At 72.5% G+C, this 45,826-nt stretch carries 51 protein-coding genes, 1 other RNA gene and 4 pseudogenes; 25 read left to right on the top strand and 31 right to left on the bottom strand.

Annotated features, from left to right (window positions below):
* Positions 1–103: 103 nt before the first annotated feature.
* Entirely contained in the window at positions 104–889 is a 786-nt protein-coding gene (locus BJP40_RS06520) for a MerR family transcriptional regulator (RefSeq protein WP_071279378.1), read from the bottom strand.
* An 81-nt stretch (positions 890–970) separates the two neighbouring features.
* On the opposite strand from BJP40_RS06520, the gene rnpB reads away from it, so the two are divergent.
* Both rnpB and BJP40_RS06530 read left to right on the top strand, forming a co-directional pair.
* An RNA gene (gene rnpB, locus BJP40_RS06525) (RNase P RNA component class A) lies at positions 971–1,374 on the top strand.
* Positions 1,375–1,651: 277 nt separating this feature from the next.
* Positions 1,652–2,209, top strand: coding sequence for a hypothetical protein (locus tag BJP40_RS06530; protein ID WP_071279380.1), 558 nt, complete (start codon positions 1,652–1,654; stop codon positions 2,207–2,209).
* 226 nt (positions 2,210–2,435) lie between these two features.
* On the opposite strand, the gene BJP40_RS06535 is transcribed toward BJP40_RS06530, so the two are convergent.
* From BJP40_RS06535 to BJP40_RS06550, 5 genes are all read right to left on the bottom strand, one after another.
* A complete protein-coding gene (locus BJP40_RS06535) occupies positions 2,436–3,338 on the bottom strand; it encodes a JmjC domain-containing protein (RefSeq protein ID WP_079170969.1) in 903 nt (300 codons plus the stop codon).
* 12 nt (positions 3,339–3,350) lie between these two features.
* Positions 3,351–3,722, bottom strand: coding sequence for a hypothetical protein (locus BJP40_RS06540; RefSeq protein WP_256220650.1), 372 nt, complete (start codon positions 3,720–3,722; stop codon positions 3,351–3,353).
* A gap of 224 nt (positions 3,723–3,946) precedes the next feature.
* On the bottom strand, positions 3,947–4,180 hold the full coding sequence (locus BJP40_RS06545; protein ID WP_071279383.1) for a DUF397 domain-containing protein: 234 nt from the start codon (positions 4,178–4,180) through the stop codon (positions 3,947–3,949).
* Positions 4,181–4,410: 230 nt separating this feature from the next.
* Positions 4,411–4,554: a hypothetical protein gene (locus tag BJP40_RS34035; RefSeq protein WP_177204320.1), complete on the bottom strand. Its 144-nt coding sequence runs from the start codon at positions 4,552–4,554 to the stop codon at positions 4,411–4,413.
* On the bottom strand, positions 4,551–4,910 hold the full coding sequence (locus BJP40_RS06550; protein ID WP_256220651.1) for a hypothetical protein: 360 nt from the start codon (positions 4,908–4,910) through the stop codon (positions 4,551–4,553). The genes BJP40_RS34035 and BJP40_RS06550 overlap by 4 nt, the downstream gene beginning before the upstream one ends.
* Positions 4,911–5,104: 194 nt before the next feature.
* Between BJP40_RS06550 and BJP40_RS06555 the strand changes: the two genes are divergently transcribed.
* From BJP40_RS06555 to BJP40_RS31435, 4 genes are read left to right on the top strand one after another with little or no spacing between them, the layout of a single operon-like run.
* On the top strand, positions 5,105–5,506 hold the full coding sequence (locus BJP40_RS06555; RefSeq protein ID WP_071279384.1) for a hypothetical protein: 402 nt from the start codon (positions 5,105–5,107) through the stop codon (positions 5,504–5,506).
* Positions 5,484–6,008: a DUF6879 family protein gene (locus tag BJP40_RS06560; protein WP_071279386.1), complete on the top strand. Its 525-nt coding sequence runs from the start codon at positions 5,484–5,486 to the stop codon at positions 6,006–6,008. Before BJP40_RS06555 ends, BJP40_RS06560 begins: the two co-directional genes overlap by 23 nt.
* Before the next feature lie 7 nt (positions 6,009–6,015).
* Positions 6,016–6,870: a helix-turn-helix transcriptional regulator gene (locus BJP40_RS06565; RefSeq protein WP_079170970.1), complete on the top strand. Its 855-nt coding sequence runs from the start codon at positions 6,016–6,018 to the stop codon at positions 6,868–6,870.
* Between the two features lie 14 nt (positions 6,871–6,884).
* Positions 6,885–7,058, top strand: a complete 174-nt coding sequence (locus BJP40_RS31435) for a DUF397 domain-containing protein (protein WP_079170971.1) — start codon at positions 6,885–6,887, stop codon at positions 7,056–7,058.
* 7 nt (positions 7,059–7,065) lie between these two features.
* On the opposite strand, the gene BJP40_RS06570 is transcribed toward BJP40_RS31435, so the two are convergent.
* From BJP40_RS06570 to BJP40_RS33540, 8 genes and pseudogenes are all read right to left on the bottom strand, one after another.
* Positions 7,066–7,341, bottom strand: coding sequence for a hypothetical protein (locus BJP40_RS06570; RefSeq protein ID WP_071279389.1), 276 nt, complete (start codon positions 7,339–7,341; stop codon positions 7,066–7,068).
* 86 nt (positions 7,342–7,427) lie between these two features.
* Positions 7,428–7,817: a hypothetical protein gene (locus BJP40_RS33535; protein ID WP_143065893.1), complete on the bottom strand. Its 390-nt coding sequence runs from the start codon at positions 7,815–7,817 to the stop codon at positions 7,428–7,430.
* Positions 7,818–7,882: 65 nt separating this feature from the next.
* A complete protein-coding gene (locus BJP40_RS35305; protein WP_256220652.1) occupies positions 7,883–8,014 on the bottom strand; it encodes a hypothetical protein in 132 nt (43 codons plus the stop codon).
* A gap of 325 nt (positions 8,015–8,339) precedes the next feature.
* Positions 8,340–8,633: a DUF6087 family protein gene (locus tag BJP40_RS06585; protein ID WP_071279392.1), complete on the bottom strand. Its 294-nt coding sequence runs from the start codon at positions 8,631–8,633 to the stop codon at positions 8,340–8,342.
* Positions 8,634–8,675: 42 nt separating this feature from the next.
* Positions 8,676–9,839, bottom strand: a complete 1,164-nt coding sequence (gene tgmC / locus BJP40_RS06590) for an ATP-grasp peptide maturase system methyltransferase (RefSeq protein ID WP_071279393.1) — start codon at positions 9,837–9,839, stop codon at positions 8,676–8,678.
* Positions 9,836–10,012: pseudogene (locus BJP40_RS32715) on the bottom strand (ATP-grasp ribosomal peptide maturase); the annotation flags it as partial. The pseudogene BJP40_RS32715 and the gene tgmC, both read right to left, overlap by 4 nt.
* Before the next feature lie 54 nt (positions 10,013–10,066).
* Positions 10,067–10,690, bottom strand: a pseudogene (locus BJP40_RS06595) (transposase); the annotation flags it as partial.
* A 31-nt stretch (positions 10,691–10,721) separates the two neighbouring features.
* Entirely contained in the window at positions 10,722–11,432 is a 711-nt protein-coding gene (locus tag BJP40_RS33540) for a hypothetical protein (RefSeq protein WP_143065894.1), read from the bottom strand.
* A 157-nt stretch (positions 11,433–11,589) separates the two neighbouring features.
* On the opposite strand from BJP40_RS33540, the gene BJP40_RS33545 reads away from it, so the two are divergent.
* The 3 genes from BJP40_RS33545 (at position 11,590) to BJP40_RS06610 (ending at position 13,113) form a co-directional block, all read left to right on the top strand.
* A complete protein-coding gene (locus tag BJP40_RS33545; protein ID WP_143065895.1) occupies positions 11,590–11,796 on the top strand; it encodes a hypothetical protein in 207 nt (68 codons plus the stop codon).
* Between the two features lie 67 nt (positions 11,797–11,863).
* Complete coding sequence (locus tag BJP40_RS06605) at positions 11,864–12,718, top strand: IS5 family transposase (RefSeq protein ID WP_071279397.1); 855 nt, start codon at positions 11,864–11,866, stop codon at positions 12,716–12,718.
* Entirely contained in the window at positions 12,715–13,113 is a 399-nt protein-coding gene (locus BJP40_RS06610; RefSeq protein WP_071279398.1) for a hypothetical protein, read from the top strand. Before BJP40_RS06605 ends, BJP40_RS06610 begins: the two co-directional genes overlap by 4 nt.
* Positions 13,114–13,275: 162 nt before the next feature.
* Here the strand turns inward: BJP40_RS06610 and BJP40_RS06615 are convergent, their stop codons facing one another.
* Both BJP40_RS06615 and BJP40_RS06620 read right to left on the bottom strand, forming a co-directional pair.
* Positions 13,276–13,746, bottom strand: coding sequence for a Fic family protein (locus tag BJP40_RS06615; protein ID WP_256220653.1), 471 nt, complete (start codon positions 13,744–13,746; stop codon positions 13,276–13,278).
* 93 nt (positions 13,747–13,839) lie between these two features.
* Positions 13,840–14,556, bottom strand: coding sequence for an excisionase family DNA-binding protein (locus BJP40_RS06620; RefSeq protein ID WP_071279399.1), 717 nt, complete (start codon positions 14,554–14,556; stop codon positions 13,840–13,842).
* Between the two features lie 1,243 nt (positions 14,557–15,799).
* On the opposite strand from BJP40_RS06620, the gene BJP40_RS06625 reads away from it, so the two are divergent.
* On the top strand, positions 15,800–16,540 hold the full coding sequence (locus BJP40_RS06625; protein WP_107416725.1) for a class I SAM-dependent methyltransferase: 741 nt from the start codon (positions 15,800–15,802) through the stop codon (positions 16,538–16,540).
* Positions 16,541–16,789: 249 nt separating this feature from the next.
* On the opposite strand, the gene BJP40_RS06630 is transcribed toward BJP40_RS06625, so the two are convergent.
* Positions 16,790–17,104: a MazG-like family protein gene (locus BJP40_RS06630; protein WP_071279401.1), complete on the bottom strand. Its 315-nt coding sequence runs from the start codon at positions 17,102–17,104 to the stop codon at positions 16,790–16,792.
* 98 nt (positions 17,105–17,202) lie between these two features.
* Between BJP40_RS06630 and BJP40_RS06635 the strand changes: the two genes are divergently transcribed.
* Positions 17,203–17,526, top strand: coding sequence for a nuclear transport factor 2 family protein (locus BJP40_RS06635; RefSeq protein WP_071273440.1), 324 nt, complete (start codon positions 17,203–17,205; stop codon positions 17,524–17,526).
* Between the two features lie 215 nt (positions 17,527–17,741).
* Here BJP40_RS06635 and BJP40_RS06640 read toward each other — a convergent pair whose 3' ends face one another.
* A complete protein-coding gene (locus BJP40_RS06640) occupies positions 17,742–18,494 on the bottom strand; it encodes an SDR family oxidoreductase (protein ID WP_071279402.1) in 753 nt (250 codons plus the stop codon).
* 97 nt (positions 18,495–18,591) lie between these two features.
* Here BJP40_RS06640 and BJP40_RS06645 point away from each other — a divergent pair, with 97 nt between their 5' ends.
* Positions 18,592–20,217 (top strand): alkaline phosphatase, encoded by a 1,626-nt coding sequence (locus tag BJP40_RS06645; RefSeq protein WP_071279404.1) that lies wholly within the window; start codon positions 18,592–18,594, stop codon positions 20,215–20,217.
* 785 nt (positions 20,218–21,002) lie between these two features.
* Here BJP40_RS06645 and BJP40_RS31440 read toward each other — a convergent pair.
* Positions 21,003–21,212 (bottom strand): annotated as a pseudogene (locus BJP40_RS31440) (gfo/Idh/MocA family oxidoreductase); the annotation flags it as partial.
* A 40-nt stretch (positions 21,213–21,252) separates the two neighbouring features.
* Between BJP40_RS31440 and BJP40_RS06660 the strand changes: the two are divergent.
* The 3 genes from BJP40_RS06660 to BJP40_RS06670 all read left to right on the top strand — a co-directional run bounded on the left by BJP40_RS06660 (position 21,253) and on the right by BJP40_RS06670 (position 24,111).
* Positions 21,253–22,632 (top strand): multidrug effflux MFS transporter, encoded by a 1,380-nt coding sequence (locus tag BJP40_RS06660; RefSeq protein ID WP_071279410.1) that lies wholly within the window; start codon positions 21,253–21,255, stop codon positions 22,630–22,632.
* On the top strand, positions 22,629–23,606 hold the full coding sequence (locus BJP40_RS06665) for a small ribosomal subunit Rsm22 family protein (protein WP_071267110.1): 978 nt from the start codon (positions 22,629–22,631) through the stop codon (positions 23,604–23,606). Before BJP40_RS06660 ends, BJP40_RS06665 begins: the two co-directional genes overlap by 4 nt.
* A 220-nt stretch (positions 23,607–23,826) precedes the next feature.
* The gene (locus BJP40_RS06670) at positions 23,827–24,111 is read left to right on the top strand and encodes a hypothetical protein (RefSeq protein ID WP_071279412.1); all 285 of its coding nucleotides are present in this window, start codon (positions 23,827–23,829) and stop codon (positions 24,109–24,111) included.
* 101 nt (positions 24,112–24,212) lie between these two features.
* On the opposite strand, the gene ddaH is transcribed toward BJP40_RS06670, so the two are convergent.
* Positions 24,213–25,028 carry a dimethylargininase gene (gene ddaH / locus BJP40_RS06675; RefSeq protein WP_079170972.1) on the bottom strand — a complete coding sequence of 272 codons (816 nt, stop codon included), beginning with the start codon at positions 25,026–25,028 and terminating at the stop codon, positions 24,213–24,215.
* 344 nt (positions 25,029–25,372) lie between these two features.
* On the opposite strand from ddaH, the gene BJP40_RS06680 reads away from it, so the two are divergent.
* The gene (locus BJP40_RS06680) at positions 25,373–26,131 is read left to right on the top strand and encodes a bifunctional DNA primase/polymerase (protein WP_071267116.1); all 759 of its coding nucleotides are present in this window, start codon (positions 25,373–25,375) and stop codon (positions 26,129–26,131) included.
* A 375-nt stretch (positions 26,132–26,506) separates the two neighbouring features.
* Here the strand turns inward: BJP40_RS06680 and BJP40_RS06685 are convergent, their stop codons facing one another.
* Complete coding sequence (locus BJP40_RS06685) at positions 26,507–27,487, bottom strand: hypothetical protein (RefSeq protein ID WP_071279414.1); 981 nt, start codon at positions 27,485–27,487, stop codon at positions 26,507–26,509.
* A 121-nt stretch (positions 27,488–27,608) separates the two neighbouring features.
* Here BJP40_RS06685 and BJP40_RS06690 point away from each other — a divergent pair, with 121 nt between their 5' ends.
* On the top strand, positions 27,609–28,277 hold the full coding sequence (locus tag BJP40_RS06690; protein ID WP_071279416.1) for a PhzF family phenazine biosynthesis protein: 669 nt from the start codon (positions 27,609–27,611) through the stop codon (positions 28,275–28,277).
* A gap of 15 nt (positions 28,278–28,292) precedes the next feature.
* Here BJP40_RS06690 and BJP40_RS06695 read toward each other — a convergent pair whose 3' ends face one another.
* Together BJP40_RS06695 and map are read right to left on the bottom strand one after the other, a co-directional pair.
* Positions 28,293–28,973: a heme oxygenase (biliverdin-producing) gene (locus tag BJP40_RS06695; protein ID WP_226962682.1), complete on the bottom strand. Its 681-nt coding sequence runs from the start codon at positions 28,971–28,973 to the stop codon at positions 28,293–28,295.
* Between the two features lie 144 nt (positions 28,974–29,117).
* Positions 29,118–29,975: a type I methionyl aminopeptidase gene (gene map / locus BJP40_RS06700; RefSeq protein WP_071279418.1), complete on the bottom strand. Its 858-nt coding sequence runs from the start codon at positions 29,973–29,975 to the stop codon at positions 29,118–29,120.
* A gap of 58 nt (positions 29,976–30,033) precedes the next feature.
* Between map and BJP40_RS06705 the strand changes: the two genes are divergently transcribed.
* Entirely contained in the window at positions 30,034–30,279 is a 246-nt protein-coding gene (locus BJP40_RS06705) for a hypothetical protein (protein ID WP_071279419.1), read from the top strand.
* A gap of 282 nt (positions 30,280–30,561) precedes the next feature.
* Here the strand turns inward: BJP40_RS06705 and BJP40_RS06710 are convergent, their stop codons facing one another.
* Positions 30,562–31,827 carry an MFS transporter gene (locus tag BJP40_RS06710; protein WP_071279421.1) on the bottom strand — a complete coding sequence of 422 codons (1,266 nt, stop codon included), beginning with the start codon at positions 31,825–31,827 and terminating at the stop codon, positions 30,562–30,564.
* A gap of 151 nt (positions 31,828–31,978) precedes the next feature.
* Positions 31,979–32,587 (bottom strand): hypothetical protein, encoded by a 609-nt coding sequence (locus tag BJP40_RS06715; protein ID WP_071279422.1) that lies wholly within the window; start codon positions 32,585–32,587, stop codon positions 31,979–31,981.
* A 91-nt stretch (positions 32,588–32,678) separates the two neighbouring features.
* On the opposite strand from BJP40_RS06715, the gene npdG reads away from it, so the two are divergent.
* Together npdG and BJP40_RS31445 are read left to right on the top strand one after the other, a co-directional pair.
* Positions 32,679–33,389, top strand: coding sequence for an NADPH-dependent F420 reductase (gene npdG, locus BJP40_RS06720; protein ID WP_071279424.1), 711 nt, complete (start codon positions 32,679–32,681; stop codon positions 33,387–33,389).
* A gap of 110 nt (positions 33,390–33,499) precedes the next feature.
* Entirely contained in the window at positions 33,500–33,727 is a 228-nt protein-coding gene (locus BJP40_RS31445; protein ID WP_079170973.1) for a hypothetical protein, read from the top strand.
* Between the two features lie 4 nt (positions 33,728–33,731).
* Here BJP40_RS31445 and BJP40_RS06725 read toward each other — a convergent pair whose 3' ends face one another.
* Complete coding sequence (locus BJP40_RS06725) at positions 33,732–34,556, bottom strand: site-2 protease family protein (RefSeq protein ID WP_071279426.1); 825 nt, start codon at positions 34,554–34,556, stop codon at positions 33,732–33,734.
* A 158-nt stretch (positions 34,557–34,714) separates the two neighbouring features.
* Positions 34,715–35,593 carry a 3-methyl-2-oxobutanoate hydroxymethyltransferase gene (gene panB / locus BJP40_RS06730; RefSeq protein ID WP_071279439.1) on the bottom strand — a complete coding sequence of 293 codons (879 nt, stop codon included), beginning with the start codon at positions 35,591–35,593 and terminating at the stop codon, positions 34,715–34,717.
* A gap of 256 nt (positions 35,594–35,849) precedes the next feature.
* On the opposite strand from panB, the gene BJP40_RS06735 reads away from it, so the two are divergent.
* Positions 35,850–37,490, top strand: a complete 1,641-nt coding sequence (locus tag BJP40_RS06735) for an MFS transporter (RefSeq protein ID WP_071279427.1) — start codon at positions 35,850–35,852, stop codon at positions 37,488–37,490.
* 218 nt (positions 37,491–37,708) lie between these two features.
* Positions 37,709–38,734, top strand: coding sequence for an endonuclease/exonuclease/phosphatase family protein (locus BJP40_RS06740; protein WP_079170974.1), 1,026 nt, complete (start codon positions 37,709–37,711; stop codon positions 38,732–38,734).
* 179 nt (positions 38,735–38,913) lie between these two features.
* Here the strand turns inward: BJP40_RS06740 and BJP40_RS06745 are convergent, their stop codons facing one another.
* The 4 genes from BJP40_RS06745 to BJP40_RS06760 all read right to left on the bottom strand — a co-directional run bounded on the left by BJP40_RS06745 (position 38,914) and on the right by BJP40_RS06760 (position 44,259).
* Positions 38,914–40,668, bottom strand: a complete 1,755-nt coding sequence (locus BJP40_RS06745; RefSeq protein ID WP_071279428.1) for an NAD+ synthase — start codon at positions 40,666–40,668, stop codon at positions 38,914–38,916.
* 159 nt (positions 40,669–40,827) lie between these two features.
* On the bottom strand, positions 40,828–42,030 hold the full coding sequence (locus BJP40_RS06750) for a DUF4190 domain-containing protein (protein WP_071279430.1): 1,203 nt from the start codon (positions 42,028–42,030) through the stop codon (positions 40,828–40,830).
* Positions 42,031–42,084: 54 nt separating this feature from the next.
* A complete protein-coding gene (locus BJP40_RS06755) occupies positions 42,085–43,743 on the bottom strand; it encodes a multicopper oxidase family protein (protein WP_071279431.1) in 1,659 nt (552 codons plus the stop codon).
* A gap of 90 nt (positions 43,744–43,833) precedes the next feature.
* A complete protein-coding gene (locus tag BJP40_RS06760; RefSeq protein WP_071279432.1) occupies positions 43,834–44,259 on the bottom strand; it encodes a DUF6153 family protein in 426 nt (141 codons plus the stop codon).
* A 67-nt stretch (positions 44,260–44,326) separates the two neighbouring features.
* Between BJP40_RS06760 and BJP40_RS36210 the strand changes: the two are divergent.
* The 3 genes and pseudogenes from BJP40_RS36210 to BJP40_RS06770 all read left to right on the top strand — a co-directional run.
* Positions 44,327–44,617: pseudogene (locus BJP40_RS36210) on the top strand (DUF998 domain-containing protein); the annotation flags it as partial.
* A 137-nt stretch (positions 44,618–44,754) separates the two neighbouring features.
* A complete protein-coding gene (locus BJP40_RS36215; RefSeq protein ID WP_319020160.1) occupies positions 44,755–45,507 on the top strand; it encodes a hypothetical protein in 753 nt (250 codons plus the stop codon).
* The coding region (locus BJP40_RS06770) for an alpha/beta fold hydrolase (RefSeq protein ID WP_143065896.1) at positions 45,504–45,826 on the top strand (323 nt) is incomplete at its 3' end. The genes BJP40_RS36215 and BJP40_RS06770, both read left to right, overlap by 4 nt.

Raw genomic sequence — 45,826 nt, forward strand, 5'->3', positions numbered from 1 at the left:
GCCCGCACCACCGCGACCGGCACGGCCACCCCGCCGACCAGGCACACGACGGCCGCCGCCTCCGCCCCCAGGGCGCCCCAGACGAGCCCCCGCAGCGCCCGCCTCACCGCTCCTCACCCGCCGCCAGCCGCAGCGCGCGCAGTACCACCGCGGCCTGCGCGGGCGACAGCTCCCCCAGGAACACCCGCGCGAAGTCCCGCTCGGCCGCCGCGTCCGGCACGGTCACCCCCTGCGCCACCTCCTCCGGCAGCAGCGCCACCAGCTCCCGCGCCGCCTCCTCCACCCGGACGTCCCCGGGGTCGGCGTCCGCCAGCGCGTCGAGCCGCTCGTAGAACGCGTACGCCCGCTCCAGCGCCCCGGGCTCCGCGACGGCCTCGCGCATGGCCCCCACCAGCCGGGCCCCCTCCCCGCCCCCCGGGGCGTCCTCCAGCAGGGCCAGCAACTCCCGGTCGAGCGCCGCGGCGCGCGGCTCCGGCCGCCCGCGCTCCGCACTGAGGCGCGCCATGTCGGCGAACAGCGCGGCGAGCCCCGGCGACACCGGCCCCTCCGCGGGCAGCCGCCCCTCCCGCGCCTGCTCCAGCAGCACCGCCAGCTGCCCCCGCCGCGCCTCCAGCCCGGCCTGCTCCCGCGCCAGGTCCGCGTCCAGCTCCTCCAGCACCTCCACGAGCTCCCGCCCCGCGTCGTCGGCGAGGACGTCCCGCACCTCGTCCAGGGACAGCCCCAGCCCGGTGAGGCGCCGCACCCGCGCCAGCAGCACGGCGTCCCGCAGCGTGTACTCCCGGTACCCGTTGGCCCGCCGCTGCGGCTCCGGCAGCAGCCCGATCCGGTGGTAGTGCCGCACGGCCCGCGTGCTCACCCCGACCAGCCCGGCGATCTCTCCGATTCTCATGCGGCCAGTAGAAACGTTGACGCCGCGACAAGGTCAAGCGCACCGGTCGGCACCAGCGGGTACGATGACCAGCACGGCAGACGAGCCGGGCGGGCGGCCGCGTGGGGACCCTTCGGGATCCCCCCGAGGAACGTCCGGGCTCCACAGGGCAGGGTGGTGGGTAACGCCCACCCGGGGTGACCCGCGGGACAGTGCCACAGAAAGCAGACCGCCGGGGGCCTCGGCCGCCGGTAAGGGTGAAACGGTGGTGTAAGAGACCACCAGCGCCTGAGGTGACTCAGGCGGCTCGGTAAACCCCACCCGGAGCAAGGTCAAGAGGGACCGCCTCGCGGTGGTCCTGCGCGGACGATCGAGGGCTGCCCGCCCGAGTCCGCGGGTAGACCGCACGAGACCGGCGGCAACGCCGGTCCTAGATGGATGGCCGTCGCCGTGAGGCCCGCGAGGACCCCACGGAACAGAACCCGGCGTACAGCCCGACTCGTCTGCCGCCCCTTCGGGGGCAGGCCTCTGATCAGGGGTTTTGCCTGGGCAGGGGCCACTTCTATGCCTCCGCAGCCGAGTGATCGTTGCTCACTCTTTGTAGCTGTTTCCGGGTGTTTCTCGGTGCTGTGTGGCGATCCTGTGGCGGTGACGACGCCCTGCTGAGCCGATCGTGAGCGGGCCGTATGAAGGGTCCCACCTCGTCTGGCGCACTCAGGTCGCCGCCCGATTGCACTCACGGTTCCGTAGGAGAAGGACGCACGACAGCAGGAGCGCACGCACGTGAGCGACCTACACGAAGATGAAACGGCGCGAAGCTGGGTTGTCCAGGCAATTGACGTATTGGCCATGGACACCCTGTGGACACGTCAGCTTGGTTCCGACCATATGACCCCCGACGAGATGAGGAGTATGGCTGATCTCGGTGACGGGCTTCGCGAGGCGTGGTTGCGCCTGACAAGTGATGCGGCGCTTAATCAGATCGACAGGTACATGCATCGCCATGCCGACCGAGCTGCTCGTCTCGCTGCTCGTCATGGGCCCGAAGGTGTGCCGATGGAACGGTCTGCGCTCGCGAAGCGGGCCCACAGTTCCGTTGGTGTCCTCCGTGAACTTCACGGCCTCGAAGCGTTCACCCTGGAAGGGAAGATCGACAGTTTGCGTGCCGAGGTCTGGACTCCTGGTGACCTTTCAGAGCAGGCCATTTGCGCACTGCTCTTTCTTAGCTCCGTCGTGGCGCTTGTGGTCGGGCTCGCCGAGGTTGCCGGCGGGCTGTGGACCTGGTTCCTCGCTTCGAAGTGCCGGAACGTCGCCTTGGGGTTCGGCGAGGGTGGAGGGTGAACTCCGAAAGCGGCTGCCTGGCCCACGTGCTCCCATGCGGAGCCGCGCTCTTTCGGGCGGGGCTTTCGTGCTGCATCCATGATTCATGCCGTGTCGTCGCGCCGAGGTGCCAGAAGGCGTACGGCCTTGTCGCCGCGACGGCGAGCCGTGACGGCGACTGGAGTACACGAAGGCCCCGGCCCGTCCGCAACGGGGGATGCGAACACGCCGGGGCCAGGGGCTGGCGTCAGGTGGTGTACTCCAGCTCAGTCACGGCGGCCTGGCGCATGGCCGAGGCGAGGTCGTTCATGTCGAGACCGTCCAGGTGTGCCCGAAGCGCCTGGCGAGCCTCGCGCATTCGGTCGGGCAGTGCTGGTCCAGTGATGTCGCCAGGCAGGATGACGCGACGGAACTCCGGGTCCCCGATTGCCTCCGCTACGAGCTTCTCGACCAGCCACAGGGGCGTGCGCTCCCGGATGGCGAACGTCAGGTGGACGCTGTGCTCGTCCTCGTCGATCACACGAGGGTTGTGGACCCAGCCTCTTGGCAGAAGAAGCGACTGACCGGCCCGCAGGTCGAATTCCAGGTCCGGGCCCGCAGCTTCCCAGTCAGGGATGTAGTGGTCGCGCCAGACGCGCCACGACTCGTTGTACTCCCGCATCGGGGCCTCGACTGGTGGGCGCCAGAGCTGCCACCGCTTGATGCCGGCGATCTGCACGATCACGGCCATCTGCTGATCCCAGTGATGGCGGAGGCCCTGGTTGCCAGGCGGGGTCAGGAAGGCGTGGATGTAGTTGGAGAAGCCCGTCTCTTCCTGAATGCCGCGCGAGACCTTCGCCATGAACGGGATGACTCGTTGCAGGTTGCCGAGCCGGATCGTGTACCCGTTGTCGTACAGCTTGCGGAGCCGAGCCGCGTCGGTGCGGGCATGGGTCATGTAGGCATTCTGGTTCAGTGACGGGGCCGGGGCTCGCACGACCGCGATCTCGCTTGCCGGCACGCACCCCGTGAAGGCGTAGCCCGAGAGGGAGTCCTCGGTGACCGCCTCGTCGAGCGCTGTCTTGCCGCGCTCGAATACACGCGGCTCGTCAGGCCACGTGTTCAGCAGTTCGATCACGCCTTCGTCGGGCAGTAAGAGGCTCAGCGACATGGCATCGACTCCTTATGACGGCGGGAGCGGGCAGGGGATCTCCGGATGGAACCGGTTCGGGCAGCAGACCACCGAGTACGAGATCAAGTTCTCGGAGGGCATGTAGTACACCCAGCTCACATCGACCCCACGAGGGAGTACGTCCTCGGCGTACTCCAGCTTCCAGTCGAGACCGCAGTACGCCTGGAGTCCGTCAGTGCGCTGGAACGGAGGATTCGCCTCGTAGTGCTTGGTCAGCCAGGCGAGGGCGACACCGACATCAGTCCAGGTGCGGTCAGCGGAGACCAGGCGTTTCTTCATGAGCCAGTAGCCGGTCATCGTCGGTGGCACGTTGCCCGACTGGAACTCGGAGGCAGCCTCGCGGTACCGGTTGAGGGTATCCACCTGCGTCTTGCTTTCGGGGTCCAGCACCATGGGGGCGCCATTGGGATGCGGTGGCCGCCGTCCCCCCTCCCGCCCGTACACCTTCGATGTGCCGACCCATGGGCCGTACCCGTGCCAGTGTCCTGACCAGCTCATTTGCGCCTTTCCGGGGGGTGGGGCGGGCCGCCCTCGGCGATACCAAGGGCGACCCGCTGAAGTGTCCGCCTGACCGAGGGGCAGCCAGGCTAGAGGGCGAGGGAGCGCTTCTGGGCCCAGCCGCGCGTGAAGTCGTCCAGCTCCTCCGCGGTGAACCGCAGCTCCAGGCCGGCGCCCTCCGGCTTGGTGTCCCGGATGACGAAGGCCGACTCCGCGCCGGGGATGGCGGCCACCTCGACGCAGGACTCGTGCTCGCCCTGGAGGTTGCCGCCGCAGTAGTTCTCGAACTGAGCGTCCGAGACGGGCAGGTTGTAGAGGTCCATGAGGGGTAGTCCTCCTCAGTGCATCTGCTGTGCGGAGATTCGGTCCCCGCGCCGTCGTGCACTTGCGACCCACCCCGGCCCGACCTGTCCTTGTCTCGGAGCCGGGGTGGGCGTTGAGTTCCGCCTCACGAGGGAAGGCCGCATGGGGGAGCGGGCTGAAGTGACCTCGGAGGCGGAAGATCACGTGGTCAGCCGCCAGTAAGCGGCCATGACCGAGACGGAGGCGAGAATCACGAGGCCCTGGAAGACCCACTGACGCCAGCCGAGCGGACGCGCGTGTCGGCCTCCGGGGCGGCGAAGACGCCAAGCACCAGGGCGGCCACCAACGCGAGCAGCACCACGACGTACGCGATCTGTTGCGCCTTGGGGCTCATGGCGCACTGAGCCCGTTCCTCTGGCTGTAGACCCACAGGAAGCGGCGCGTCAGGGTGGCCACCTCGCGCATGTAGAAGTAGGCGACGAAGGTCGGAGCGTCCTGCGAGGGGCGGCGGCTCAGGTCGAGGAGCGCGTAAGCCTGGCGGAACAGCTTTCTGACGGCTTCGTCCTCGTCCGCGCCCAAATCCTCGCTCACGAGCAGTTGCAGGTGGCCTGTCAGGATCGGCGTCTTCAGGTCGATCTGGTCGCGGGTCGTCGTGCCCAGCTCCATGAGGAGGGCGGCGTCGGTGCTGTCGCCGATCAGTTCCACATCGACGGGCCGGGCATCCTGCATCCGTGTCACGGTGATCACCACGCGTCTCCCCTCGGTGCCGCACGCTGCCGTGGGCTTCTTGGCTGCTTGGCTCGTTGACGAACGTAGAGCGGTCTCTTCCCAAGTCCCAAGCAGATTGCGCGAGTTTGCAGCAGGTCGATTGACGGCGTCGAATTGTCTGGCGACCATCGTCTTGTCGCGCAAACCGGCGCAAGGCAGCGGATGGGAGAGAAGCCATGAAGCTACGGTTCCTTGGTAAGAACTCCACCCCTGGAGACAGCCCCACCCTGTACGCGAGTGACCGGGACACCTACGTGATCCAAGGCTGGAAGGTGTACGCGAACGACTTGCTCATGCAGCTCGACGTGCCGGCGGGACAGACCGTCATCGAGGTGCCGACCGAGTTGTTCGAGCACCTGACCAAGGACGGCCACGAGAACGGCGAGATCAAGCAGTTCACGGACCCGATCATGATCCTCACCGAACAGGGAACGTGTGTCCTTCAGGGCCCGGAGATGCACGATGCTGAAGCCCTGAGCCAGATGCGTATGCCCGACTACGAGACCTGCATCGAGGTCCCCAAGTCCTCGATCGCAGCCCTGCTGGAGGAGACGAGTGGACCTGATCACCAGCGCTGAGCGCGACAAGCTGTTCAACAGGTTCGAGCGGGACGCCTTTCACCTGGAGCTGAGGGACGACTACGGCTCTCCCATCGAGGACACGCCGTACGCCCGATGGAAAAGGGGTGAGCCCGACGACTACGCCTGGCTCGACGACTGGAAGGCGCTGATGAAGCGCGTCACGGGCGAAGGCAAGACGGTACGTCGCGTCCGCGTGGTCACCGAGCCGCACAGCCAGTACGTCACCTGGGAGCACTCGCTCACCCGCCTCAACCTGGAGGTCGGTGAGGACATTCGCTGGCTGCCGCGACAGCGGCTGCCTGAAGGCGTCACCTTCCCCGTGAACGGGAACGACTGGTGGCTGTACGACGATCGACTTCTCGCCGTGGGCCACTTCGACGCTGAGGGGCGGGTGCTCGGGTCCGAGATCATCGAAGACCCCGACATCGTGACCGAGTGCATCCGCTTGCGTGACCTGCTCTGGGCTGTCGCCATCCCGCACGTCGAGTACAAGCCCTGACTCATCAGTGAGCACGCAGGCACAAGAAGCACGTGAGGCGCTGGGTGCCCGGCTCCGCGGATTCCGCAAGGATGCGGGATTCATGAGCGGCCGGGCACTCGCCCGTGCACTCGGCTGGCAGGAGTCGAAGGTCTCACGGCTTGAAAACGGAAAGCAGAACGCCAGCGAGGAGGACATTAGGACCTGGTGCGCGGCGACGGGCCAGGAGCAACACGTCGATGACCTCGTAGCGACGGTGCGCCACATCGACGAGCTATGGCTTGAATGGCGTCGACAGCTCCAGACGGGCGCGGAAAAAAGGCAGAGCAAGGCTTTGCCGGTCTACGCGAAAACCAAGGTGTTCCGCATCTGGCATCCCACGCTAGTGTGGGGGACGCTGCAAACGCCAGAATATGCCGCAAAGACCTTCGAGCAGGTTGTCGCCTTCTATGAGGTCCCAAATGACACGGAAGCCGCAGTGGCGAAGCGGCTTGAGCGACAGCAGTACCTGTATCGAGGGGGCCGGATTTTCAATGTGCTACTTGGCGAACAGGCCCTCTACACCAACTTCGGAGGCCCGGAGGTCATGATCGGACAGCTTGATCGACTGCTGTCCGCAATGCGCCTCCCGCGCCTGAGTTTGGGGCTGATCCCTCGATCTGCCGCCCTCAGCGTATGGCCGGGGAACTCATTCTCTATGTTCGACGACAGGCTTGTCCTGGTTGAGACCTACTCGGCGGAGTTCTCTGTTACGCAGCCTCGGGAGATCGAGCTGTATGCCAAGGCTTTCGCCTCGCTGAAGCAGTCGGCTGTATACGGAAACTCCGCACGAGATCTCATCTTCACTGCGATGCAGCATTTCGAGCGCATGCCGCGCGACTAGAAGGGAAAAATCCTGTGAATCCGAACTGGCGCACCAGTTCCTACACGGGCACGGAAAACTGTGTGGAAGTGGCCGACAATGATCCGATGAAGGTCATGGTCCGAGACACCAAGGACCGTGACGGCGGAATTCTAGTATTTCCGCCGTCGACTTGGGTTGAGTTCGTGGAATTCGCCCAGCAGTCGTAGACCTCTGTCACGCAGTCGGGGTGAGTGTAACCAGGAGTGGCCCGGTGGCCTTGCTCCATTCGAGCCCTGATTCGACCGCGGACTTGCCGGCAGTAGTGAGGCCGTCCTGAATGGGGTCGAGGAACGTCTCGCGGAAGTGCTCCTGAGCGTCCGTAGTCATGCCGCTCGCGGTTACGGCCGCGCCGACCCTCTCGTTTAGGACGGCAGCAACTCGAAGGAAGTCGTCACCGATCCACTCGTCTGCATGCTCGGCAATCAGAGCCCATGTCATCTTGAACGTCATGCAGGAATTCTACCTGCGGAAACGCCAATGGGCCCCCGAAAAGGGGGCCCAACTTGGTTGTGCCGGGCGGCGGTTACTGCATCGAGTCAGCATGGAGCTTCTGCCTGGCATGCGGAGAGTCCATGCTTTTCGAGGGTCAGATCGGCTTGTTCAACATGATGGCCAACACCTTGATCAGCCGCTTGAGGGTGCCCGCGCTGTACGCCACGAGGTCCGACAACACCTGTACTTGCTCCGCCGTCTCCTCGCCGGTTGGGATGGGGGAGGGCGAGATAGGCGAGGCACAGGTCGATCCGCTCGTCGAGGTAATGAATCGCGGTCGCGGCCTCCGCGTGCAGACTGTCGAGGGCCAGCTCGTCTTCGTACTGGGCGGCCTCCGCTTCCGTGTAAGGGCGGGCGGCGACCGTGCCGTCCGGCTGGCGCTCGTAGTAGGTCTGGGTCGAGTCGTCCCAGAACTCGTAGTCCTCCGGGGCCATGCCGGCGGGGGCTCCCACGCTCGGGGCGGGCTCCTCGGCGGGCGACTCCTCGGGCAGGGGCTCGCTTAAGCTGCGGTCTCCAACTCGTCGTAGCTATCGATGTATTCCGTGCCGTTGAGATGGGCGGCGAGCTTGCCGACCCCGCGCTCAAGGCGGTAGCGGATGGCCCGGTCGGTGACCGCCTCTCGCGCTGCCATCCGCTGGTCGTCCCAGTCGAGGGCGAAGCGCATGAAGATCGCCCGCCGCTCGCCCAGTGATAGGGGTGCCGTCTTCCAGCCGCGCCGGATGTCGGCGAGGTGGGCGTACAGCCCGACTCGTCTGCCGCCCCTTCGGGGGCAGGCCCTTGATCAGGCGTTTTGCCTGGGCAGGGGCCACTTCTATGCCTCCGCAGCCGAGTGATCGTTGCTCACTCTTTGTAGCTGTTTCCGGGTGTTTCTCGGTGCTGCGTGGCGATCCTGTGGCGGTGAGAGGCGCCGGTGCGGGGTGGGTGAGGCAGCCGCGGGGCGCTCTGAATCGACTGCTTCAGGGCTTGCGATGGCGGCCGGTTCCAGGCGCGAGAGGTAGTCGCGCTGGACCCGGAGCCGGGGTCGGCGGGGTACTGGCTTCGGGGTACAGGATGCGCTTGGCCTCCGCGAGGTCGGCCGCGAAGGCGTACGGCTCCCAGGCGTGACCGTTCCACCGCTCGATGGCGCGCGGTGCGTCGGGGTGCAGGTGCGATGCCCTCGGGCCGTCGCCGGAGACGATCGGCACGGCTCGAAGGCGGCCGATCTTGGCGTCCCGGCGCTCGGCCCACTCTGACAGCGGCTCGTCGTCCATCGTGCTTCCTATGGCAGGGGGACCTCCGGGCAGAGTAGCGGCTTACGCGAGCCGGTGTTCCCAGCGCAGCGCCGGGATTGCGTCGATCCAGTACAGGTGGGATTCGGCGGTGACCCGGAGCCGCACAGCGTCGATATCCGGAGCCCCGGCGTCCTGCCAGGCGACGAGGGCGCGTTCCATGTCGTCCCACAACGCCACGGGGCCACCCTGGCGGACAGTCCAGCCGTCGCCCTCGGCGAGGAACTCGGCGAAGGATTCCCGCTCTGGGTCGAAGACGTACAGGAGTGGGGTGCCGTCGCCGGTCGCGGCCCGGACGAACTGTGCGCCGGGGGCCGCGAGCTGGGCGAGGAAAGCGGGCATCCACTCCTCCAGCATGAGAGGGGACACCTTCGCCGTACGCTCGCTGTCGGCGTAGGCGGTGCGGGCGGAGAGATCGCCGGCCACCGGAGCGACTGCCTGTGCGCGGGCCTGCATGAACGACGAGCGGCCGATGATGCGGCCCTCAGCGGTGCCATCCTCGTTCACGGTGACCTTCGCCAGGCCGGTGCCGTAGGGCCATGAGCCGATCGTTGCCAGGATGACGCCGCCCTGTTTCGTCTGCCTGATCCACGAGTACGGGATGCGGCGCACGGCACAGGTGGCGATCACACGGTCATACGGTGCTCGGCGCGGGTGCCCGAGAAGTCCGTCACCGGTCACGGTCCACGTCGAGAATCCGGCTGCTTCCAGCGCGGCGTCCGCGCGGGCTGCGACCTCCGGGTCCACCTCGACCGTGGTGACGTTGTCCTCGCCGAGGTAGTGGCACATCAGGGCGGTGGAGTAGCCGGTGCCCGTGCCGATCTCCAGGACGCGGTGCCCTGCGTCCAGGTCCAGGCTCTCGATCATGCCGACGACGGTGGTCGGGTCGGTGGACGACGACGTGGGGACTCCCGTCACCGGCTTGCCGCACTGGTCGGCGGTCAGGTGGCCGTCGAGCTGAGTGGTGAGGGTTTCCGCGCCGTAGGCGAGCCTCAGCCACTCTGCTCGGGTCGTGCCACGGGGGGTGATCGGCCGCCAGGCCCTTCTCTCGTCGAGCAACACGCCAGGGTTGAGGAACTGCTCGCGTGGCACGGCCTCCACGGCAGCCCGCAGCCACGGGAGGGTGAGAACCTGCTTGTCTGCCAGCAGGCCGGCCAGGCGGCGCCGCTCCGGTGCTGAGTCGTTCACAAGCTGTCTCCTTGCGTGAGTAGTTCGGCGAAGGCTGCGGACATCTCAAGTCCGGTCTTCGGTTCCAGCCATCCCCATTGGCCGTTCGGGTTCAGCTCCAGCCACCAGTGGTTGTCTGCCCCGTCGATAGCCAGGTCGAAGCTGCCGGACACAAGTCCGAAGTGGTCCAGGTAAGGGCTGTCCCGTAAATGATCTATGGCACGCCGATCGCGTATCGGACCCTGTGCTCATCCGGCGAGGGTGAGGTTGTGGAGTCGGGCGATGCCGAGCATGGCGTGATGAACCCCGTCGCCCTTGAGGCGGCAGTCGCGGAGGACCTTCCACGTCTTCATTCGTGCGAAGGCGTGCTCGACGCGGGCGCGGACCTTGCGGTGGGAGGCGTTGCGCTCCTCTTTCCAGGCCGGTAGTTCGGCCTGGCCGCGTTCACGGCGGTGCGGGATGACCAGGCCGGTGCCGCGGTAGCTGCCGTCAGCGATCACGGTTGTCCTGCCGACGGCAGCCTTCGCGCCGGACAGCTCCCATGCCTTGCAGTCGTTGCGGTTGCCCGGCAGGGGCCAGCCGACGGCGACGACGAGCCGGGTGTCGGCGTCGATGACGACCTGGTGGTTGGTGGAGTATCGGTAGCTCTTCGAGCGCTCGGCGATGCTGTGGTCGCGGGTGGGAACCAAGGTGCCGTCCACGATCAGCACGGCATCCTTGCGGAACCGCCGGCGCTGGCGCCGAGCGAGGGTGGGCCCGAGGTGGTCGATGATGCGGTCGGCAGCCGACTTCGAGATCCCGAACAGTGGAGCGAGCTGCCGCAGTGTCAGGTTGGTTCGTCAGTAAGCGACGACGAGCAGCACGCGATCCTCCGATACCGTGATCACACCAGTCATGGCGAGATCATCTCCCGGGCCTGGAGAGTCGTGTGGAGCTACGGGATCTCGGGGTACTGGGGGCGCTTCCGCTTGAGCTTGGCCAGGTCACTGAGATCGACGCCGGTGGCCTTGGCGTACTGCCTGGCCCAGTCGGCGACGGATTGCCGGAAGAAGTGGTCGGGGTGACGGGGCACCGGTTCCTCACCGCGGTTTCGCAGCTTGGCGACAGCCGCCCGCTCCAGATCCTGATCACCGCACTGACGAGCCAGAAGGATGGCCTTCGCCAGCGTCCCGGCTCGTTGTTGGCTGGGGTGAACGACCAGACCCCGTCCCGGTGGATGTGGGTGTCCGCTAGGAGCAGCAGCCCCAGGTCGTGGGAGTCACGGACGAAGCGCAGGGAGGACGGCCCGTAGCGAGTAACGCCGCCGGCGATCTCGGCGGAAAGCGGGACGCTGCCCGCCGGCCAGAGATAGCAGGCGGCGGGAGGAATGTCCGAGGGATCTCCGCTGCCGGACGGCGGGGGGTGGTCGATCCGGATGCCCACCCCACCGAAACCGTCCATCCGGTCACGAAGATCGATGTAGTCCGTGTAGACCATCCAGCCGAAGCCCGACCGGTTGTAGCGGTCCTTCCAGATCGAAAGCGTGGTGCACAGGCTTCCCCGGACGAACGTCAGCTTGCCGCCATCGACGCTGACAGGAGCCGTGCCGAGCAGCTCGACGAACTGATCTGCCATCCTTCTTACCGTCCAGGGGCGCGTCACGACGGCATGGTAGGCGCTGACCGCAGGGGCCAGACCACCAGGGCTCCTGTCAGACCGCCCTCATTCGTAGATCATTTACGGGGCAGCGCTTACTGTAGGTGTCGAGGTTCGACGGATCCTGCCTGAGCACATGGGAACGCTGATCGGGCGGCACTTTTCGCAGTTTGCCGAGCGGCGGAACACCCTGTCGCATGTAGCCGACATGCCTGACCGGCCGCGCTTTGTCGATGTGAAAGAACCAGCCCATGACTGGAATCAGGTCCGGCCAACGACTATGGGCATCACGCAGTTCCTCTGCTCTCAGTGGACGTTAAGTCCGATCTTCCTCGGTTCGTGATCGCTCGATCGTGGTACTGATTGCCGCGCCGGGCACCTGCTGGGCATGCTCATGCTGAGATGCGGCCATGGAGAGAAAGCCGTACCCCAGCGACTTGTCGGACGAGCAGTGGGCGTTGATCGAGCCGATGATCACGGCCTGGAAGCAAGACCGGGTGGCACGGTCGGCGACCGGCGATCCCGGGGCCTGCGACCTGCGGGAAGTCGTGAACGCGATCTTCTACCAGAACCGGACGGGCTGCCAGTGGCGCTACCTGCCCCACGACCTGCCGGCCTGGTCGGCGGTGTTCTACTACTTCACCCTGTGGCGACAGGACGGTCTCGACCAGCGGATCCAGGAGATCCTGCGCTGCCAGGTGAGGGAGAGAGCCCGGCGATTAGAGGACCCGTCCCTCGTGATCATCGACACCCAGTCCGTCCGCGCCGCGGCGGGTGTCCCGAAGACCACGACGGGGCTGGATGCGCACAAGAAGGTGTCGGGCCGCAAGCGGGGCCTGGCTGTGGATGTGATGGGGCTGGTCATCGGCGTTGTCGTGCTGGCCGCCTCCGCCCATGACAACGCCGCCGGGACCGCCCTGCTCGACCAGGCCGCCGAGCGGTGCGGCAGCCGCCTGGAGAAGGCCCTGGTGGACCAGGGTTTCAAGGACGAGGTCCTCATTCACGGCGCCCTGGCCGGCATCGACGTCGAGATCGTCCGCCGCAACCGGGCCGATCAGGGCAAAGGCTTTGTTCCGCAACCGAAGAGGTGGATCGTGGAGCAGGTCAACGGCACGCCGATGCTGCACCGCCGACTCGCCCGTGAGTACGACCACCGGCCCGACACCTCCGCCTCGCGCGTCTACTGGGCCTCGATCGCGAACATGACCCGCCGCCTCACCACACCGTCTCCGGCCTGGCGCGACACCCTCGGGCTGGCCGCATGAACGTCAGCGAGCTCCTGGCCGACCTCCAGGCCCAGATCGACGAGACCACCGCCCGGGCCGGTGGACTACGCGACCAGATCGAGCACTTGACCGCCGCCCTGGCTGAGACCGAAGCACGGCTCGCAGACCTGGCCACCACCGCCAAGGTCATCGCTGAACTCGCACCGGCTGGAGGCGAGCCCGATCCGCCCGAGACGAACACTGCCTACCAGGCCATCGTGAACGTCTTCAACCAGCACCCCGACCAGGTCTTCCGAGCCCGTGAGCTGCACGAACTCCTCGCCATGCCCACCGACGAGGCAGCCGTCAACATCACCCGCAGCCGCCTCGGACGCCTCACTCGCCAAGGCTTCCTCACCCAACCCGGACGAGGCCGCTACCAGAAACGGACTTGACGCCCTCTCAGGTCGTTCTGGAACTCAAGGAGTCGGCCTCCCGGGCGGTCAGGGAAGGAACCTGGGACGAGCCTGTATGGGAGCTCGTTGCTTTCGATGACTGAGCTGAGAGGTCGTGACTGGCTGACCGATCTCAGTGACGGAGCCGCCGGCGGACGCCAGTCAGGCGGGGCGTACCAGGGCGTCGAGCATCTTCTCCAGTAGGTCGTTGTCGGCGTTGAAGCTGGCCACCGGTGCGGCGATGTTCTCCTCTTGGTCCATGTCCTGCCAGGAGATGGTGTAGCCCGCTTCGCGGGCGAGTTGGGCGAGGAAGGCGCGCTGGGTGCGGCCGTTGCCTTCCCGGAAGGGGTGGATGGCGTTCACGTCGCCGTACAGGTCAGCCAGGGCTCGGACGAACTCCGGGCGGGCCAAGCCTTGCAGGTGGTCGTTGTTAGCGAGCTTGCGGAACACGTCCTCCGCGTAGGAGACGATGTGGATCGACGGGCAGAACGATGTGCCCTTGGAGATCTCAATGGTGCGCAGCTCCCCGGCCCACGGGTACACGCTGCCGAAGATCTGCCGGTGGAACGCTTGCAGGTGTGCGAGGTCGTAGCTGCCAGGCAGCGGCTCGGCGTCCAGAATGGCGAGTTCCACCGCGGCGATGTCCGATTCAGCCTCGGAAAGCTCGGTTGCGTCGGTGATGCCGAGACTGTCGGAGGACGCCGTTGGGCTCGCTGTAGGGGTCGGTCACTCAGCGGCCTTACGGGTGTAGCGGGCGAGGGTGCGGGCGCGCAAGGCTGCGGCGTCGAGTTCTCCGCGTGCATAGGCGTCGAGGTCGGCGGTGGTGTCTGCGGTGACGCGCAGCCCCTCGGCCTCGGTGGAGCCGATGGCGGAGGCGACCGCCGCTTGGCGACGTCGGGCTTGCTCGTTCTGTTCGCGTCGCCGGTAGCTCTCCAGGGACGCGACGTCCACACGGCGGTGGGTGCCGACCATGCGGAACTCGATCAAGCCCTTGTCGAGCAGCTTGACCAGGTGCGGTCGGGAGACGCCGAGGGTCTTCGCCGCCTGGATGGTGGACAGCTCCACACTCTTGGCGATTACCTCGACCGTGCGGCCGGAGGTAATGAGCGCCATGGTCTCCATGAGGACCGCCAGGGCTTCACGTGGCACCTCCATGGTGACCTTGTCAGCTTCGGCGACGGTGATGTGGAACGTCTCGGCGCTGCTGGTGAGGGCGTCACGCAGGCATGGCACGGCCTCCTCGACGCTGCGTTTGCGCTGCTCCTTCCGCGTCCGCTGCGCCTGGGTCCCACGCAGGGCCGGAGGGTTCTCAGTGGGGCGCTTGCGCCGTACCTTCTTCCGAGTGCGGGAGGTCTCGATCTCGGAGCTGACGGTCGTCGTACTGTCGCCGGTGGGGTGCTTCTTCTGCTTGGCCGGTTTCTGGTCCTGGTGGGTCACGGGCATAGGTGCGTCCCCAGCTTTGAGTGGCTACTACCACCCCCAACCATATGAAACAAGTGAACCAAGTGCAATATGTGTAACTGCTTGGAGGGCCGGCGCTGCCCCTTGCGGCACCGGAAGGAAGCAGTCCGTGCCTTTGTCCCGCAGGTCGTACGGTCGCAGTGCCATGGACCGTCCGCGCCCGGGTACGGGGCCAAGGGTCTTCGCCCCAGCCTCGCGCATCCGCTCGGCGGCCTGGTTTGGATTGATTGAGTCGATGTGGCATCCCAACTCCGTACTGACTGACGGCTCGCTCCGCCAGCAGCGTAGAAGTGGTCACGGACACTCACGCCAGGCCGTGTACCGGCAACAGTTGGAGCTCCCTGCGACCGCCGCGATCCTGGTGCTGCGGGCGCCTGTGGACGGAGCGAATTCGAGTAGGGCCAGCAATGGGCGAGGACTCCTCGTTCTTCGGGCGCCCGTACGCCTCCCTCACGCCTGAAGCCTCTCGGCCGAATGTCCCCGAGAAGTCCCAGCGGCCGCCTCGGGCCCTCCGTCTTACGTAAAGTACCTGGTCAGACGGGTCGGGGTGTGATCGTCGCCAAGGTTGACCCATAGTGGGCGTACAGCCCGACTCGTCTGCCGCCACCTGCTGCTTTGCCTCGGAAAGGGCCTCTGACCTGCGTCGGAGGTCCTTTCCGGTCTTCGGGGTAGGCCCCTGACCTGGCGTCCCGCCTTGTCAGGGCGACTTCCGCACTTCCGCAGCCCGAATGCTCACTGCTCACTCTTGGTGCTGTTCTCCCCGGTGTTCCTCGGCGCCGTGTGGCGATCCTGTGGCGGTGAGAGGCGGCGGGGCGGGGGGGACGAGGCAGCCGGGGGATGCTCTGCATCGACTCGATCCGGCCCATGAGCTGGGCGGTCCGGTTCCGTTGGCGCGGATCTCCGTAGCGGCCTTGGGAACGTTCGAAGGCCTCCCGGACGTAGTCGTTGGTGGCGTCGTCATGGGCGCGGTGACTCCCTCGGCGTACGGCTCGACGTGTCTGCCGCCCGCTCCTGGCAGGTCCCTTGCCTGGGGCCTCCCGCGGCTCCGGGCCACCGCCCCGCGCGGGCCCTTGTGCGCGGAGCCGGGGCCGTGTCCGCATCTTCGTGGTTTCCGCCAGTACGGCACCGCGCCGGCGTGCCGGAAGACTGCCCGCCAGAAGCCGGTCTCGGATCAACCGGGGCCAGCGACAGCCGATTTGGCGGCATGCGAGAGAGGACGGCAACGGTGGGCAACCAGCTGTACGACGGGATCGGTGAGGCGTTCGAGGGCTTCAAGTCCCTGCCGCTGGCGCGTTACGGGGAGGTTCCCGCCTTCCTGGCGATGGTCGGCGACGTACGGGGCAGGGCGGTGCTCGACCTGGCGTCGGGCACCGGCTTCTACAGCCGGGAGTTCAAGCGGCGCGGCGCGGCCGAGGTCCTGGGGATCGACATCTCCGGGGAGATGGTCGCCGTGGCGCGCCGGTACGAGGAGCGCGACCCGCTCGGGGTGCGCTACGACGTGGGCGACGTCGCGGAGATGCGTCCCCTGGACCGGCGCTTCGACATCGCCACCGCGGTGCAGCTGCTCAACTACGCGCCGGACGCCGCCACCATGCAGCGCATGTGCCGCACCGTGCACCGGAGCCTCGCGCCCGGCGGCGAGTTCTTCGTGCTCGCCCAGAACCCCGACTACCGGTTCGACGGGCCGCCGCTGGACAAGTACGGGTTCCGTTGCGAGGCGACCGGCGAGGAAGGCGGCACCGGCCCGGGCATCCGGCTCACCGCCCTGCTCGACCCGCCGGTCACGTTCGCCTCCACCTGCCCGCGCCGCGAGGTCTACGAGCAGAGCCTGCGGGCCGCCGGGTTCCGCGACCTGACCTGGGTGCCCGTGCCGGTGTCCGACAGCGGCCTGGAGGAGTTCGGCGCGGACTTCTGGGCCGACTTCCTCGCCAACCCGCCGCTGGAGATGCTGCGCTGCCGGGCCTGACGCCCCCGCCCCCGGGGGGCGCCCCGCACGGCACCGACGGCGGCCCCCGGTGAGCGGTGCGCCCGGTGCCGCGTCGTCGGTCGCCGCCAGGCGGCTGCGGTAGCCCCGGCGGCCGCAGCCCGGCCTGCCGGTGCAGCCTGCGGCCGCCCCGTACGGTCGTGCCGCAGCCGCAGCCGCAGCCGCAGCCGCAGCCGCCGGCCACCTGGAGGCTCGTGTCCTGCTTCCGGCGGAGGCGGCGCGCGCCGGGCGTCACGAGGGCAGGGCTCGGTCCCGGACCCGGGCCAGGTGGTCGGCGAAGACCTTCGGGGCGTCCGGGGTCAGCGTCCGCAGGGCCACCATCGCCGTGAGCACCACGTCGCAGAGCTCCGCCCGCACGTCCTCCCACGTGTGGGTGGTGCCCTTGCGGGGGTTCTGGCCGTACGCGCCGATCACCGCCTGTGCCACCTCGCCGACCTCCTCCGACAGTTTCAGCACGCGCAGCAGCGCCGTCCGCTCGGGCGGGCCGTCCGCGTGGCCGTCCAGCCAGGCGTGCAGCTCGTCGATGGTCTTCCAGGTGTGGTCCATGCAGGTGAGCCTCCCCCGTGGCAGCCGCGGAGACGCCCCCGAGGCGGTGTATCCGGTGGGGCGACCAGTCCGTTTCGCCTCTCCCCTCGGAGTCCGCCGTGCCGATCCCCGTGGACAAGCTGACCGACCCCGCCGTGCGTGCCTTCGTCGCCGCGCTCAACGCCCACGACCGGGAGGCGTTCGTCGCGACGCTCACCCCGGACGCCACCATGTCCGACGACGGCTCCGACCGCGACCTCACCCAGTGGGTGGAGAACGAGGTCTTCGCCACGCGCGGCCACATGGACGTGGAGTCGGAGAAGGGCGGCGGACGCGACCTCGTCGCCCGCTACCGGAACGACACGTGGGGCGAGATGCGCACCCAGTGGCACTTCGTCGTCGACGACGGCAGGATCAGCCGCTTCGAGACCGGCCAGGCGTAGCCGACTGCGGCCGTGCCCCGCGTCCGGCACCGGTCCCGGCCTCCGTGCGACCCGCCGATCCCCGACGACCGGCCACGCCGCGACCCACCGGTCGGCGGTCGCCCGTGTCCCGCGGCCCCCGCCGGTCCGCGTGCCCGGGGCGAACCGGTCCGCGCCGGCTCGTGGGCGAGGGACAGTCGGCTCCCGCGCCTGCCCCGCCGGCCGTGTCCGCCGCGCTAACCGCGCCCGACGTACGGCATCGTCGTCGCCATCACCGTGGCGAACTGCACGTTCGCCTCCAGCGGCAGCGACGCCATGTGCACCACCGTGCGCGCCACGTCCGCCGCGTCCATCACCGGCTCGGCGGCGACGGTGCCGTCCGCCTGGAGGATGCCGGTCTGCATGCGGGCCGTCATCTCCGTGGCCGCGTTGCCGATGTCGATCTGGCCGCAGGCGATCCGGTACGGGCGGCCGTCCAGGGACAGGGACTTCGTGAGGCCCGTGACGGCGTGCTTCGTCGCCGTGTACGCCACCGAGTGCGGGCGCGGCACGTGCGCCGAGAGGGAGCCGTTGTTGATGATCCGGCCACCCTGGGGCGCCTGCTCCCGCATCTGGCGGAACGCCGCCTGCGCGCACAGGAAGGCGCCCGTCAGGTTGACGTCCACCACCTGCCGCCACGTCTCGTACGGGAGGTCCTCCAGCGGTGTGCCGCCGCCCGCGAACGAGCCCGCGTTGTTGAACAGCAGGTCCACCCGGCCGTACCGGTCCCGCACCGCCGAGAACAGCGCGCGCACCGCCTCCGGCGACGTCACGTCCGTCGGGACGCACAGGGCGTCCCCGCCGGTCAGCGCCGCCGTCTCCGCGAGGGCGGACCCCCGGCGCCCCGCGAGCGCGAGCGACCAGCCGGCCTCCGCCAGCGCCGCGGCCACGCTCCGGCCGACGCCCGAGCCGGCGCCGGTCACCACCGCGATCCTGCGTGCACCGTCCATGGGGGCGCAGCGTACGGGACGGTCCGGCACCCGGACATCATGCGACCGCCATGTGGATGTCGTGTTCCGGACGGCCCGGCCCCCTGCACTGGGGTCCATGACCTTCGACGCAGTCCAACTCCGCTTAGCCGCACAGCAGTTCGGTCGTCGACGCTTCCTCGGCGCCACCGGCGCCGCCGCGGCACTCGCCTTCGCAGTCCACCTCCCGGCCGCGGGCGCCGCCCAGGCGGCCGAACTCGACGCCCGGAAGATCACCGAGGACCCGTTCACGCTGGGGGTCGCCTCAGGTGATCCCCTGCCCGCGTCCGTGCTGCTCTGGACCCGCCTCGCGCCGCGCCCGTACGAGCCCGGCGGCGGACTGCCCGCCGCCCGCGTCCCGGTCCAGTGGGAGCTCGCCCACGACGAACGCTTCACCAGGGTCGTGCGGCGCGGCACCGCCCTCGCGCACCCCGAGTTCGACCACAGCCTGCACGTGGAGGTGCGGCACCTCGAACCGGGCCGCGCCTACCACTACCGCTTCCGCGCCGGCAGCTGGACCAGCCCGGCCGGCCGCACCCGCACCGCGCCGCACCCGCACGCCCGCCCGGCCGCGCTGAAGCTCGCGGCGGTGTCCTGCCAGGCGTACCACGACGGTTACTTCACCGCGTACCGCCACCTCGCGGCCGAGGACGACCTCGCCGCCGTCTTCCACCTCGGTGACTACCTCTACGAGTACGCCGTCGACGCCGCGGGCGGCGCCCGCCGCTACACCGACCGCGTGCTGCCCGCCCACTTCGCCCGGGAGACCGTCACCCTGGAGGACTACCGGCTGCGGTACGCCCTCTACAAGACCGATCCGGACCTGAGGGCCGCGCACGCGGCGCACCCCTTCGTCGTCTCCTGGGACGACCACGAGACGGAGAACAACTACGCGGGCGGCGTCCCGGAGAACGGCGTGCCGCCCGAGGAGTTCCTGCTGCGCCGGGCCGCCGCGTACCGCGCGTACTGGGAGAACCAGCCGCTGCGCAGGCCGCAGCGGCCGGACGGGCCCGACATGCGTCTCTACCGGCGGCTGCGCTTCGGCACGCTCGCCCAGTTCGACGTGCTCGACACCCGCCAGTACCGCTCCGACCAGGCGTACGGCGACGGCTGGCGGGTGCCGGGCCCCGAGTCGGAGGACCCGTCGCGCACCATGCTCGGCGCGACGCAGGAGCGCTGGCTGCTCGACGGCTGGCGGCGGTCCCGCCCCGTCTGGAACGTCCTCGCACAGCAGGTCGTCCTCGCCCGGCGGCGCAACGCCCCGGGCCCCGGCCACAAGGTCTCCATGGACGCCTGGGACGGCTACCCGGCGGCCCGCACGCGGCTGCTCGACGGGGCGTGGAACGCCGGCGTCGACAACCTCGTCGTCCTCACCGGGGACGTGCACGTCGGCTACGCCCTCGACCTGAAGGCGGACTTCGACGACCCGGACTCCCGCACCATCGGCACCGAACTCGTCACCACCTCCGTCAGCAGCGGCAAGGACGGTGTGGAGCGGCCCGCCAACTGGGAGAACCTGACCCGGGCCAACCCGCACATGAAGCACTACGACGGCCGCCGCGGCTACCTTCGCGTCACCCTCGCCGAGGACGCGGCCCGCGCCGACTTCCGCACCGTCTCCGCCGTGACGACACCGGGCGCACCGGTCGCCACGGCCGCGTCGTTCGTCACGGAAGCCGGTGACCCCGGGCTCAGGCCCGCCTGACAGCCCGGCTCCCGGCACTCCGGCGTCGCTTCGGTGGGGGCCCCGCGGCTCGTGGCTGCCGGGGCGGTCCACCGTCCTCCGGTCCCGGTTGCTCGTCCATCCGCCCCAGTTCGGCGTTCAGGCGTGCCGGCGGGCCGGACAGGGGCGAGCGCCGGCCTCCGCCTCCCGGCTCGCCGGCCGCCGTCACGACGGCCTGCTCGACCGGCGCCCGGACGCGGGGGCCGTCGGCGGGCGGGAGCCCGTGCCGGCACGGGCCGGCACGCCCCGGCCCGCCGGCCCGCCTCCGGGCACGACAGCGCGGCCTTTCCGCAGCCGGGTCCCGGCCCGGACGGTGCCGGGGGACGTCCGCGGCGCCGCGGGGGCGCACCGGGCCGCTGCCCGCGGCAGGACGACCGGGGCCGCGCGGCGGTCGCGGCGGATCCGCTCGTACAGCCACTCACGTGAGCAGTACACATCGGCCTCCCGACCCGCCCGTGATCAAGCCAGGCCGCAGGGTGGCACGGCCGAATGGCCCACCTGCCTCATCACTCCGCACGCGGCATGGCACCCGCCACGGGTCGCTCCGCTGACGGGCGGGCCTGCCGGCAGCCGGCCGGAGGGGCGGGGCGGGGGTGTCCGGCGGCATTCCCCGCGGACGGGGGCGGCGTCCCCGGGCGGCCCGCCGGTCCGCCGCTTCCCCTCCCTCACCGGGGCCGCCGGGCCGCCGGGGCCCACCGCGCCACCGGTACCGGCTGCCCCGCCGCCGTCACCGGGCCCGGTCGGCACACCGCCCGGTCAGCGTCACAGGGCGGGCCGAACCGCTCCGCGAAGCCCTTGGCCCCCTCCAGGGTGCGGGACGCCACGGCGACCACCTCGGCGTCGTCCGGCATGCCCAGCAGGTCCTGGGTGAACGACGCCGCGATGCCGCCCGTCGCCGGCACACCCCGGCGGATCGTCCGCTCCACGCCCGCCCCCTCCGATTCAGCTTTCAACCACTCCGGTCGAGCTGAGAGCATAGGCCGGGCGCACCCCCCCCAGAACAGGAGACGAGACCCCATGCCGGAGAGCGGCCCGAGCACACAGGGACAGCCACCGACGGACACCCCGGGACACATACCTGCGGAGCGGACCGGCGCCGCCCCCGCGCCCCCGGCGAGCGGGGCCACCGCCCCCGGGTCCCCGCCGGGGGAGGCCCCCCTGCCCCGTGCCGCCGCCCGCCGGGTGGGGCTCCTCGTCACCCTCGTCCTCGGGGGCCTCACCGCCCTGCCGCCGCTGTCCATGGACATGTACCTCCCGGCACTGCCCGAGGTCACCCGGTCCCTGCACGCGCCCGCCGCCACCGTCCAGCTCACCCTGACCGCGTGCCTCGCCGGCATGGCCGCGGGGCAGCTCGTCGTCGGCCCGATGAGCGACCGGTGGGGGCGCCGCCGCCCGCTGCTCGCCGGCATGCTCGTGTACGTGGCGGCCACCGCGGTCTGTGCGCTCGCCCCCAGCGCGGGCCTGCTCATCGGCTTCCGCCTGCTCCAGGGCCTCGCCGGGGCCGCCGGCATCGTCATCGCCCGCGCCGTGGTCCGCGACCTGTACGACGGCGTGGAGATGGCCCGCTTCTTCTCCACCCTCATGCTGATCTCCGGCGTCGCCCCGGTCATCGCCCCGCTCATCGGCGGCCAGATCCTGCGGGTCACCGACTGGCGGGGCGTCTTCCACGTCCTCGCCGTCATCGGGGCCGTCCTGACGTTCGTGGTGTGGAGGTGGCTGCACGAGACGCTGCCGCCCGAGCGCCGGCACGGCGGCGGCGTCGGCACCGCGCTGCGCACCATGCGCGGGCTGCTCGCCGACCGGGTCTTCACCGGCTACGTGCTGGCGGGCGGCCTCGCCTTCGCCGCCCTCTTCGCCTACATCTCCGCGTCCCCGTTCGTCGTGCAGGAGATCTACGGCGCCTCCCCGCAGACCTTCGCGCTCCTCTTCGGCGTCAACTCCGTCGGCCTGGTCGCCGTCGGCCAGGTCAACGGCAAGCTGCTGGTCGGCCGGGTGTCCCTCGACAAGGTGCTCGCGGCGGGTCTGGCCGCCGTCACCCTGGCCGCGCTCGCGCTGCTGCTGATGACCACCGGGGTCTTCGGGCCCGTCGGGCTCGTGCCGGTCGCCGCCGGGCTGTTCGTGCTGATGTCCGCGATGGGCCTCACCCTCCCCACCACCAACGCGCAGGCCCTGATGCGCACCCCGCACGCCGCCGGTTCCGCGTCGGCGCTGCTCGGCACGGCGTCGTTCCTCGTCGGGGCCGTGGCCTCCCCGCTCGTCGGCATCGCGGGCGAGACGACCGCCGTGCCGATGGCCGTGGTGCAGCTCGTCTGCGCCGTCGCCGCACTGGGCTGCTTCCTCGGCCTGTGCCGCCCGTGGCGGACGGAGCGCGGACCCGCACCTACCATAGATCGGTGAACGCCTCCCTCCCCCTCCCGGACGCCCTGCGCGCCGCCCTCGCCGGGCTGCTCGACGGGCTGCCCCCGACCAGGGCGGCGCAGGCCGTCGACCGGCTGATCGCCAGCTACCGCGGCACCACCCCGACCGACGCGCCCGTCCTGCGGGACCGCGCCGACGTCGCCGCGTACGCGGCGTACCGGATGCCCGCCACGTTCGAGGCGGTACGGGCCGCGCTGGCCGCGCTGCGCGAGGCGGCGCCCGACTGGGCGCCCGGCACCCACACCGACGTGGGCGGCGGCACGGGCGCGGCGACGTGGGCGGTCGCGGAGGCCTGGGACGGCGCCGCCCGCAGCACGGTGCTGGACTGGGCGGAGCCCGCCCTCGCCCTGGGCCGCGAACTGGCCGCGGGGGCCGGGCCGGACGCGCAGTGGCGGCGGGCCCGCATCGGCGCCGCGCTGACGCTGGAGGCCACCGACCTGGTGACCGTCTCGTACGTCCTCAAGGAGCTCACCCCCGAGGACCGCCGCGCGCTGGTGGCCGAGGCCGCGCGCGCGGCGCAGGCCGTCGTCGTCGTCGAACCGGGCACCCCCGACGGGTACGAGCGGATCCTCGCGGCCCGGGAGCAGCTCGTCGCCGCCGGGCTGACCGTCGCCGCGCCCTGCCCGCACGGCGGGGCCTGCCCCATCGTGCCGGGCACCGACTGGTGCCATTTCTCGGCGCGCGTGGCCCGGTCGTCGCTGCACCGGCAGGTGAAGGGCGGGTCCCTGCCGTACGAGGACGAGAAGTTCGCCTACGTGGCGGCCGTGCGGTTCCCCGCCGCTGCGGCGGCGGGACGGATCGTCCGCAGGCCGCAGACCCGCAAGGGCCAGGTCCTGCTGGACCTGTGCACCGAGGACGGGGGGCTGCGCCGCGACACCGTCAGCAAGCGGCACGGGCCCCTGTACAAGGCGGCGCGGGACGCGGACTGGGGCGACCCCTGGCCGCCGGACTGACCGCAGCCGGGCGATCCGCGGCCGGGCCCCTCGGCGGGTGAGCCGGGGCGCCCGCCCGGGTGAGCCGCCCCGCGCGCCCCTTGCCGCAGCCCCGCGGGGCGCGCTGGTCTGACGGCATGGCGAAGAACCGCACCTGACGGCGGCCGCCGCACTGGCCGCCGCCCTCTTGGCCAGCCCGACGACCGCCCGCGCCGCCGCCCCGGAACCGGAGCCCGGGAGCATGGTGCTCGACTGGGCCGTCACCTTGAAGCGCGGCACGAAGCCGCTGTTCGTGCACGACGGCGACACGTGGAGCCTGTACGGTCACCTCCACGAGCGCACCGAGGACCGTGGGCCCGGTACGAAGATCGGCGACATGACCGCCCGCTGCACCGCCGTCCTCGTCCACGCACGTGGTCACGTCCGGCAGTGCGAGCGCGTCCTGCGCACCGACACGGGGCATCTGTCCCTCACCGACGCCTGGACGTGGAGGGGACCGGCCCGCACGGGGCACCCGGCGCCGTGACCGGCGTGTACGCCGACGGGGAGGGCGAGGCCAGGATCACCGAGCACGGCGGAACGGCCGGGTTCCGCATCACGCTCGACGACTGACCCCGCCCCGGCCGGTCAGGGACGCAGCTCCTGGGTGCAGCACTTCACGCTGCCGCCGCCCTTCAGGAGCTCACCCAGGTCCATCCCGATCGGCTCGAAGCCGCGCCGCCTGAGCGGCCCGAACAGGCCCACCGCCGCCTGCGGCAGCAGCACGTGGCGGCCGTCGCTCACCGCGTTCAGCCCGAGGGCCGCCGCGTCGGGCTCCTCCGCCAGCAGGGCGTCGGGGAACAGCCTGGCGAGCACCGCGCGGCTCCCCGGCGAGAACGCACCCGGGTAGTACATGATCTCGTCCGCCGCCGTGTCCAGCACGCACAGCGCCGTGTCCAGGTGGTAGTAGCGCGGGTCCACCAGGTCCAGGCCGATCACCGGCCGGCCGAAGAACTCCTGCGCCTCGTCGCCCGCGAGCGACGTGGAGCGGAACCCGCGGCCCGCGAGGACGTACGACGAGGTCACGGCGAAGTCGCCCTCGCCCTCGTTCACGTGCTGGGGCTCGTGGACGTCGGGGAAGCCGTGGGCGCGGAACCAGGCGCGGTGCGCCTCCGCCTCCGCGGCCCTCTCCGGATACAGGAAGCGGGCGCCGAGCACCCGGCCGTCCACGACCGTGGCACCGTTCGCGGCGAAGACCATGTCCGGGAGGTCCGGGTGCGGCTCCAGGAGTTCCACGGTGTGCCCGAGGGCGCGGTAGCGGTCCCTCAGGTCCTCCCACTGCGCGACGGCGAGCGGCAGGTCGACCGGTTTCGCCGGGTCCATCCACGGGTTGATGGAGTACGTCACCCTGAAATGCGCAGGTGGGCACATCAGGCAACGGCGCGGTGTTGCGTCACGAGGCAACGAAGGCTCCTCACAGACGTCAGGTGCACGCGGGATGCGTGCGACGCAGTCATGGTGCGCCCGCAGCCCCGCTTCGCGCATCGCACCGTACGGGTGGTTACCGGTGTTCACGTGCGCGCCATGCGGGGGCGGCGTGGGTCTCCTCACGGTGAACGGTGCTCCGTCACCGGGCATAACCCGACAAAAAGCGGCAACTCCACCCCCCTGACCGCATGTCGGGACGCCCGTGCCTACCCGCTGGAGCCCTCCTGCACACCCCGGTTCTCCCGTCCGGTCACCTGCGGCGCAGGATGGTGGGACCATGGCAGGGACCGCAGGGGCTTGCATCAGGTGTGAGGGGATAGATGGGCGACGGTATCGGCCGCTACCGCGGCACGGGGGAGAGCAGACTCGCGAACTGGCTGCGCCGCAGGCCCAAGGACCCGGGGGAGCCGTCCGGCGCCCCGAGCCGCCTGGAACTCCTGCTGGCCACCGCCGCGGCCGGACTGCCGCTCGCCCCCGCCGCGTACCCCTCCGGCTACCGCTGCTCCTGTGAGCGCATCGGGTGTCCGACGCCCGCCCGCCATCCCGTCTCCTTCGCCTGGCAGACGCAGTGCAGCACGGACCCGGCCCAGATCGAGCGCTGGGCCCAGAAACAGCCGCAGGCCAACTTCATCACCGCGACCGGCATGGTCCACGACGTCCTGGACGTGCCCGTGGAGGCCGGTCGCGCCGCGTTGGAGCGGCTGCTCGCCGACGGCGTGGACGTCGGCCCGGTCGCCGAGGCGGGCGATGCGCTGGGGCAGGGCCGCATGCTGTTCTTCACCGCCACCCGCGGCACCCCGGAGGACGAGGACGAGTGGTGGCCGTGCGAGCTGGACTGCCACCCCGAGACCATGGACGAGCACCCCGGGCTGCGCTGGCACTGCCGCGGCAGCTACGTGCTCGTGCCGCCCGCACGGCTGCCCGGCGACCACGCCGTGGAGTGGGTGCGGGGGCCGGAGCATCCGCTGCCGGACCCCCTGACCCTGCTGGAGACGCTCACCGACGCCTGCGCCCGGTACGCCGACGAGTACGGCGGCTCGGGCGGCCACCCGGCCGTGGCCTGGCCCATCGGCCGCTGACGCCCGAGGCGCCCGCAGTGCCCGCGCCCCCGGCACGACCGGCCGCGTCCCGTGCGGGCAGCCGGCGCTCGCCGTCGGCTGCTCCGCCTGCGGACGCCGTGCCTCCGGGGTCGGCAGGCAAGGCGGGGCTCGGCGGGCCCCGCGTCAAGGGCCTGCGGGGACAGGTGCCGCCGCAGCGGGCGCCTGCGGGTCCGGTCACCCGGCGCGGCTCACGCGCCCGTGGGGCCGCCTCCCGCGGGACGCCCCCGCCGTGCCGCCACGGCCCTCCGGGCGGCGACGGCCCGAGGGGCGCAGCCGTCCGTACCGCCCGAGCGACCGGGTCGCCCGGCCCGTCCGCGGACCTTCGCCGCCGTGTCGGCCCGCTCCCGACCGGCGCTACGAACCGGTGACCGCGGTCACGCCCTGGGAGCGGTTCACGATCGTGACCTGCTCGCCGCCCGCGCCCTCGGCCCCCGGGGCCAGCCGGGCGGCCACGCTCAGCACCCAGTCCTTCGTGACGGTGTCCCGCACCCGACCCGTCAGCAGCGGCTTCTCGCTGTCACTGACCTTGGGCCGGTACCCCTCCGCGGCCGTGCGCCGCTCGTAGAGCCGAGTGGCGAAGAAGACCAGCGCCCCGCCGTCCTCGGTGGCGAGCGCCAGCGGCCGGAACGTCCCCGTGTCCAGGGCCTGGTCCGCGAACTGGACGGCGAGCCCCGGCCGGTTGGCGATCTTGTTGCGTTCCTCCCGCCACACCGTGGTGTGCTGCCCGGCCGCGAAGACGGCGGGCCGCCCGGAGGTCAGGTAGGAGGCGTAGTCCTTGCTGATGCCCGCCACCCGGCCGTCCGCCACCGGCTCGGCGAACCCGTCCGCGTCCGTGCGGAACGCCGGCACCGCCTTCTCCTCCAGGACGGTGAGGTGCGACGCCTCCCAGAGCTGGTCGTTGCCGTTCCTGATGAAGACCAGCAGCCAGCGGTCGTCGCCCGGGCCCTTGTCGTCCACGTCCCGGTTGGAATCGGCGTCGGCGACGAACCAGCGGGGCCAGCCCGCCTTCTTCGGGATCACGAACCGCGCGTCCGTCAGCTCCAGCGGCGTGTGCTTCGGGTTTCCCTGAGGGTGCGTCACCGAGCGGGCCTTCAGGCCGGCCTGGTGGATCGCGCCCAGCGAACCGGTCACCCGGTGCGCGTCGAGTGACGGGTCGTACGCCTCGTCAGCCGCGTTGTACGCCTCGACGAACTCCTCCAGTGCCCGCGCCGCCTCGTCCCGGCTGACCGCGGGCACGACCTCCGACTCGCCGTGCACCGTCACGCATCCGCTCGCCGTCGGCGCCAGCACGGCCACCGCCGCGAGGACGCCCAGCGCCCGACCCAGCCTCGTCATCGGTTGCCTGCTGCTCCTCACGCCCTCGCCCCTCCCGCACCGACCGACCGAACCCTACCCGGGCGGGCCCCCGGGACCGGAGGCGGCCGGCCGGCACGGGGCGTGCTTGAATGCCCGCGTGATGAGCCCGCACGGCGCGAACGGCGCACCCGAGGTCCTGTCCGTCTTCTGCGGCGCCGACGGGCGGCACGGCAACCGCCTCGGCGTCGTGCGGGACGGACGCGCCTGCCCCGACCCGGCCGCCCGCCAGGAGTTCGCCCGCAGGCTCGGCCACAGCGAGACGGTGTTCGTCGACGACCCGGAGCGCGGCGCCCTGGACATCTACACGCCCAGCGTGCGGCTGCCGTTCGCGGGCCACCCCGTCGTCGGCGCCGCGTGGCTGCTGGACCTGGAAGTCCTCGACCTGCCCGTCGGGGAGGTGTGGGCGCGTCAGGACGGCGAGTTCACCTGGATCGAGGCCCGCGCCGAGTGGGCCCCGCCGCGCACCCTGCGCCGGTACGGCTCCGCCGCCGAGGTCGACGCCCTGCCGGTGCCGCCGCCGGGGGAGTGGGTGTACGCGTGGGCCTGGGAGGACGAGGCCGCGGGCCGGATCCGGGCGCGGGCGTTCCCCGGGCGGGGCGACGGCGTCGACGAGGACGAGGCGACCGGCGCGGCGGCCCTGCTGCTGACGGCGGAGCTGGGCCGCGCCCTCAACATCACCCAGGGCCGGGGCTCGCAGGTCATGACGGCCCCCGGCCCGGACGGGGTCATCGAACTGGGCGGCAGGGTCCGCCGGATCGCCTTCCCGTGAGCCGCCCCCGCGGCGTCACGCGCTGAGCGGGAACTCCCGCCCCAGCGCCTGGAAGACGGCGGTGTTGAGGGCGAAGGCCCGCTTGCACTCGTCGACGATCCGCTGCCGCTCCAGGTCGTCGGCGCGGACCCCGTCGAGCAGTTCCCGGTAGGTGCGCTTGAACGCGGCCGGGTTCGGGACGCCCTCGAACACGTAGAACCGCACCCCGTCGCCCTTGCGCGGGAAGCCCCAGGTGCGCTCCGCCTTGTCGCGGATGATCTGACCGCCCGACAGGTCGCCCAGGTAACGGGTGTAGTGGTGCGCGACGTACCCGCCGGGCCAGGTGCGGGCGCACTCCTCGACGCGCGCGGCGTACGCGGCGGTGGCGGGCAGCGGCGCCGCCCCGGCGCGCCAGCCGGGGCCCCGCAGGTGGGCGAGGTCCCGCTCCAGCGCGGCGGTCCGCAGCAGTTCGGGCCGCAGGAACGGCCCGGCGACCGGGTCGTCCGCCAGCCGTTCGGCGGCGGCGCCCTCCAGGGCCCGGTACACGAACCAGAGCTGTTCCGTGTACCGGGCGAAGGCGTCCACGCCCAGGCGGCCGCCGAGCAGGTCGCCCATGAACGTCGACGTCTCGGCCTCCATGTGCGCCTCGTGCGACGCGGTGCGGATGAGCGTCGAGAAGGGCGTGGCGGCGGTAGCGGCGGTGGCGCGTGCGGTCAAGGCGGGCCTCCGGGGGGCCGAGGGAAACCGTGGGTGCGGGAAGAGGGCAGGGCGCGGCGTGACTCCACCGATCCTGCAACTTAGGCTTGCCTAAGTCAACCTCTTTCCGACGCCCTGTCGGTAAAAAGGTACCCCCCGGAGGCGTCAGGGCAACGTGAGGATGTCGGCTCCGGTCTCCGTCACCACGAGTGTGTGCTCGAACTGGGCGGTCCGCTTGCGGTCCTTCGTCACCACCGTCCAGCCGTCGTCCCACATGTCGTACTCGTGGGTGCCCAGCGTCAGCATCGGCTCGATCGTGAAGGTCATGCCGGGCTGCATGACGGTGGTGTGGTGCGGCGAGTCGTAGTGGGGGATGATCAGCCCCGAGTGGAACGACGAGTTGATCCCGTGGCCCGTGAAGTCCCGCACCACCCCGTACCCGAACCGCTTCGCGTACGACTCGATGACCCGCCCGATGACGTTGACCTGCCGGCCCGGCCGGACCGCCTTGATGGCCCGGTGCAGCGATTCGCGGGTCCGCTCGACCAGCAGCCGCGACTCCTCGTCGACGTCGCCGCAGAGGTAGGTGGCGTTGTTGTCGCCGTGGACGCCGTCGATGTAGGCGGTGACGTCCAGGTTCACGATGTCGCCGTCGCGCAGTACGGTCGAGTCCGGGATCCCGTGGCAGATCACCTCGTTGACCGAGGCGCACAGCGATTTGGGGAAGCCCCGGTAGCCCAGCGTCGACGGATAGGCCCCGTGATCGCACATGTACTCGTGCGCGATCCGGTCCAGCTCGTCCGTCGTGACGCCGGGAGCGATGTGCTTGGCCGCCTCCTCCATGGCCCGCGCGGCGATGCGGCCCGCGACGCGCATGCGCTCGACGGTGTCGGCATCCTGCACCTCGGGGCCGTCGTACGGCTTCGGGGCGGGCTTCCCGACGTACTCGGGGCGGCGGATGGAGCCGGGAACGGGACGGGTGGGGGACAGGACCCCTGGGACGAGCAGTGACTGGCCAGACATGCCAGCGAGTCTAACCAGGGTGCGCGGGGCACCATGGCGACAGAGAAAGGAGCCGGACATGGCCCTGTTCAAGAAGCGCGCGGCGGGCAAGCCGGGCGAGTGGTACTACTGCCTGCAGCACAAGAAGGTCGAGGAGGGCCCCGAGTGCCCGGCCAGGAACCGCTTCGGCCCGTACGCGACGGCCGCCGAGGCGTCCCACGCGATGGAGACCGCGCAGGCCCGCAACCTCGACTGGGAGACCGACCCCCGCTGGCACGACCAGGACCCGGACGGCGGCGCACCCGACCGCCCCGCGGAACCGTAGGTCCCGCGCGCCGCGCTGAGTCCGGGGGCCCGCCCGGCCCCGCGCGCCCGACGAGCCGTCCCGACCGACCGACCGACCGGCACCGGCCTCGGCCGTCTCCGCCGGCCGCGCGGGAGGCCCCGGGCCGCGCGGCCCGGGAGCGGGCGTGCGGAAGTTCCGGACCGGGACGGCCTGGCGGGACGCGCCCGCGCGTTACGGTCCGTGGGCCGCGCTCCGTACCCGCGTCGGCGCGGGGCCCCGGCGCGTGCGGCCCGGGCGAACCCCGCTCCCGCCGAGCCGGCGCTACAGCGACAGCTCGCGGCGGCGGCGCGCGTCCTCGTCGGTGGACGCGTCGTACGAGACCAGCTTCGGCAGCGCCGCCGCCAGCAGCACCACCACCCCCACGCAGGCCGCGCCGCCCGCCCAGACCGCGGAGCGCGTCCCCGTCCACCCCGCCATGACGCCCGCCCGCACCTGGCCCAGCTGCGGACCCACGCTGTACGACAGCACCTCGATCCCCGCCAGCCGCCCCCGCAGCTCGTCCGGGATCGTCTGGTTCCAGATCGTGGACCGGCCCAGACCGCTCAGCATGTCGCCCGCCCCCGCCGCGACCAGGCACAGCAGCACCAGCCACACGTTCTCCAGCAGCCCGGCGACCGCGACCGCGAGACCCCACCCGGCCGCACCGCACACCACCATCAGCCCGTGGCGCCGCACCCGCGCCGTCCACCCGCTGGTCAGGCTCAGCAGCACCGCCCCCACCGACCCCGCCGCGTACATGAGCCCCAGCGACCACGGGGCGCCCAGCTCGTCCGCGAGGAACGGGAACAGCGTGTGCGGGAAGGCGAGCACCATCGCCGCGAGGTCGACGGCGTACGTGCCCAGCAGCACCGGCCGCGACCACGCGTACCGCGCGCCCTCCACGATGCCCCGCAGCGACGGCTTCTCACCGCCGTGCGCGGGCGGCGCGGGCGACAGCCGCAGGCACAGCAGCACGGAGAACACGAAGCAGCAGACCGTCGTCGCGTACGCGACCGGGAGACCGGCGTACGCCACGACCAGCCCCGCCGCCGCCGGACCGGCGATCGCGCCGAGCTGCCAGCGCAGCGCGTTCAGCGCGGCCGCCGCCGTGAGCTGGTCGTGCGGCACGATCCGCGCGATGAGCGCGTCCAGCGCCGGACGCTGGAGGCCCGCGCACGCGGACACCCCGGCGGCGACCACGTAGAGCGGCCACAGCAGCGGCTCCGGCAGCAGCGCGTTCACCAGCAGCACCCCAGCCAGCAGGCCCAGGCACACCTCCGTGCCCAGGATCACCCGGCGCCGGTCCACCGCGTCCGCCAGCGCCCCGCCGTACAGGCCGCACACCACCAGCGGCACCAGCTCGACCGCCCCCATCGCCCCGACGGCGAGCGGAGAACCCGTCAGCTCCTTGATCTGGAGCGGCAGGGCGACCATGGCCGTGAAGCTGCCGAAGTACGCGACGAGGCCCTGCACCCACAGCAGCCGGAAATCCCGGGAGGAACGCCACGGCGACAGGTCGGGCAGCAGCGCGGAGAGCTTCTCGGTCACGAGGTGCCATGCTCCGCAACGCACCGGCTCCCCGGCAATCGGTTTTCTCCCGCCGGGAGCCGGCGCCGCCCCCGCGCGCCGCCCCCACGGCACGGCAGCGGCGACGACGCGGGGAGCGGTGTCCTCCCACCGGCCCCGGAAGCCGTCTCCGCTACCAGCGGGCCGGGGGCGGCGCCGTCATGTGGTCGGCCAGGCGGGCCAGCCGGTCCCGCAGGCGGCGGCGCCCCCGCGGCACGGGAAGGCTGTTCTCCCCGGCCGCCGCGCTCACCAGGTGCTGCACCAGGTCCAGGTCGACGCCCTCGTCCCGCCCGGCGGGCACCGACAGCGCCTCGTGCGCGAGGCCGTGCACCTCCGGGTCCCCGCCATCCAGCGACAGCACCGTCGCCCCCGCGCGCCGCGCGTCGTGCACCCGCTCCAGCAGCCCCCCGCCCGGCCGGTCCGGAGCCACCACCAGCAGCGTCGCCCCCCGCCCCGCCGCCTCCAGCCGGCCGAGGCCCACCGACAGGTGCGCGGGCCCGTCCGGGCGCGCCCGGTGGCGCACCAGCGTCGGCGCCAGCTCCGGCTGACCCGACCACATCGCCTCGTCCGCCAGGTGCGCGGCCAGGTGCCACGGCTCGTACCGCTCCGTGCCCACCAGCAGCAGCCCGCCGCCCTGCGGCACCACGGAGGAGCGCAGCGCCCCGGCGAACCGGCGTGCGGCGGCGGGCCAGGCGGTCCCGGCGAGGACCTCGCGCAGCAGCGCGACCCGTACGGCGTCCATGGCGCCGCATCCTGCCGGGCCGCCGACCGCCCCCGCGCGCGTTCCGCGCCGCGTCACCCGTACGGGCGCCGTGGCACGTAGTGTCACCTCCATGACTGACACGGAGACCAAGAAGACCAGGGACCCCTGGGAGCTGCCCGACGTGTCCGGACTCGTCGTCGGCGTGCTCGGCGGCACCGGCGACCAGGGCCGCGGCCTCGCCTACCGGTTCGCCCGCGCAGGACAGAAGGTGATCATCGGCTCCCGCGCGGCGGAACGCGCCCACGCGGCCGCCGCCGAGCTGGGCCTCGGCATCGAGGGCGCCGACAACGCCGAGTGCGCCCGCCGCAGCGACGTCGTCATCGTCGCCGTGCCGTGGGAGGGCCACGCGAGGACCCTGGAGACGCTCCGCACCGAACTGCGCGGCAAGCTCGTCGTGGACTGCGTGAACCCGCTCGGCTTCGACAAGCAGGGCGCCTACGCGCTGAAGCCGGAGGAGGGCAGCGCCGCCCAGCAGGCCGCCGCGCTGCTGCCGGAGTCCCGGGTGACGGCGGCGTTCCACCACCTGTCCGCGGTGCTGCTCCAGGACACGTCCGTCGAGGAGATCGACACGGACGTGATGGTCCTCGGCGAGAAGCGCGCCGACACCGACATCGTGCAGGCCCTCACCGCCCTCATCCCCGGCATGCGCGGCGTCTTCGCGGGGCGGCTGCGCGGCGCCCACCAGGTCGAGGCGCTCGTCGCGAACCTGATCTCCGTGAACCGCCGGTACAAGGCCCACGCGGGGCTGCGCCTCACCGACGTCGACCCCGGCCGCCGGTAGCGGCCGGACCCCGCCGGAAGCCGGCCCCGCCCCGCCCCGCCCCGCCTTGACGGCGCCGCGGGGCGGGCCCCTCCTTCCGGGCCGTGCCCTGACGCGGGGCACCGGCGCACATGGGGGACACTGGACGGGCACCACCGCCCGCCCACCCCGGACAGGAGCCGACCCCCATGTCCCGCCTCGCGCTCTACAGCCTCGTCGTCTGCGTGCTCGCCACCACCGCGGCCGTGGTCTCCTTCGTCCAGGGCATGTGGCTCGGCGTCGTCTGGGTCCTGCTGGCCGGTCTGTCGTCCAACATGTGCTGGTACTACTGGCGCCGGGACCGGCAGACCGCGGGCTGACCGCTCACCGGGCGGGCACGGCCGCCGCTGCCGCGCACACCGCGTCGGCGTCCTCCCAGAACCGGTACGCGTCCCATCCGCAGTACGTGTCGGACCCGGCGACGCCCAGGCCCTCCAGGACGCCGTCGACCAGCCCGAAGAACGCCTGGTTCACGCTGGGCTCGAAGAGCAGCACGAACACGGCGATCAGACCGAACGGCGCGAACGGCTCCACCTGGCGCCGCACCCGGTGCGACAGCCACGGCTCGACGATCCCATACCCGTCCAGGCCCGGCACCGGCAGCAGGTTCAGCAGCGCCGCCCCCACCTGGAGCAGCGCGAGGAACGCCAGCGCGAAGCGGAACCCGGTCGGCATCGCCCCGGCCTGACCCAGCCAGAACGGCGCCGTGCACACGAGTGCCAGCAGCACGTTCGCCAGCGGGCCCGCCGCCGAGACCAGGCTGTGCCTCCAGCGGCCGCGGATCCGGTCCCGTTCGATGAAGACCGCGCCGCCCGGCAGGCCGATACCCCCCATGATCACGAAGACCACGGGCAGCACGATGCTCAGCAGGGCGTGCGTGTACGTGAGGGGGTTCAGCGTCAGGTAGCCCTTCGCCCCCACCGTCAGGTCCCCGCCGTGCAGGGCCGTCCTGGCGTGCGCGTACTCGTGCAGGCACAGGGAGACGATCCACGCCGACGTCACGAAGAGGAACACCGCCAGCCCGGGAAGGGCCGCGAACCCGCTCCACACCGCCCAGCCGGTGACGGCGGTCACCGCCGCGATGCCGAGGAAGACGGGGCTGACGCGCCCGTGGCCCTCGCGGTCGCGGCGGAAGGCGGTGGACGTCATGGCGGGCTCCTCGCACGTCGGGTGCCGGGTTCCGCCGGCCCCCGACCCGGTCGACCGTACAGGGCGCCCGGCCGCGGACGCCCGACAGCCCGCCGATGGGGGAAGGTCGGCGGGCTGTCGTCCGTGCCGCAGTGGTCGGTGGGCGGCGGGGGCGGAGGTCAGTGGAAGGTGTGCTCCTGCGCGGGGAAGGCCCCGCCCGCGACGTCCTCCGCGAACGCCTGTGCGGCGTCGCCGAGGGTCTTGCGGAGGTCCGCGTACTGCTTGGTGAAGCGCGGCACCTTGCCACCGGTCATCCCGGCCATGTCGGTCCACACCAGGACCTGCGCGTCGGTGCCGGCGCCCGCGCCGATGCCGATGGTCGGGATGTGCAGCGACCGCGTCACCTCGGCGGCCAGCTCGGCCGGCACGAGCTCCAGCACCACCGCGAACGCGCCGGCGTCCTGCGCCGCCTTGGCGTCCCGCAGCAGCCGGTGGGCGTCCTCGTCGCCGCGGCCCTGCACCCGGTACCCCATGGTGTTCACGGACTGCGGGGTCAGGCCGAGGTGCGACATCACGGGGATGCCCGCGTCGACCAGCATGCGCGTCTGGGGCAGCGAGCGCTCGCCGCCCTCCAGCTTGACCGCGCCCACGCCGGCCTCCTTCACCAGCCGGGTCGCGGACCGCAGGGCCTGCACAGGCCCCTCCTGGTACGAGCCGAACGGCAGGTCGCCGACCACCAGGGCGCGCCGGGTGCCCCGGACGACGGCGGCGGACAGGATGGCGACCTCGTCGAGCGTGACGGGCACGGTGGTGTCGTAGCCGAGGTGGCAGTTGCCCATGGAGTCGCCGACGAGCAGCACCGGGATCCCGGCCTCGTCGAAGACGGACGCGGTCATCGCGTCGTACGCGGTCAGCATGGGCCACTTCTCGCCCCGCTCCTTGGCGGAGGCGATGTCGTGGACGGTGATGCGGCGCGTGCCCTTGCCGCCGTACAGCGCCTTGGGGTGCTTGCCCCCGCTGCTGTCGCCGGTCTGCTCACGGGCAGGCTGAAGCGTCATGTGGAACGGCTCCTTCGTCATCTTGAGGCGCCCTGACGGCGTCCCCAGACCACGTCCATGGTGGCACTACGTGCCGCGCGACGGAAGTCGCCCGGCGAACCGGTGGACGAGCCTCCGCGACACGGCCCCGGACGGGGGCCGGCCGGCCCGCGGCCGCGGCACGGAAGCCGACGGGAGGGGGAGCGACGGGAGGGAGCGTGGGGCGAATGGAGTAGCGCGGCACGACGCCGTACCGCCGCCTCCCTACCGTCGAGACATGGCCCCGTCCACCGGCGCCCCGCCGCCCCCCGAGCCCGCGCCCCCCACCACCGTCCCCGCGGACGTGCACCGCCGGCGCTGGGCGGTGCTCGGCGTGCTCATGATCAGCCTGCTGATCGTGGTGCTGGACAACTCCAGCCTGAACGTGGCCGTCAAGACCATCGCGCTCCCCCCGCCCGCGGGCCTGGGCGCCAGCCAGGGGCAGCTGGAGTGGGCGATCAACGCGTACGCGCTGGTCTTCGCCGGGCTGCTGTTCACCGCCGGCCTGCTCGGCGACCGGCTGGGCCGCCGCCGGGTCCTGCTCTGCGGCACCGCCCTGTTCGGCGTGGCCTCGGCGCTCGCCGCGCTGTCGGACTCGCCGGTCGAGCTGGTCGTGTGGCGCGCGGTCATGGGGCTCGGCGCGGCCTTCGTGATGCCCGCCACGCTCGCCGTCCTCATGAACGTCTTCGAGCGGGACGAACAGCCCCGCGCCATCGGCATCTGGGTGGGCGCGGTCGGCGTGGCCATCGCGGTCGGCCCGGTCACCGGCGGGCTGCTGCTCGAACACTTCTGGTGGGGTTCGATCTTCCTGGTGAACGTGCCGGTGGTGGTGGTGTCCCTGGCGGCCACCGCGCTGGTGGTGCCCGAGTCCCGCGACCCGGCGCCCGGCCGCCTCGACCCCGGCGGGGTCGCCCTGTCCGTCGTCGGACTGGTGCTGCTGGTGTACGGCATCATCCGGGGCGGCGAACAGGCCGACTTCGCGGACTGGGGCGTGGTGCTGCCGGTGGCGGGCGGACTGCTGGTGCTGACCGGTTTCGTGCTGCACGAGCGGCGCACCGCGCACCCGGCGCTCGACATGGGCTGGTTCCGCGTCCCGGCGTTCTCCGCCGCCGTCTGCGGCATCGCGCTGGTCTTCTTCGCGCTGATGGGCGTGACCTTCTTCACGGCGTTCTACCTGCAGAGCGTGCGCGGCTTCACCCCGCTGGAGACGGGCCTGCTGCTGCTGCCTCTCGCGGTGACGCAACTGGTGTTCGCGCCGCGGTCGCGGCTGGTGGTGCGGCGGTTCGGGGCCCGGGCCGTGTGCACCGCCGGGCTGCTGCTGGTGGCGGCCTGCATGGCCGCGTTCACCGGCTTCGACGACGCGACGCCGATCTGGGCGGTCGAACTGGTGCTGTTCGCACAGGGCACCGGCATGGCCCACGTCATGCCGCCGGTGACGGTCACCGTCATGCAGTCGCTGCCCCGGGAGAAGGCCGGCTCCGGCTCGGCCGTCAACAACACGTTCCGGCAGGTCGGCGGCGCCCTCGGGGTGGCCGTGCTCGGCTCGGTGCTGTCCGCCGCGTACCGCAACGGCATCGAGGGGCACCTCGGGATGCTGCCGCCGGGGGACCGCGCGGCGGCGGGGGAGTCCGTCGAGGCGACCCTCGCCGCCGCGGACCGCCTGGGCGCGGCGGGGGAGGCCCTGGTGGCGCCCGCCCACGCCGCGTTCCTGCACGCCATGCATGTGACGGCGCTCTGCTCGGCGGCCGTCGCGGCGGCCGGGGCGGCGGTCGTCGCCCTGTTCCTGCCGGGGCGGCGGGCACGGCCCGGCGGCGGCCCGGACCGTCCGCGCCCCGTCGGCGGGGAGGACCGCCCCCAAGCGGTGCGGTCCACGCCCTGACCGCTCCCGCGCCACCGCCCCCGGGGCGTGCGCCGCCTGTGAACGGCGGGAAAACCCCAGGCCAGAAGTGTGCGGGTTCTGTCACAACCCGCGCTTCTGCCGCACCCTCAGGAACTCGTCCCCGCCCCGGCTCGTCCTCGTGGCCGTACGGCCGTTCCGTGATCGCCTACTGTCGTGACCGGGACGGGACAGGCAGGACAGCACGTGAGGGCGGCAGGATGGCGTGGGGCGGACGACATGACCAGGACCGGGACGGGGTCGCGGAGCCGCGGCGCCCGCAGACCCGGTTGCGGTCGCTGGCCGACCGCCTCCGCGACGACCCGGGGCTCTGGCGCCGCGGCGTCGTCCTCGCCCTCTGCTGCGTGCTGCTCGCCCTCCTCATGGCGCTGCACGCCCACATCCCCAACGCGGTCGGCAACCTGGGCAGCCTCACGGAGACGTTCCTGCCGTGGTTCGGGCTCCTCGTGCCCGTCCTGCTCCTGCTGGCCCTGCTGCGCCGCTCCGCCACCGCGGTGATCGCGACGCTCCTCCCGGCACTGGTGTGGGCCAACGCCTTCGGGGGCCTGGTGACGGACAAGGCGGGTGCGGGCGGCGACCTGACGGTCGTGTCCCACAACGTCAACGCCGACAACCCCGACCCGGAGGGCACCGCCGGCACGGTCGCCGCGTCCGGTGCGGACGTGGTGGCCCTGGTGGAGCTGAAGGCGTCGATGGTGCCCGCGTACGAGCGGGCGCTGGCCGACGCGTACCCGTACCACTCGGTGCAGGGCACCGTCGGGGTGTGGAGCAAGCACCCGGTGGGCGACAGCCGCCCGGTCGACATCCGCCTGGGCTGGACGCGGGCGATGCGCGCCACCGTGGCCTCCCCCCGGGGTGACGTCGCCGTGTACGTGGCGCACCTGCCGTCCGTGCGGGTCAAGTTGAAGGCCGGTTTCACCGCCAGCCAGCGCGACGCCAGCGCCGACGAGCTCGGCGAGGCCATCGCCCGCGAGCCCAACCGCAGGGTGATCCTGCTCGGCGACCTCAACGGCACGATGAACGACCGCGCCCTGCGGGCCGTCACCTCGCAGATGCGCTCCACCCAGGGGGCGGCGGGCGACGGCATGGGCTTCAGCTGGCCGGCCGCCTTCCCGATGGCCCGCATCGACCAGATCCTCGTCAAGGGGGTGGAGCCGGTCGCCTCCTGGTCCCTGCCCCGCACCCCGAGCGACCACCTGCCGATCGCGGCCCGCGTCACGCTCTGACGGCCCGGCTGCCTCCCCGGCCGCCCGGCCTCCCCGGCGGTCCGCGAGGGCCGGCCGGAGGGGGCCGCCGCACGACTGGGCAGGCGGCGCCCCGCCCTCCGCACGGCGGGCGCCGCGAGCCGGCCGCGGACGCGCGGAGGGGGCCTCCCCCAGGGAAGCCCCCTCGCCACGGCCTTGCGTCAGCCGGTCTCGCGCCAGCGGTTCGTGATCGGCAGGCGCCGGTCCTTGCCGAAGCCCTTCGCGGAGATCTTCGTGCCCGGCGGGTACTGGCGCCGCTTGTACTCGGCCGCGTCCACCATCCGCAGCGTCCGCGCCACCAGCTCCGCGTCGAAGCCCGCCGCCACGATGGCCTCCAGGCCCTGGTCCCGGTCGACGTACAGCTCCAGGATCCGGTCGAGCACGTCGTAGTCCGGCAGGGAGTCCGTGTCGACCTGCCCCGGCCGCAGTTCCGCGCTCGGCGGCTTCACGATGGAGTTCTCCGGGATCGGCGGGGTCTGCCCGCGCTCCTCCGCCGCCCGGTTGCGCCACTTCGCCAGCCGGAACACCTGCGACTTGTACACGTCCTTGATCGGGCCGTACGCGCCGACCGAGTCGCCGTACAGCGTCGAGTAGCCCACCGCCAGCTCGGACTTGTTGCCCGGGGCGAGCACGATGTGGCCCTCCTGGTTGGACAGCGCCATCAGCAGCGTGCCGCGCAGCCGGGACTGGAGGTTCTCCTCCGCCAGCCCCGTCAGCCCCAGCGACCCCATGTACGCGTCGAACATCGGCTCGATCGGCACGGTGCGCAGGTGCAGCCCCGTCCTGCGGGCCAGCTCCGCCGCGTCCGCCTTCGAGTGCTCCGACGAGTACTTCGACGGCATCGACACCCCGTACACGTGCTCCGCCCCCAGGGCGTCGCACGCGATCGCGGCGACCAGCGCCGAGTCGATGCCACCGGACAGGCCGACCAGGACCGAGCGGAAGCCGTTCTTCGCGACGTACGCCCGCAGGCCCACCACGAGCGCGGTGTAGATCTCCTCGTCGTCGTCGAGCCGGTCCGCGTAGCCACCGGTCAGCTCCGGCTCGTACGCGGGCAGCGGCTCCTCCGACAGGACCACGCGGTCGACCCGCATCCCGTCGTCCACGACGCCCTCCACCGGCTCGGCGGCCGCCGCCGGCAGGTCGAGGTCCAGGACGACACTGCCCTCCGCGAACTGCGGCGCCCGCGCGATCACCTCGCCGTTGCCGTCCACGACGATCGTGTCGCCGTCGAAGACCAGCTCGTCCTGCCCGCCGATCATCGCCAGGTAGGCGGTGGTGCAGCCGGCCTCCTGGGCGCGCTTGCGCACCAGCTCCAGCCGGGTGTCGTCCTTGTTCCGCTCGTACGGGGAGGCGTTGACCGACAGCAGCAGCCCCGCGCCCGCGCTGCGCGCCGCGGGCACCCGGCCGCCGTCCTGCCACAGGTCCTCGCAGATCGCCAGCGCCACGTCGACGCCGCGGACCCGGACGACCGGCAGGGTGTCGCCGGGAACGAAGTAGCGGAACTCGTCGAAGACCCCGTAGTTCGGCAGGTGGTGCTTGGCGAAGGTGAGCACCACCTGCCCGCGGTGCAGGACCGCCGCGGCGTTCTGCGGGGCGCCGGCCGGCTGGCCGTACCGCGGCTGCGCCTTCTCGGCACGGTCGAGGTAGCCGACGACCACCGGCACCTCGCCGAGGTCCTCGGCCGCCAGCCGCTCGGCGAGCGCGCGCAGCGCGGCCCGCGACGCCTCCACGAACGACGAGCGCAGGGCCAGGTCCTCGACGGGGTAGCCGGTCAGCACCATCTCGGGGAACGCGACGAGATGCGCTCCCTGCCCGGCGGCGTGCCGGGTCCAGTGGACGACCGACTCCGCGTTGCCGGCGAGGTCACCGACGGTGGAGTCGATCTGATTCAGGGCGAGGCGAAGTTGAGGCACGCCGCCCAGTGTAATCGTCAGTCCGACGCGATGTCCCTGGGGGAGGCGGGGAGCCGCCCCCGCCCCGCCCGGCCACCGGGAAGGGCGCCCGGGGACCAGGCGGCCCGCTGCCCCCGGGGCGGGGCCGGCCCGGTCCGCGCGGGGGAGCCGTGCGGCCGCTCAGGTGCCGGGGCCCGTCCAGACGGTCTCCCCGTACACCGAGACGGCGGGGATGACCGCCACCTCCAGGGACCCCGCGGTCTCGGCCGGCACGGTGAAGGAGAACGTGCCGTCGACCCGCTCCCCGGGCGCCAGCTGCTCCTTGGCCATCAGGTGCAGGCCCGTGTCCTCGTAGTTCCCCGCGTGCTCCGCTTCGGTCCCGTCGGCGTCCTTGAGGAGGGGCAGCGCGTGCCGGATGTCCGCCGGCTCCGTGCCCCCGTTGGCGAGGCTGAGCTTCACGCGCAGGGTGACGGCGCCCTCGGGGACGGAGTCGGCCATGTGCGCGGGCGGTGTGTACCGCTCCGGCTTGCCGACCGTGACCTTGAGGCCGTCCGCGTACGTGTGGGTACGCCCCCAGGCGAGGGGTTCCGTGCTGCCGGGGTGGTCGCTGCCGTAGTCGTCCGGCACCTCGTCGTCCGGTCCGTCTTCCACGCTGCCGCCCGGGACCGCCGGTGCGGAGGGCGACGGGCCGTGCTCGGCGAACTCGTCCAGCTCTCCCTGCGCGTGTGCGATGACGAACCCCACGAAGACGGCCCACACGATCACGGCGACGATCGCCAGGGCGCCGAGGACCACACCGGCGAGCGCCATGCCCTGGTTGGTGGCTTCCCCGCGGCGGGCCCGCGCCCGCCCCAGCAGGCCGAACACCAGCGCCAGCACCCCCAGCACACCGCCGAGCACGAACGCGACGGGAATCGCTCCGAACACCAGGCCCACGATGCCCAGCACCAGAGCGGCGGTGCCGAACCCGTTGCGGGGCGCCGCGTACGGAGGCGGGAACGGCATGCCGTAGGGACCGGGTGCGCCGGGCACGCCCGGCGCACCGGCCCACGGCGGCGCGGTCGGCGCACCGAAGCCGGCCCCGGGCCCGCCCGGGGCCCGGGGCCCCTCCGGCTGCTTCTGCACGTGCGGCCGGCCGTGCTCGTCGGCGGGCCCCTGCGGGTCCGCCGGTCCGTGCACTCCCGGCTGCGCCGGTTCCTCCGACTGCTCCTGCACGTGCGGCCGGCCGTGCTCGTCGGCGGGCCCCTGCGGGTCCGCCGGTGCCTGGCCGCCGGGCCCGGCCGGTCCACCCGGCCGCTCCTGCTCCCCGGTCGCCGTGGTCTTCGGCGACGGCGGTGTCCACCCCGGCCGGAACGGGTCGTCGTCCCATTCGGACGTGCTCATGCGGGTCCTCCCCCGAGTGAAAGGATCACCCTAACGCGGGAGGACCCGCACCGTTCAGGTGCCGTCGGAGGCCGGTCGGCGCCGGTAGCCGAGCACCGTCATCATCCCGGCCTCCGCGTGGTAGACGTTGTGGCAGTGCAGCATCCACAGCCCCGGGTTGTCCGCGTCGAAGTCCACGGCGAGCGACGCTCCGGGCAGGATCACCGCCGTGTCCTTGCGGGGCCCGCCCGCCGTGCCGGCCAGCGCGAAGGTGTGGCCGTGCAGATGCAGCGGATGCCACATCGCCGTCGTGTTCGTGAACACCAGCCGGACCCGCTCACCCTCCTGCACCGGATGCCGCCGGTCCGCGCGGTACGGCTCGCCGTCGAACGCCCAGTCGTACGCCGCCATGCCGCCGGTGAGACGGATCCTGATCGTCCGGTCGGGTTTCTGCGGCGGCAGGGCCACGGACGGGTCCGCCGCGAGCCGGTCCGCGGTCAGCACCGGTCCGCGGGTGAGCTCGGCGGGCCGCACGGAGGCACCCGGCGCCGCACCGGCACCCGTGCGCAGCACGGCGAGAGCGGCCGCCCCCTTCCCCTCGGCTGCGGCGACCAGCGGGAACACCCCGTCGCCCGCGGTCACCAGCACGTCGTACCGCTCGCCCATGCCGACCAGCAGCGCGCCGGCCTCGACGTGCCGCACGGGGAAGCCGTCCGTGTGCGTCACCGTCATGCGGTGCCCGCCGAGCGCGACCCGGAACGCGGTGTCGCCGCCCGCGTTGACGATCCGCAGCCGGATCCGGTCGCCCGGTGCCGCGCGGAACTCCGAAGGCGCCTCCGGCGTGCGCCCGTTGACCAGGTAGTACGGGTAGGCCACGTCCCCGGCGTCGCCGCCCAGGAGCTCACTGGACGCGCCCATCGCCATCCGCGACGGCCCCGACGCCCCCGAGGGCACGGCCGGCGCAGGGGAAGACGGCGGGGCGCCCGCCCCCGCGTCCCCGTGCCCGCCGCCGTGCCCCCCGTGCCCGCCGTGGCCGTCCCCGTGCCCGCCGCCCATGCCCCGGCGGAGCTCCGCGAGCACGGCGTCGGGCGTCGACCCGTCGACACCGTCCAGCCAGTCGTCGAGGACCACCACCCACTCCCGGTCGTACGCCAGGGGCTCCTTCGGGTCCTCCACGACCAGCGGGGCGTACAGCCCCCGGTCCAGCTGGGCGCCCGAGTGGGGGTGGAACCAGTACGTGCCCGGATGCGGCACGGTGAAGCGGTACGGGAACTCCGCGCCGGGCGCCACGTCCCGCTGCGTCAGGCCCGGCACCCCGTCCATGTCGTTGCGCAGCGCCAGCCCGTGCCAGTGCAGCGACGTGGCCTCCGGCAGGTGGTTGGCGAGGGTCAGCGCCAGGGTGTCGCCCGCGGTGACCCGCACCTCCCCGCCGGGCAGCTCGTCGCCGTACGCCCACGACCTGACGGTCCGGCCGGCACCGAGGTCCAGGGTCGTGGCCGTCGCGGTGAGCCGGACGGTGCGGACGGGGCCGGAGCCGCGCGCCGCCTCGGCGGCCCGGACCTCCGGACCGTCCGGCGCGACGAAGCCTTCGGGGGCCCGCCCGGACCCGGCGGATCCGGGGCCGGAACGGCCCGGTTCGGATCCCGTGCAGGCGGTGAGCGCCGCCGGGCCGGCGGCGGCGAGCCCGGCGCCCAGCAGGGAGCGCCGGGATGTGTGCATGCGGAACGTGCGCATGGGTGTCGTGCACCTCGTGTCGGTGTCAGGTGTTCGGTGTGAAGGGAGAGGACGTGCGTGAGCGCCGCACGGGCGGCGCGCCCGTGCGTCCTAGATCCGCAGCACCGAAAGCTCCGCGAGGGCCACCCGCAGTGGTGGCGGCCGCCGGTGCGGCCGCTGCGCCCGCCCGCGGCCGCCGAGCCGCGTCGACCACGCGCCGTACGGCGACGACCGCCGCCTCAGCCGGCGCAGCGCGAGTCCGCCCAGGAGGCCGGCTCCGGCCGAGCCCAGCAGGAAGAGGCACGCCGTCGTGGGATCCATCCCGGCCCCGGGCACGTCTTCAGGGACGTGCTGTGCCGGTGCGTCGTGCGCCGGGGCACCGTGCGAGGACGCCACAGCCGAGTGCGCACCCGCATGCTCCGGAGGATGGCCCCACGTGTGCATCGTGACGAAGCCGAGCAGCAGGGCGGCGAGCAGCAGCAGCCGCCCGTACCGCGCGGCTCCCTGCGCGCTCCGCCTGACCGCCCTGACCGCCATACGCCGCAGCCTACCCCCGTGGGGTACCCGCCTTGCGGTGGCCGGGCCGCGCGCCGATCATGGGCCCATGACACCGCCGCCCCGCGGCCGGGGCACCGCGCGGTGGCCCCTCGCCGTCCTCCTCGCCCTGGGCGCGGTCACGTACAGCGCGTGGCTCCTCGAAACCGTCCTCGGCACCGGACTCGACCCCGTCCAGTCGTACGTCAGCGAACTCGCCGCCACCGACCAGCGCCTCGGGGTGCTCTTCCGCACCACCGACCTCGTGTCCGGACTGCTGGTGCTCACCGCCGCGCTCGGGGCGCTTGCCCGGTCGGAGCGGCGCCCGCTGACGGTCGCGGGCTGGGCGGCGCTGGCGCTGTTCGGAGCCGCCACCGCCGCCGACTCGCGGCTGCCGCTCAGCTGCACCCCCACCGCCGACGCGGCCTGCGCGGCTCGCGAGGACAGCGGGGACGTGCCGTCACCCACCTCGCGCACGCCGTCAGCTCCAGCCTCGCGATGGCCGGTGCCCTCGCGGGCCTCGCCGCCCTCACCCTCGCCGCGCGACGCTACGGCCGCTGGCCGGCGGTGGCCCGCACGGGCAGCGCGCTGGCCGTGGCGGCGGCCGCCGCCACGGTGTGGACGCTGGCCGGGGTCGCCGCGTTCGAGGCGGAGCGCGGCCACTGGGGCCTGGGCGCCGGACAGCGCCTCCAGGTGCTGCTGGTCGCCGCGTGGCTGCTGGTCCTGGCCTGGGCCGTGACGAGGGAGACCCCGCAGGACCCGACGGGGCGACCGGCGCCGGGCGCGGCAGGGAAACCGCCGGCACCGGAGGCACCGGGAGCGGCAGCGGAGCACGAAGCGCCCCGGCCGGTCGGAGCGTCGGGGACGGCGGGAGCGCCGGGGGCGGCGGAGGCGCCGGGGACGGCGGAAGCCACCGCGGCCGTCGAGCCGCCCGCCCCCGCCCAGGCCCGCGAACCCGCCGGGCACTCCGCTGCCGCCGGGCCGTCCGCCTCCTCCGCCGGGCCGTCCGCCTCCGTGTCCGCCGGGGGAATCGCGCCCGTATCCGCCCGGAGGCCGACGGCGGCCGAGGCGAAGGGCGCGCCGGGAACCGCGGAAGCCCCCGTCTCCGCCGGGCCGCCGGTATCCGGGGCCGCCGAGCCCGCCGGGACGCCCCCCGAGGGGCTCGCTGGGCCGCCCGCGCCTGCCTCCTCCCAGCCCCCCGAGGCGCCCTCCTCCGCCTGCCCCCCGGGGCCGGGGCGGGGACGGCCGTGACGCGCTGGCGAGGCTTCCTGCGGGTCGACGGCGTCGCCCACCACGTCGTGGTCGAAGGCGCCGGGCCCGTCTGCGTGCTGAGCGCCGGGCTGGCGATGAGCTGGTTCGACTGGGACCCGGTCGTGCCCCTCCTCGCCCCCCACCGGACCGTCGTCCGCTTCGACCGGCCCGGCCACGGCCTGAGCGCCCCCGCCCGCACCGCCCCGACCGCCGCCGGAGAGGCCCACCGGATCGCCGGCGTCCTCGACGCCCTGCGCCTCACCGGCGCCCCGGTCACCGTGGTCGGCCACTCCCTCGCGGGCCTCCACGCGGAGGCGTT

The sequence above is a fragment of the Streptomyces sp. CC53 genome, assembly GCF_001865245.1.
Lineage (GTDB): Bacteria > Actinomycetota > Actinomycetes > Streptomycetales > Streptomycetaceae > Streptomyces.

Coding starts and splice junctions, on each gene's coding strand:
- BJP40_RS06520 (WP_071279378.1), bottom strand. CDS start 889: ATGAGAATCGGAGAGATCGCCGGGCTGGTCGGGGTGAGCACGCGGGCC.
- BJP40_RS06535 (WP_079170969.1), bottom strand. CDS start 3,338: ATGTCGCTGAGCCTCTTACTGCCCGACGAAGGCGTGATCGAACTGCTG.
- BJP40_RS06545 (WP_071279383.1), bottom strand. CDS start 4,180: ATGGACCTCTACAACCTGCCCGTCTCGGACGCTCAGTTCGAGAACTAC.
- BJP40_RS34035 (WP_177204320.1), bottom strand. CDS start 4,554: ATGAGCCCCAAGGCGCAACAGATCGCGTACGTCGTGGTGCTGCTCGCG.
- BJP40_RS06555 (WP_071279384.1), top strand. CDS start 5,105: ATGAAGCTACGGTTCCTTGGTAAGAACTCCACCCCTGGAGACAGCCCC.
- BJP40_RS06570 (WP_071279389.1), bottom strand. CDS start 7,341: ATGACGTTCAAGATGACATGGGCTCTGATTGCCGAGCATGCAGACGAG.
- BJP40_RS33535 (WP_143065893.1), bottom strand. CDS start 7,817: ATGGCCCCGGAGGACTACGAGTTCTGGGACGACTCGACCCAGACCTAC.
- BJP40_RS35305 (WP_256220652.1), bottom strand. CDS start 8,014: ATGGCAGCGCGAGAGGCGGTCACCGACCGGGCCATCCGCTACCGCCTT.
- BJP40_RS06585 (WP_071279392.1), bottom strand. CDS start 8,633: ATGGACGACGAGCCGCTGTCAGAGTGGGCCGAGCGCCGGGACGCCAAG.
- BJP40_RS33540 (WP_143065894.1), bottom strand. CDS start 11,432: ATGGCAGATCAGTTCGTCGAGCTGCTCGGCACGGCTCCTGTCAGCGTC.
- BJP40_RS33545 (WP_143065895.1), top strand. CDS start 11,590: ATGGGAACGCTGATCGGGCGGCACTTTTCGCAGTTTGCCGAGCGGCGG.
- BJP40_RS06605 (WP_071279397.1), top strand. CDS start 11,864: ATGGAGAGAAAGCCGTACCCCAGCGACTTGTCGGACGAGCAGTGGGCG.
- BJP40_RS06610 (WP_071279398.1), top strand. CDS start 12,715: ATGAACGTCAGCGAGCTCCTGGCCGACCTCCAGGCCCAGATCGACGAG.
- BJP40_RS06620 (WP_071279399.1), bottom strand. CDS start 14,556: ATGCCCGTGACCCACCAGGACCAGAAACCGGCCAAGCAGAAGAAGCAC.
- BJP40_RS06630 (WP_071279401.1), bottom strand. CDS start 17,104: ATGGACCACACCTGGAAGACCATCGACGAGCTGCACGCCTGGCTGGAC.
- BJP40_RS06640 (WP_071279402.1), bottom strand. CDS start 18,494: ATGGACGGTGCACGCAGGATCGCGGTGGTGACCGGCGCCGGCTCGGGC.
- BJP40_RS06645 (WP_071279404.1), top strand. CDS start 18,592: ATGACCTTCGACGCAGTCCAACTCCGCTTAGCCGCACAGCAGTTCGGT.
- BJP40_RS06660 (WP_071279410.1), top strand. CDS start 21,253: ATGCCGGAGAGCGGCCCGAGCACACAGGGACAGCCACCGACGGACACC.
- BJP40_RS06670 (WP_071279412.1), top strand. CDS start 23,827: ATGGTGCTCGACTGGGCCGTCACCTTGAAGCGCGGCACGAAGCCGCTG.
- BJP40_RS06680 (WP_071267116.1), top strand. CDS start 25,373: ATGGGCGACGGTATCGGCCGCTACCGCGGCACGGGGGAGAGCAGACTC.
- BJP40_RS06685 (WP_071279414.1), bottom strand. CDS start 27,487: ATGACGAGGCTGGGTCGGGCGCTGGGCGTCCTCGCGGCGGTGGCCGTG.
- BJP40_RS06690 (WP_071279416.1), top strand. CDS start 27,609: ATGAGCCCGCACGGCGCGAACGGCGCACCCGAGGTCCTGTCCGTCTTC.
- map (WP_071279418.1), bottom strand. CDS start 29,975: ATGTCTGGCCAGTCACTGCTCGTCCCAGGGGTCCTGTCCCCCACCCGT.
- BJP40_RS06705 (WP_071279419.1), top strand. CDS start 30,034: ATGGCCCTGTTCAAGAAGCGCGCGGCGGGCAAGCCGGGCGAGTGGTAC.
- BJP40_RS06715 (WP_071279422.1), bottom strand. CDS start 32,587: ATGGACGCCGTACGGGTCGCGCTGCTGCGCGAGGTCCTCGCCGGGACC.
- npdG (WP_071279424.1), top strand. CDS start 32,679: ATGACTGACACGGAGACCAAGAAGACCAGGGACCCCTGGGAGCTGCCC.
- BJP40_RS31445 (WP_079170973.1), top strand. CDS start 33,500: ATGGGGGACACTGGACGGGCACCACCGCCCGCCCACCCCGGACAGGAG.
- BJP40_RS06725 (WP_071279426.1), bottom strand. CDS start 34,556: ATGACGTCCACCGCCTTCCGCCGCGACCGCGAGGGCCACGGGCGCGTC.
- panB (WP_071279439.1), bottom strand. CDS start 35,593: ATGACGCTTCAGCCTGCCCGTGAGCAGACCGGCGACAGCAGCGGGGGC.
- BJP40_RS06735 (WP_071279427.1), top strand. CDS start 35,850: ATGGCCCCGTCCACCGGCGCCCCGCCGCCCCCCGAGCCCGCGCCCCCC.
- BJP40_RS06740 (WP_079170974.1), top strand. CDS start 37,709: ATGGCGTGGGGCGGACGACATGACCAGGACCGGGACGGGGTCGCGGAG.
- BJP40_RS06750 (WP_071279430.1), bottom strand. CDS start 42,030: ATGAGCACGTCCGAATGGGACGACGACCCGTTCCGGCCGGGGTGGACA.
- BJP40_RS06755 (WP_071279431.1), bottom strand. CDS start 43,743: ATGCGCACGTTCCGCATGCACACATCCCGGCGCTCCCTGCTGGGCGCC.
- BJP40_RS06760 (WP_071279432.1), bottom strand. CDS start 44,259: ATGGCGGTCAGGGCGGTCAGGCGGAGCGCGCAGGGAGCCGCGCGGTAC.
- BJP40_RS36215 (WP_319020160.1), top strand. CDS start 44,755: ATGGCCGGTGCCCTCGCGGGCCTCGCCGCCCTCACCCTCGCCGCGCGA.